The sequence below is a fragment of the Streptomyces sp. NPDC086989 genome (assembly GCF_044745505.1).
GTDB lineage: Bacteria > Actinomycetota > Actinomycetes > Streptomycetales > Streptomycetaceae > Streptomyces.
In genome coordinates, this window is record NZ_JBIVAL010000003.1 from 168,288 (window position 1) to 224,067 (window position 55,780).

The window sequence follows — 55,780 nt, forward strand, 5'->3', positions numbered from 1 at the left end:
CGAGGCCGGGCTGCTGCCGGAGGAGCCCGCCGCCGCGGCGCCGGCCTCCGCCACGGCGACGGCCTCGGCCGAGGCCGGGGGTACGGCTTCCGCCGAGGCCGGGGGTACGGCTTCCGCCGCGCCCGGGGCTACGGTTTCGGCGCGTCCAGCGGAATGACGCCCGTCCGGTAGACCGTCCCGCCGCAGGCCGAAGGGATCGTCGTCTGCGTGGTCGGCGCACCCGGCAACGCCGTGTTCGGCGTGTGCGTCACCGCCACCCCGGGCGTCTCGGGGGCCTTGCTCCCACTGTCCGGTTCCGGGCCCTTCGCGGCGGTCGCTTCGCCCGCCGTGCGCTGCCCGGTGTCCGGGGATCCGCCGACGGGGGGCTTGGGTCCCGGGTCGGGCGTGGCCGCGGGGCAGGACTGCGCCGAGGGCACCCACGCGAAGCGGACCTCGTACGCCGTGTACGGCTGGAGCAGCAGCAGCGGCGTCTCCGCCGAAGGGTCGGGCAGACCGGCCGCCGGGTCCCCCGCCGTGTGGCCGACCACGGTGACCCCCGCGGCCTTGCCCGGCGAGGCCGCCGACACCGAGGCCGCGGTCACGGTGTCCGGGCCGACGACGGTACAGCCGCGCCCCGACACGTTGGTGACCTTGAAACTGCCGTACACCTTGCCGTCGGACTCCGGTGCCCGGGCGCTGCCCTGCACCCCGAGCTGCTCCGAACTGCACCCGGGTACGCCCGGAGCCGCCACCGGGGGCAGAGGGCCGGTCCCGGCGTAGGCGCCCGCCGAGGCCCCGACGCCGTCGGGGCCGGCCGTGGAGCCGCCGGTCGGGGGGCCGCCGGTCTGCGCGTCGGGGAGGACGCCGGGGCCCCCCGTTTCCACGCCCTTGCCCGCTGCCTTGCCGGGCTGCGGCGGGGTGCCGGCGCCGTTCTGATGCGGGTCGGAGGTGCCGGCGCCCGCCGCGGCACCGGGCTGCTCGCCGTGCCCGGCCATGGCGGAGTGGTCGGTGGCCGAGCCCTCGCCGCCGGTGATGTGCAGGTGCAGGGCCGCCGGGACGGCCGTCCCGGCCAGCAGCACGGCCGCCACCGCCCCGATGACGGCCTGCCGCTTGCGGGTCCGGCGGACGGGGACCGCGTACTGCAGCCGCTCCAGCGCGCCCGCGGAGGGCTCCAGGCGCTCGACGGCTCCGCGCAGCAGGCTCCGGAGCGCCTCTTCCTCGCTCGCCCCGCCCGGCGGAGTGTGGTCGTCCCTCATGACTGCGCAGCCTCCATCGCCACCCGCAGCGCGGCAATGCCCCGCGATCCGTACGCCTTGACCGAGCCGAGCGAGACGCCGAGCGTCTCGGCGACCTGGGCTTCCGTCATGTCCGCGAAGTACCGCAGCACCAGCACCTCGCGCTGGCGCCGCTGGAGTCCGCGCATCGCCTTGATGAGATCGTCCCGTTCCAGCTGGTCGTACGCGCCCTCTTCGGCACTGGCCATGTCCGGCATCGGCTTCGAGAGCAGTTTGAGGCCGAGGATGCGGCGGCGCAGCGCGGAGCGCGAGAGGTTGACGACGGTCTGGCGGAGATACGCCAGCGTCTTGTCCCGATCGCGCACGCGGTTGCGGGCCGAGTGGACCCGGATGAACGCCTCCTGGACGACGTCCTCGCAGGAAGCGGTGTCGTCGAGGAGCAGCGCGGCCAGCCCGAGCAGCGACCGGTAGTGGGCCTGGTAGGTCTCGGTGAGGTGGTCGACCGTGGTGCCTGCGACGACGGCCGGCTCGGCGGCCGCGGCCCCGTCGGCTGCGGCCGCGTCGGAGGTGGGCGCGTCGGAGGTGGACGCGTCGGAGGTGGGCGCGTCGGAGGTGGACGCGTCGGACGTGGGCGCGTCGGAGGTGGACGCGTCGGACGTGGGCGCGGACCCGTCGGCGACGGCGGACTCGGCAGTGGCGGCCGCCTCCCCCGCGTTACCCGCGGCCTCCGCGCTATCGCGGGGCGCGGGCACGCGACCGCCCCGGGTGGGTACGGCAGGCGGTGCGGCGAGCGGCACGGCCGGCGGGACGGGAACGATCACCGGGAAGCCGCCGGACGCGGGCACGGGCACGCGCGAAGGCCGGCGCGGCGCACTGATTGCGCTGCGCGCCGGTACGACGGCGAAGTCGAGTAGTGCCTCTGCCACGCCAGTTGGACACGCGTCCCCCCACCAGGGTTGTACGCGTGAGGCCACCTCACCAGCGAAGTCCCCACTGCCCTCATGCGTACCCGCTCTTCCTGATTGCCCCGCCCGTCCAGGCGGCAGTCAGGCCATCACCTTGATCAAGGGATCAGCACTGATCCTACAAAGTGAATTACGCGAATTCACCAGCGATCAGTTCCGCGGTCTGAGTGGCATTCAGGGCGGACCCGTTGCGGAGATTGTCCGCGCACACGAAGAACTCCAGGGAGTGCGGATCGTCGAGCGAGGCCCGCAGGCGTCCCACCCACGCAGGATCCGTCCCGGCCGCGTCCACTGGGGTCGGGAACTCCCCGGCCGCCGGGTCGTCCACCACGACCACGCCGGGCGCGGCCTCCAGGATCTCCCGGGCGTGCGAGGCGTCCACCTCGGCCTCGAACCGCGCCCGTACGCTCAGCGAATGCCCGGTCAGCACGGGCACCTGTACGCAGGTCACCGCCACCGGCAGCGCGTCCAGCTGCAGGACCCGGCGCGTCTGCGCCCGCACGGCCAGCTCGTGCGAGGACCAGCCGCCCTCGCACAGCTCACCGGACCACGGGACCACGTTCAGGGCGAGCGGCGCCGCGAAGGGACCGGCGTCCTCACCCACGGCGCGGCGCACGTCCCCGGTGTGCTCCCCCAGGGAGGTGCCGGCGACCAGCGACAGCTGGCGGCGCAGCGCCTCGGAACCGGCCCGTCCGGCCGCGCTCGCGGCCTGGTACGAGGACACGGTCAGGTCGGCCAGCGCGTACTCGGCGTGCAGCGCGCCCAGGGCCGCGATCATCGCGGCGGTGACGCAGTCCGGGCTCGCGACGATCCCGCGCGGCCGCATCCGTACGGCCTGGGCGTTGACGCAGGGCACCACCAGCGGCACCCCGGCGTCCTCCCGGAAGGCCGCGGACTGGTCCACGGCGACGGCTCCGCGCGTGACGACGACGGGCGCCCAGCGGGCCGAGACCTCGGCCGGGGTCAGGAACAGCACCACGTCGCCCGGGCCGATGCCGTCGAAGGCGTCCTCGGTGAGGGCGAGCACCTCGCTCTCCTCACCGCGCACGGTCAGCATGCGGCCGGCCGACCGCCCGGAGGCGATCAGCCGGATGTCGCCCCAGACGTCCGCCCGCTGGGACAGGATCTGGAGCACGACGGAGCCGACTGCTCCGGTCGCCCCGACCACGGCGAGCGCCGGAGCAGGGGCCGACCGGGTCGGCGTCATCGTCCGGTGCCTCCGTAGACGACGGCCTCGTCGCTGTCGGAGTCGAGGCCGAAGGCCGTGTGCACGGCGCGGACGGCGTCGTTCACGTCGTCGCCCCGGGTGACGACCGAGATGCGGATCTCGGAGGTCGAGATCAGCTCGATGTTGACGCCCGCGTCGGACAGCGCCTGGAAGAACGAGGCGGTGACGCCCGGGTTCGTCTTCATGCCCGCGCCGACCAGGGAGATCTTGCCGATCTGGTCGTCGTAGCGCAGCGAGTCGAACCCGATGGCGCCCTTCGCCTTCTCCAGGGCGTCGATGGCCTTGTGACCCTCGGCCTTGGGGAGGGTGAAGGAGATGTCCGTCAGGCCCGTGGACGCGGCGGACACGTTCTGCACGATCATGTCGATGTTGATCTCGGCGTCCGCGATGGCGCGGAAGATCGCCGCGGCCTCGCCCGGCTTGTCCGGGACGCCGACGACCGTGATCTTGGCTTCGGAGACGTCGTGAGCGACTCCGGAGATGATGGCGTGCTCCACCTGCGCGTCCCCTTGCGGATTCTCGTTGCTGACCCAGGTGCCCGGCAGTCCCGAGAAGGACGAGCGGACGTGGATCGGGATGTTGTAGCGGCGTGCGTACTCGACGCACCGGTGCAGCAGCACCTTGGAACCGGACGCGGCCAGCTCCAGCATGTCCTCGGAGGAGATCCAGTCGATCTTCCGGGCCTTCTTCACCACACGCGGGTCCGCGGTGAACACGCCGTCGACATCGGTGTAGATCTCACAGACCTCGGCGTCCAGCGCCGCGGCGAGCGCGACGGCGGTCGTGTCCGAGCCGCCCCGGCCGAGGGTGGTGATGTCCTTGCTGTCCGCCGACACGCCCTGGAAGCCGGCGACGATGGCGATGTTGCCCTCGTCCAGCGCCGTCCGGATACGGCCCGGCGTGACATCGATGATGCGCGCTTTGTTGTGGACCGAGTCGGTGATCACACCCGCCTGGCTGCCGGTGAACGACTGGGCCTCGTGACCCAGGTTTTTGATCGCCATGGCCAGCAGGGCCATGGAGATACGCTCTCCGGCGGTCAGCAGCATGTCGAACTCACGCCCGGCAGGCATCGGGGATACCTGCTCGGCGAGATCGATCAACTCGTCCGTCGTGTCGCCCATCGCGGAAACCACGACGACCACCTGGTGGCCGTTCTTCTTGGCGTCCACGATCCGCTTGGCGACGCGCTTGATGCCCTCGGCATCGGCTACGGAGGAGCCTCCGTACTTCTGCACGACAAGGCCCACGTGCGCTCCTCGCTCAATCCAGTACTGCGGTCGCGGGCCAGTGTAACGAGCGACCGCAATACGGCCGACGCGTACCACATCATGGACATCCGGTTCACCCCGTGATCACGCCGGGCCCGGTGCCCGCCGTGGCCGGTCGGCCCGTCCCGTGCCGCGTGACGGCTGCAGCTGCGGCTGCCGCTACCCCTCGCCGACGCTCCGGCGGACCGGGCCGCGGCCGATGGTGCCGAGCTCCTCCGCCATGACCCGGCCGGCCTGCTCGGCGAGGTCGTCCTCGCCCAGGTCCTCGTCGGTGTCCAGGCCGTCCAGCTCCTCCAGCGGCTGGTCCAGCCGTACGTGCGCGACCAGCGACTGGAGGGCGCGCAGCGTGGCCGAGGCCGTCTGGCCCCAGTTGGAGAAGTACGAGAACTGCCACCACCACAGCGCCTCGGTCGTCCGGCCCGCCCGGTAGTGGGCCAGGCCGTGCCGCAGGTCCGCCACCACGTCGGCCAGGTCGTCGGAGATCCGGTGCGCCACCGGCGCCTTGCGCGGCTCGTACGGGTCGAAGACCTCGGAGTACACGTCGACCGGCTCGAGCATGTAGGCGAACCGCTCGCGCAGCTCGTCGACGTCCGGCTCCGGGCCGAGGTCGGGCTCGTACCGCTCGTCGGGCAGGACGTCCTGGTACGCGCCCAGCCGGCCGCCCGCCAGCAGCAGCTGGGACACCTCCAGGAGGAGGAAGGGCACCGCGCTGTCCGGGTCCTCGCCCTTGGCCACCTCGGCGACCGCGACGATGAAGGACTCGATCTGGTCCGCGATCTGGACGGCGAAGTCGTCCGGATCCTGGGCCAGGGCGTGCAGCGTTGCGTCAGACATCGAGAAGTCGCCTTCCTTCAAAGGCCCGCCCGAGCGTGACCTCGTCCGCGTACTCCAGATCTCCCCCGACGGGGAGCCCGCTGGCCAGGCGGGTCACCTTCAGGCCCATGGGCTTGATCATGCGGGCCAGGTACGTGGCGGTCGCCTCGCCCTCCAGGTTCGGGTCGGTGGCGAGGATCAGCTCGGTCACCTCACCGTCCGCGAGGCGCGCCAGCAGCTCGCGGATGCGCAGGTCATCCGGGCCGACGCCCTCGATCGGGCTGATCGCGCCGCCGAGGACGTGGTACCTGCCCCGGAACTCGCGGGTCCGCTCGATCGCGACGACGTCCTTCGGCTCCTCGACCACGCAGATGACCGTGGTGTCGCGGCGCGGATCGCGGCAGATGTTGCACCGCTCCTCCTGCGCCACGTTCCCGCACACCGCGCAGAACCGGACCTTGTCCTTGACCTCCAGCAGTGCGTGCGCGAGGCGCCGGACGTCGGTGGGCTCGGCCTGCAGGATGTGGAAGGCGATCCGCTGCGCGCTCTTGGGCCCGACGCCGGGCAGCCTGCCCAGTTCGTCGATCAGGTCCTGGACCACGCCTTCGTACACGGACTGCCTTCTTTCGGGATGGGTGGGTGGGTCGGGAGATGGGTGGGTGGATAGGGAGGGACTAGAACGGGAGGCCGGGGATGCCGCTGCCGCCGCCCAGGCCCTGGGCCAGCGGGCCGAGCTTCTCCTGCTGGAGCGCCTGTGCGTTCTCGTTGGCCGCCTGGACCGCCGCGACGACCAGGTCGGCGAGGGTCTCGGTGTCCTCCGGGTCCACGGCCTTCGGGTCGATCACCAGGGCACGCAGTTCACCGGAACCGGTCACGGTCGCCTGGACCAGACCGCCGCCGGACTGGCCCTGCACCTCGGCGCGGGCCAGTTCCTCCTGGGCCGCCGCGAGGTCCTGCTGCATCTTCTGGGCCTGCTGGAGCAGCTGCTGCATGTTGGGCTGGCCACCACCGGGAATCACAGGTCACTCACTCCGTAATGTCGTCCAGGCCTGGGGCAGCCTGGTCAATCCGAGCCTACGTGCTCCCCGCGCGGCGCGCCCTACGCCGTGAGGACCAACTCTTTCGAGTGAGAGACGGGGCGCGCGCGTACCTGATGGAGCCCTCCTTGCGGGCGGAAAACCGGGGATTCGTCGCCCATCGGCCGCCATTCGAAGGTAGGAAGAGCATGCGCATCATTGCGCACACGCGCACCACCACACGTCAGCGCAGGCAGAGGGAGTGCCGGGTGAGCCAGCCGGAGATGCAGCCCGAGGGGCCACCCCGGGATCCCCGGGATCCCCGGGAGGAGGGCGGCGGACCGATGGCGGCGGGCGATCTGACCGGCGGACCGTTCCCTCTGGGGGACTGGGGCGAGCCGGCCGAGCGGCTGGACGAGCTCTACCGGCGGGTGGAAGCGGATGCGCTGCGCACCGCGGAGTGGTATCTGTCCGACCGGGCGTGGAAGCGCCGCGGTGCACGGATCCTGCGGATCGGCGCGGCGGCGGGGGCGATCGCCGGGGCCTCGATGCCGCTGCTGGAGCTCACCGGGTCCGCCTCCGGCGTGCTGCCGTACGGATACCTGTCGCTGCTGCTGGGCGCCGCCTGTCTGGCCTGCGACCGGTTCTTCGGGCTGACGTCGGGCTGGATGCGGGACGTGGCGACGGCGCAGGCGGTCCAGCGCCGGCTCCAGACGTTGCAGTTCGACTGGGCCTCCGAGAACGTACGGGAGGTCCTGGGCCCGACGGAGGGAACGGCGAGCGAGGCGGCGGAGCGGTGTCTGACCGTCCTGCGGCGCTTCTCGGAGGACGTGACGGAGCTCGTGCGGACCGAGACCGCGGAGTGGATGGTGGAGTTCTCGTCCGGGCCGGCGCCGCTGGTGATGCAGTCGCTCGGCGCCCCGTCGTCCCGGGCCGAGGCGGGCCTGCCGCCGACCCGCTTCCCGCTCCCGCCGGGCACCCGCCCGAACATGCCCCGCCAGCGCCCCCCGGAACAACCCCGCTGACCCCTGGGTGGGAGCGGCGGCGCGGGGGGCGGGCGGGCAGGACGCGGGTCAGCTGAAGATGATCATGGAGCCTTGGCCCAGGCTCCGGGTGGCAGCGGCGTGCAGGCCCAGCCACACGTGCCGCTCCCGTGCGAAGGGGCTCTCGTCGTACGGGATCGGCCCCGCCGGCTCCTCCAGCGACGTCGGCCGCCCCGGCGCGGCCGGCGCCAGCGGCGGGTTCCCCGGGTCGATCCCGATCGCCGGCGCCACCACCATCAGCTCCCGCAGCAGCCCCTGCGCCGACCCGAGCGGCCCACCCCCGGCCAACAGCTCCTCGTTGGCCAGCGGAGCGGCGAAGTCCACCGGCACGTACGCCCCGGCGTGGTCGTAGTGCCACACCAGGTGCGACTGCTGCGCCGTCGGCTCGAACATCTCCAGCAGCTGCTCGTAGTCCCCGCCCAGCTCGTCCACCGGCGTCACCGGCAGTCCGCAGATCTGCAGCAGGTAGGCCCGCCGCAGGAAGTGCAGGGCGTCGTAGTCGAAGCCGGCGACGGGGGCCACGTCCCCGCTCAGGCCCGGCATGTAGGCGAACACGGGCACGGACGGCAGTCCCGCCTCGCCCAGCGCCTTGTCGTACGAGGCGATCTCTTCCGCGAACGGGTTGTCGGGGCTGTGGCACAGCACGTCGACAAGGGGGACCAGCCACAGGTCACAGGCCACGCGGGCTCCGATCAGTCGGTGTCGCCGATCCGGCCAGCGTAGTGCGCGCCGAACACCCTCCGCGAAGGGCTGCGCAGAACCTGGGGCGGAACAGCCCGCTACGGCTGTCCCCGGCCCACCCTCCAGACCCATACGTCCTGCACCTTCTTCGGCTCCTGCCCGAGCAGCCCGGTGAGCAGGTCGCGCAGTTCCGTGTCCCGGTCCTGGAACGGCAGGACGACCGCGCCCGCCTTCCAGAACTCCAGGTCCTGCCGGGCCTGCTCCCGCCACTGCGGGGTGATCTCCGGCGGCTCGGCCCCGTAGCGGACGTCCCGCAGGAGGTTCGAGAGGTGCCGCGGGGTGGCCCCGTAGATGCCGATGCGATCGGGCCCCCACGGGCCGTTGAAGTAGCCGCCGGCCAGCCGGAAGCCGAAGTCCGCCTCCACCTGCCAGTGCAGCGCGTCCGCCTGGCCCGGGTCCGGCAGTGGCACCGGGACGAGGGCCTCGCCGTCCTGGACGTAACCCCTCCACGCACCCGAGGCGATGAACTGCGGCACCGGCTCCCGCTCCCGCACGGCCAGCGGCAGCGGCAGCACCGGGATCAGCGCGGCCGCCACCCCGAGCAGGCCGAGCGTGCGCAGCTCGCGCCTGCGCATCCGTACGATCCGGTCCAGCGCGAGCGCCAGCAGCACGCCCAGCACCGGTGCGCACACCATCGCCACGCGCCCCTCGATCACCGATTCGAACAGCGGCGCCTTGCCCATCAGCCGCCAGGGACCGGGCAGCACGACGTCCGTGTGCGGTACGGGCACCCACGGCCCGAGGGACAGCAGCAGTGCCGCGGCGCCGGTGATCGCGAGCGCGCGGACGACCGTACGCCGCCACATCCACACGCACACGGCCGCACCGAAGGCCAGCAGGGGCCAGCCGTAGAAGGCGTTCTGCTCGGTGGTGTTCATCGAGAGCCGGCCGGCCGTCTCGGCGTCGCCGAAGAGGGAGCGGGCGGCGTACTCGACCAGGGCGCGCGGGCTGTTCCCGGCGTTGTCCCCGTGCAGGACCGAGTGGTAGCTCTGCGGCCCGAAGAACTGCCAGTACAGCGGCACGGCCAGCAGCGGCACGCAGACGCCGGCGGCGATGACCAGGCCGAGGCCCAGGGGCCGCGCGGCCTCCAGGGCGCGCGGCCGGTCGACCAGCAGGTATGCCAGGCAGAAGAGCAGCATGCCGAGCGCGGCGATGAGCAGCGGCTCTTCGCCGAGGAAGATCTGGTACGTCGCGAACAGGCCGAGCAGGACGCCGTCCCGGACCACGTTCCGGCCCTCGCACAGGCGCAGGGCCCGGTCGATGATCAGCGGGAGCATGAAGAGGACGACGAAGTTCGGATGGCCGTTGGCGTGCGAGACCATCGGCGGCGCGAACGCGGCGAACGCCCCGCCCGCTGCGGCGGCCCAGCGGCCGTGCACGAAGCGGCGGCGGATCAGCCAGTACCAGGTCCACGCGCTGGCGGCCATGCCGAGCGTGAGGACCAGTACGAAGGTGACGGTCTCCCCGAACAGGAGCGTCACCGGGATCAGCGGGACGGTCAGGCCGAGCATCGTCGCGTTGGCCATCAGGTTCACGCCGTCGGGCATGCCCTGGGCCAGGGTGAAGAGCGGGTTGCGCAGGTGGGTGATGTTGTCGGTGGTGACGCCGACGAACCACTCCCACTGGTTCTGGTCCTGGAGCGCGTCCTTGAGGTAGCGGCCGTCGAGGTCCGCCCACAGGCCGTGGAAGACGTATGCCGAGAGGGCGAGGAAGACGGCCGCGACGGCCAGACCGCCCGCGTTCAGCCGCAGCAGTTCCACGAGCGCGCGGCGCCGGGCGCCCGCGGCCCGGCGGGGCCGGGGCGGGCGCGGGGCGGGCGCTGCGCTGCGGCGCACCGGGACCTCGGTGACGCGCCAGCCCTGCCGGCGGACCCAGCGCAGCACTTCGGCGTCGATGGCGGGGCCGTCGAGGCGGGAGGCGCCGAAGGCGGCCCGCGCCCGGTCCCCGTCGAAGAGCGCGAAGGTGCAGCTGCCGGTGCGGAATCCGGGTATTCCCGGGATGCCCAGGGCGCGGACCAGGCGGTTCTCCGACCGGCCGAGGGCCGCGACCGGGGCCGGGGCGGGCGCGGGCCCGTTCGCCGGGCTGGCGCCGGCCCGGGGGTCTTCGGCCGTGGGCCCGTTTGCCGCGGGTCCGTCGGTCCGGGGCTCGTCGGCCGCGGGTCCGTCGGTCCGGGGGGCTTCGGCCCGGGCGGGGGCCAGGGCCTGTTCCAGCCGGTCCAGTTCGGCCGGCGGCGTCTTGAGGCCGCTGTCGGCGAGCAGGACGCGCTCACCGGCGGAGGCGAGTACTCCGGCGCGCAGCGCGGCGCCCGGGCCGCGGTGGTGCTCGGAGCGGATCAGCCGGATCCGGGGGTCGTCGGCGGCCGCGGCCTCGACGAGGGCGGCCGTGGCGTCGGCGGAGGCATCGTCGACGACGACGATTTCCCAGTCGCCGGGGCCGGCGCCGAGACGGGCGTCGAGATGTGCGCGGAAGGCTTCGAGCGCGGAGCCGATCCGGTGCTCGTCGTCGTGGGCGGGGATCACGACGGACAGCCCGACCGCGCCGAGCCAGACCGGGGCCGGCCCGGCCGCTGCGCTCGTGCTGTCCGTGCCGCTCGTGCTGTCCGTGCCGTCCGTGCCCTCCGTGCCGCTCGTGCTGTCCGTGCGGGTCACGCGCCGGCCGCCTTCAGACCCGCGGCCCAGTCCAGGCCGTGCTGGTTGTACGCGTACACGAGGCTTCGCACCTCGTCGGCGTCGGCGCGGGTCACCGCGTCGACCAGCTCGTTGTGGCCGGACCACAGCCCGGTGTGCAGATCCGGAGCCGCCTTCAGGTGCGGTACGGCGAAGACCCAGCACTGCACGCGGATGCGGTGCAGGAACTCCGAGATGTACGTGTTGCCGACCAGCCCGCTCAGCTCCCTCCAGAAGCGCAGGTCGTAGCCGATCAGCACTTCGAGCGAGCCGCTCTGCGCGGCCCGGCACGCCTCCTCGGCACGACGGCGCACCGACACCAGCATTTCGCCGGAGCCGGGCGCGGTGCCGCGCTCGACGAGCCGCCGGAAGATCCCGTCCACTATGAGCGTACGGGCCTCGATCATGCCCCGGTAGTCGTCCACCGAGTACACGCGCACGCGAAAGCCCCGGTGCTGCACCGATTCCAGCAGCCCCTGGGCCGCGAGGTCGACCAGGGCCTCGCGTACGGGGGTCGCGGAGACCTCGTACTGCTCGGCGATCTGCTTGACCGTGAACTCGGTGCCCGGTGGCAGGCGTCCCGCGAGCACCTCGTCGCGCAGCGCGTCCGCGATCTGCTGGCGAAGTGTGTTGCGGGTGACAGCGCCGCTGCCTGGCATAGGGGTCCGTCTCCTTAAGTGAACTTCGGACACCTTAGGCCAGGCAGCAAGGCTGAAACCGATCGCACGCGGACCATTTGCGTCACGCCGGGGCGACGTCGCGTGTAACCCCGAGGTGGGGCGACAGGTCACACCGAGGTGGTGTGACGGGTCACGCCGAGGTGGTGTGGCGGTCCGCGACCGTCAGCGCCTCGTCCAGCAGGGCCAGGCCCTCCTTGACCTCCGTCTCCGTGATGGTGCACGGCGGGACGACGTGCGTCCGGTTCATGTTCACGAAGGGCCACAGGCCGGAGGCCTTGCAGGCCGCCGCGAACTCGGCCATCGGCGCGTTGTCGGCCCCGGCCGCGTTGTACGGGACGAGCGGCTCGCGCGTCCCCTTGTCCCGGACGAGCTCCAGGGCCCAGAAGGTGCCCAGCCCGCGGACCTCGCCGACCGAGGGGTGCCGCTCGGCGATCTCGGCGAGCGCCGGGCCGATCACGTTCTCGCCGAGGTGCGCGGCGTGCTCGACGACGCCCTCCTCCTCCATGGCGTTGATCGTCGCCACCGCGGCGGCACAGGCCAGGGGGTGGCCGGAGTACGTCAGTCCGCCGGGGTACGGGCGCGTGGCGAACGTCTCGGCGATGGCACCGGAGATGGCGACGCCGCCGAGCGGCACGTATCCGCTGTTCACGCCCTTGGCGAAGGTGATCAGGTCGGGGGTGACCCCCCAGTTCTCGGCGGCGAACCACTTGCCGGTCCGGCCGAAGCCGGACATCACCTCGTCGAGGACGAAGACGATGCCGTGGCGGTCGCAGAGCTCACGGACACCCGCGAGGTAGCCGGCCGGCGGGGTCATGATCCCGGCGGTGCCGGGCACGCTCTCCAGGATGATCGCGGCGATGGTCGCCGGCCCCTCGAAGGCGATGGTGTCGGCGAGGTGCGCGAGGGCGCGCTCGCACTCCTCGGCCTCGGTGGTGGCGTGGAACGGCGAGCGGTAGAGGAAGGGGCCCCAGAAGTGCACGACGCCGGCTGCGCCCGTGTCGGAGGGCCAGCGGCGCGGGTCGCCGGTCAGGTTGATCGCGGCGGCGGTGGCCCCGTGGTAGGAGCGGTAGGTCGACAGCACCTTCTGGCGCCCGGTGTGCAGCCGGGCCATCCGTACGGCGTTCTCGACGGCCTCGGCACCGCCGTTGGTGAAGAAGATCTTGTCCAGGTCGCCCGGGGTCCGCTCGGCGATGAGGCGTGCGGCCTCGGAGCGGACGTCGACGGCGAAGCCGGGCGCGAGGGTGCAGAGCCGGGCGGCCTGCTCCTGGATCGCGGCGACGACCTTGGGGTGCTGGTGGCCGATGTTGGTGTTCACCAGCTGGGAGGAGAAGTCGAGGAAGCGGTTTCCGTCGTAGTCCCAGAAGTACGACCCCTCGGCTCCGGCGACGGCGAGCGGGTCGATCAGGGCCTGGGCGGACCAGGAGTGGAAGACGTGGGCGCGGTCGGCGGCCTTGACGGCCGCACCGGTGGCTTCGGTGGTGACATGAGGGGTCATATGGCGACGCTAGAAGTGCCCAGGTGGGACGGGATATGGGCGGACTGTCTGCGGGCGGGGGCCGGGTCTCGGCAGTCTGTCTGTACGGAATGCGATGAGGAGGCTGTGACGGACGTGATTGACAGCACACTGTCGTCATGACAGCCTCCTGTCATAGCCCGTGGATTTTCATGGAGGAGGCGGCGACATGACCGGCGACACCACCACCACTTCCGGCGGCCCGGCTGCAGGAACGGTTCACCTCGCGGTGTACGACACCTACGCGGACTGGGAGACGGGGCACACCACCGCCCACCTGACCCAGCGCGGCCACCGCGTCCGTACGGTCGGCTTCACCACCGCGACCCCGGTCACCACGATGGGCGGCGTCCGCATCCAGCCGGACCTAGCCCTCGCAGACCTCTCGCCCGAGGACTCCTCCCTCCTCATCCTGACCGGCGCCTCGCTGTGGGACGCGGGCGACGACCTGGCGCCCTTCGCCGCCAAGGCACGGGAGTTCCTGGCGGCCGGCGTACCGGTCGCGGCGATCTGCGGCGCGACGGCCGGCCTGGCCCGGGAGGGCCTGCTCAACGGCCGCACCCACACGAGCGCGGCCGCCGGCTACCTCGCCCAGCAGCCCGGTTACGCGGCCGCCGACCGGTACGTCGAGGCCGACGCGGTGACGGACGGCAACCTGATCACGGCGGGCCCCACGGAACCCGTGGCCTTCGCCCGGGAGGTCTTCGCGCGGCTGGACGCCTACGCTCCGGAGGTCCTGGACGCCTGGTACCGGCTGTTCCACGACTCGGACGCGAGCGCGTTCCCCGTCCTGATGGCGGCTGCGGAGCGCGGCGATGCCTGATCCCGTGGCCGATTCCGCGCCCGGCTCCGTGCCCGGGCCCTCGCACGATTCCGTCCCCGGCTCCGTCCCCGGACCCTCGCACGGTTCCGCGCTCGATCCCTCGCCGGAACGGGCCCGGCAGGACCTGTTGAGCCGCACCGCCCTCGGGGTGTTCGGGCTGAACGGCCGGTTCCTCACGCTCTCGGAGGAACTGGCACGGCCGGCCGGACTGACCGCGGCCTGGTGGCAGGTGCTGGGCGCGGCACTCCGGGAGCCGCTGCCGGTGGCGGGCATCGCCCGCGTCATGGGCATCACCCGGCAGAGCGTCCAGCGCATCGCGGACCTGCTGGTGGCCAAGGGGCTCGCCGCGTACGTGCCGAACCCGGCCCACCGCCGCGCGAAGCTGCTCCGGCCGACGGAGGAGGGCCGCGCCGCCGTCGCCCGCATCACCCCTGCCCACGCCGCCCTGGCCGACCGTCTCGCCGAGGAACTGGGCGAAGCGGCCTTCGCGGAAACGGTGCAGGTCCTGGACCGCCTCACGACGGCCCTGGACGCCCTGCTGCTCCCCGCGCGCGAGGTGCCGGCCGACGAGTGAAGCCGCACGGCTCGTCTGTTCGCGACGGTACGGACCGGCCGCACCGCCCAGCCGCACGGAGGACCGGGACGGAGGAGCGGGACGGAGGAGCGGGACGGCTCGTGGGACCCCGGTGGCAGACGGAGCCGCGTGCTCACGCAACTCCTGACCGCGACCGGCGTCCTGGCACTGCTCACGCTCGTCCCCGGCCCCGACATGGCCGTCGTGACGAAGCGCGCCGTCTCCCGCGGGCGCGCCGACGGGCTGCGCACCGTCGCCGGGATCGCGGCCGGTCTCCTGCTGTGGGGCGCCCTCACCGTCGCCGGCCTGGCCGCGCTGCTCGCCGCGTCGGCCGAGGTGTACCTGGCGGTGAAGCTCGCGGGCGCCGCGTACCTCTGCTTCCTCGGCGTCCAGTCCCTGCGCCGGCCCGGCGCGGAACCGCCCGCCGTGCGCGGGGCCGCGGGCAGCGCCTGGCGGACCGGACTCGTCAGCAACGCCCTCAACCCCAAGATCGCCGTCTTCTACACCGGGCTGCTGCCCGCCCTCGCCCCGTCCGGGCTCCGCCCGGCCGCCGGCATGGCGCTGCTCGTCCTGATCCATCTCGCCCTGACGGTGATCTGGCTCGGCACGTACGTGTACGTCCTCTCGCGCGCCCGGCGGTTCTTCGCCCGGCCGCGCGTCCGCCGGGCGCTGGACCGGGCGACGGGTGTGGTCCTGATCGGCTTCGGCGTGCGCGTGGCGACGACGCCGTAGCCCCGGCGGGGTACGGGTGCCGGGACCGGCGGCCCTGGTAGACCTGCTGGCCCTGGTGGCCCTGGTGGCCCTGGTGACTCGGTCGGTCCTGCCGGCCCTGGTGACTCTGTGTTCCTGCCGGCCCTGGTGTCAGCCAGTGCCGAGCCGGTCCAGTTCCTCCCCGATGGCGACGCGCAGCCCGTCGTGCCGCTCGTCCAGCTCGTACCGGCTCCCCCTCCAGTACTCCTCCCCGTACAACCACACGGGCCGCCGCACCCGGTCGGTGGGCTCCCACGCGTAGCGGGGCCAGATGTGGGCGTGGAGGTACGGGTCGGTGTTGCCCAGGATCTCGATGTTCACGCGGAGGAAGGCCGGGTCGAGGCGGCGGCAGGCCCGTTCGACGGCCTCGGCGAGCCGCTCCATGTCGGCGAGGTACGCCGCCCTGCGCGCCCGCGGCAGGTCGGAGAGCCGGGTCACTGACGGGTCGTCGGTCAGCAGTACCGCGTACCCGGGGAGGAACTGCCGGTCCCCGATCACGGCGAACCCCTGGCCTAGGCGGCGCAGGACGGTCGGCTTCTCGCCGCGGTGCGCGCTGCCGATGCGGTCCGCGCGCCAGTCACCGCCGGGAGAGGAGGCGGGGATGGAGCCGGGGGTGGGGATGGAGCCGGTGGCGGGGCCTTCGGGGAGGGAACCGCGTCGGGAATCACCATGGTTGAGGTTCTCGTCCTCGGTCATTCCGGGACCTTAGCCAACCGCCTCGGGGAGGACGTCCGGGGGTGGAACCCCGTCTCGTCGCCCCTGGCTCTCAGGTCTGCCCTGTCATACCTGAGAGCCACCCGAAAAGGCCGCTCCCCAGCGGGACGCCGACGAGGGGCCCCAATTCCTAACTTCGATACCAGAGAAGACGCCCCTTCAGCCCCGCTGGACCGAGCGAAGGAACAGGGAACCGCCATGACCCGCCCCACAGGACGCCCCGCAGGACGCCCGGCAAGTCGCCCGTCAGGACGCCTGGATGACCACGGCGCAGTCCGCGCGGAGGGGCACCGGGTCGGACGCCGGCAAAACCGTCTGCGTCGGACCCTGCTGGCCGGTCTCGTCGCCGCGGCCGTCGTGCTCCCCGTGTCCGCCGCCGCCTCTCCCGCTGTGCCCGCGCCGGCGCCCGCCGTCCTCGCCGAGCACACCGCGCTCCCGGACCGGTACGCGGCGAACCGGGCCAACCTCGCCGAGGCGGCCCGGATGGCGGAGGCCGCCGGGCGCTCGGGGCGGGCCGCGAAGCTGCGTGCCATGGGGGCGGAGGGGGCGGCCCGGTTCCTCGTCTTCGACGGCCGAGGCGCGGGGCGCGCCGTCGAAGTCCTCGGCGATCTGGAGACCGCCGACCGGGTCGCCGTGCTGGTGCCCGGTTCCGACACCACGCTGGACACCTACCAGAGGTTCCGTGCCGGGGCGGTCGCCCTGCAGCAGCGCCTCCAGGCCGAGCATCCTCGCTCCGCCGTGGTCGCCTGGCTCGGGTACGACACCCCCGGCACGGTCAGCGCGAGCGTCCTGACCGCCGGCCGGGCGGATGCGGGCGCCGCCGAACTCGGCCCCTTCCTCGACCGATTGGCGCGGGCCGCCGCACCCGGCGCCCGGCTCTCCCTGCTGTGCCATTCGTACGGCTCCGTGGTCTGCGCCCGGACCGGTACCGGACCCCAGGTCACCGATATCGCCCTGTTCGGCAGTCCAGGCACGGGCGCCGGCTCTGCCGCGGGGCTGCCGACGGCCGCCCGCGTCTGGGCCGGGCGGGGCGGCTCCGACTGGATCGCCGACGTCCCTCATGTTCGTCTCGGCGGGGTCGGCTTCGGGACCGACCCCGCGGACCCGGCCTTCGGGGCCCGGCCGTTCGCCGCCGGCCCCGGCGGGCACAGCGACTACCTCAAGCCCGGCACGGTGTCCCTCGACAGCCTGACCCGCATCGTCCTCGGCACCTCCCCGGCCACCCCGGAGGCTTCCCGTGTTTGAGCTCCGCGCCCGCTGGTCCGTCCTCGCGGACCGCATCGACTCCGGCACACCCGCCGACCGGGACCGGACCGTGGACGCACTGCGGTCCTTCGCCATCCTCGGCGTGGTGCTGGGCCACTGGCTGGTGACCGCCCTGACCACGGCCGACGGCGGCCTGAGCACGACCAGTCCGCTGGCCCACCTGCCCTGGCTGGCGCCGGTTTCCTGGCTGTTCCAGACCCTCGCCGTGTTCTTCCTGGTCGGCGGTCATGTCGCCGCCCGCGGCTACGCCTCGGCCCGCGCACGCGGGGTCCCGTACGGGACATGGATCGGGCAGCGGCTGTCGCGGCTGTTCCGGCCTGTGGCGGCGGTGCTCGTCCTGTGGAGCGTGACGGCGGGCGGTCTGCTCCTCGGTGGCGCCGAGCCGGGCACCGTCGAGACGCTGCTCAGGCTCGTCCTCTCACCCCTGTGGTTCCTTCTCGTCTTCGCCGCGCTGACCGCGGCCACGCCGCTCGTGACGCGGCTCGCCCCGGTGTGGCCGCTGGCCGTGGTGGCAGCTGTGGACGTCTGGCGGTTCGGCCTCGGCGGGCCCGAATGGATCGGCTGGGTCAATGTGGCCGCCGGCTGGCTCGTCCCCTACACGCTGGGAGCCGCCTGGTCGCGCGGGGCGTTCACCGGGCGGCGCCCGGCCGCGCTGCTGCTGGGTACGGGGGCGGCCGCCACCGTCGCGCTGGTGTTGTGGGGCGGGTATCCGGCGTCCATGGTGGGTGTCCCCGGGGCCCCGATATCGAACCTGAACCCGCCGACGCTGGCCGCGGCCACGTTCGGACTGGCCCAGTGCGGGCTGGCCCTGCTGCTCCGCGGGCCGCTGGAGCGAGCCATGCGGCGGCCCCGGGTCTGGGCGAAGGTGGCGCTGATGAACCTGTCCGCGATGACGGTGTTCCTGTGGCACCAGACCGCGATGATGGCCGTCACCGCCCTGGGGCTGCTGGCCCCGGCCGATCTGCCCGGGCTGCACACGGTGCCCGACTCCGCGCAGTGGATAGCCGCCCGGCTGCTGTGGCTGCCGGTGTTCGCGGCCGCGCTGGGCGTCTGCTGGGCCGCGTTCCGCACCTACGAGCAGGCCCGCCGGCCGCAGCGGAGCGGCTCCTCCAGTACCGTCGCGGCCTCTCGCCCGGCAGCCGGTTCCCCGCCGGCACCGGCCGCGGAGATCACCCATGTCTAGGCTGACCGGTGTGAACGAGCAGAGCGCGCCCCCGGCCATCTCCCCGGCCCAGGACCGGAGTCGGTCGGCCGCCGGGGCTCCGGCGGCCGACCCGGGCGGGCCTCCGGGCCGTGTCTCCGCACCCGGGGAAGGGTGGCTGGGGGACCTGGGCCGGGCCCTGCTCACGGTGGAGTGGGATCCGCTGCCCAAGATGTCCCGGCCGCGGTGGCTCAACCGGCTGCCGCACGTCGCGGTCGGGTACGTCGCCGTCTTCTTCTGCTTCCTCACCACGGAACAGATGGGCGACCACTACGGCGTCACCGGCGGTCCCCCGCTGGTGGCGGCGCTCCTGACCGGCGCGTCGATCCTGCTCGCGATGTTCTGGCCGATGGCCGGGTGGTGGCTCGGCCTGCTGGCCGGCGGGCTGGGCGCCTGGCTGATCCACGGCGATGTCGGGGCGGGGCAGACCTGGCCCTGGACGGCCGGAGGGCTGATCGCGTTCGCACCGGTGCTGCTGCTGGTCGCCCTGCGCGTGCCGCCCCGGGTGACCGTCGCGGCCGTCGGTGTCCCCGTCGTCCTCACCGGTCTGGCCGAGCTGTCCTTGAAACCGGAGCACAGCCAGACCACCGTCCTGGCCGCGCTCCTCCTGTACGGCTTCGTCGGCCTGCTCGGGTACGCGCTGCGGGCCACCCGCCTGGCCCGCGGCAAGCTCGTCGAGCAGGAGACCCTCACCGAGGAGGAGCGGGCGCAGCGCACCCTGCTGGAGGAGCGCAACCGGATCGCCCGCGAGCTGCACGACGTGGTCGCCCACCACATGTCGGTGATCTCCATCCAGGCGCAGGTCGCCCCGCACCTGGTGGAGAACCCCTCCGAGGAGCTGAAGGAGAACCTGGCGGGCATCCGGGAGAACGCCCTGGAGGCCCTGACGGAACTGCGCCGGGTGCTGGGCGTGCTGCGCTCCGAACAGCCGGACGATCCGGCGAACCCGCACCATCCGCAGCCCACCCTCGCCGAACTGGGCGGCCTCGTGGACAACGTGCGCAGCGCCGGGCTGGAGGTCACCACCGAGATCGCGGGCGTCCGGCGGGCCCTCGCCCCGGGCGTCGAGCTCACCGCGTACCGGATCGTGCAGGAGGCGCTGAGCAACTGTCTGCGCCATGCGCCCGGTTCGCGGGTGGAGGTCGGGGTCGCGTACGGTCCGCGCGAGCTGCACCTGTGCATCGCCAACAGTGCCGCGACCCGGCCGGCCCCGCCGTCGCAGGGCGCGGGGCACGGCCTGCTGGGGATGCGGGAGCGGGCGGGCATGCTGGGGGGCGAGCTCGCCGCCGGCCCCCGCCCCGGCGGTGGGTACGAGGTGAGCGCCGTGCTCCCCATGGATCCCGAGACGAAGAAGGACTGAACAGGACGCATGAGCACTCCGGCCGACCCGATCAAGGTGATGATCGCCGACGACCAGATGATGGTCCGGCAGGGCTTCACCGTCCTCCTCAACGCGCAGCCCGACATCCAGGTCGTCGGGCAGGCCGTGGACGGCGCCGACGCGGTGGCGAAGGCCGCCGAACTCGGCCCGGACGTGGTGCTGATGGACATCCGCATGCCGGGCATGGGCGGCATCGAGGCCACCTCGGTCATCACGGGTACAGCGGACTCCGCCGTCAAGGTGCTGGTGCTGACCACCTTCGACCTCGACGAGTACGTGTACGAGGCGCTGCGCGCCGGGGCCTCCGGGTTCCTGCTGAAGGACGCGTCGGCCGATCAGCTGGCCGAGGCGGTCCGGGTGGTGGCGGCAGGTGAGGCGCTGCTCTCGCCGAACATCACGAAGCGTTTGATCACCGAGTTCTCCCGGATGGGGGCGCCGCGGGCGCCGTCCAGGGCGCGGATCGACGAACTGACCGAGCGGGAGACGGAGGTGCTGTCGCTGATCGCGCAGGGCCTGTCCAACGCGGAGATCGCCGGGCACCTGGTCGTGGCCGAGCAGACCGTGAAGACCCATGTGGGGCGGATCCTGGTGAAGCTGGGGCTGCGGGACCGCACCCAGGCGGCAGTGTTCGCGTACGAGACGGGTCTGGTCCGTCCGACGGGCTACTGAGGGGCGGCGTAGTACCTGAGAGGGAGGGCGGGATATCCCCTTCAGCGGCGACGCGGACGAGGGGACGGCCGACCTACGGTGTGTGTATGACCGAGACGACCTCCCGGGCGACCTCCCGGACACCTGAGTTCCGGATGGCCTCCGGCCTGTTCGAGAGCCTGCGCCAGGATCTGATCACGGACGCGTTCGCGTACCGGCCGCTGCCGCCGATGCGCACGGACGGGCCGGTGACGCGGCGGCTGCCGCAGCGGATACGGCCGCACCTGGCCCATCTGCCGCATGCGGTCGTGGGTTTCCTGGCGTTCCTGGTGGTGATGGCCACCTCCGCGAACAGCGGCGAGTACCTGGCGGCAAGCAGCTCCCTTGTGATGGGGCTGGTCGCGGCCACGCCGGTGCTGATGACCCTGGTGAGGCCCGTGGGTGCGTTCTGGGCGACCGTCATCGCGACGCAGGCGCTGCTGGTCGTCGGTTCGCACACGAGCGACGTGTGGCCGTGGACGCCGGGCGCGTTCTTCGGCTACATCACCACGGTGACGATCGCCGCGATGCGGACCAGGCCCCGGGCGGCGGGCTGGATGTGGCTGATCACCCTGGCGAGCGGGATCGTGATACCGGTCGTGCTCGGGCGGGGGGAGCCGGTCGAGATCACGCCCATGGCCTTCCTCCTGGCGGTCTCCCTGCTGATCGTCACGGTCCGCAACATACGCAAGGAGGCGGCGCAGGAGGTCAGCGCGCAGCAGGAGGTCACGGCCGTCGAGCGGGACCGGCGGACCCTGCTGGAGGAGCGGACGACGATCGCGCGGGAGCTGCACGACGTGGTGGCCCACCACATGTCGGTCGTCGCGATCCAGGCGGAAGCCGCACCGTACCGGGTGAAGAATCCGCCGCCGGAGCTGGAGGCCGCGTTCGTCACCATCCGGGAGAACGCGGTGGCGGCGCTGACGGAGCTGCGCCGGGTGCTGGGTGTGGTGCGGTCCGCGGACTACGAGGCGCCGGACGCCCCGCAGCCGACGCTGGCCTCCCTCGAGGGGCTGCTGGCCAATGTGCGGGAGGCCGGGCTGAAGGTGGAGAAGACGGTGACGGGTGCGGTGCGGGAGCTGCCGCCGGGCGTCGAGCTGTCGGCGTACCGGATCATCCAGGAGGCACTGAGCAACACCCTGCGCCACGCGCCGGGGGCGGTGGCCTCGGTCGAGGTCTCGTACGTCCTGGGCGGCCTGGGCATACGGGTCGTCAACGCGGCGGCGACCGGGGACGTGCGGCCCTCGCCGGGCGCCGGGCACGGGATCACCGGGATGCGGGAGCGGGTGGCCATGCTGGAAGGGGAGATGACGGCAGGGGGGACCGCGGCGGGCGGGTACGAGGTGGCGGTGTTCATACCGGTGCGCGGCCGCAAGGACGGGACGCAGGAGCCGGCGCCGGGGCGGCCGGCATGACGATCAGGGTGTTGATCGTCGACGACCAGATGATGGTCCGTGAGGGCTTCTCGGTCCTGCTCAACGCGATGGACGGAATCGAGGTGGTCGGCGAGGCGGTGGACGGCCGGGAGGCCATCGCCCAGGTGGCGGCGCTGCGACCGGACGTGGTGCTGATGGACATCCGGATGCCGGTGATGAACGGGCTGGATGCCACGCGGGAGATCGTGGCGTCCGACACGGACGCGAAGGTGCTGGTCCTGACGACCTTCGACCTCGACGAGTACGTGTACCAGGCGCTGCGCGCCGGGGCCTCCGGGTTCCTGCTCAAGGACGCCTCGGCCCGGCAACTGGCCGACGGGGTGAGGGTGGTGGCCTCGGGTGAGGCGTTGCTGGCACCCACGGTCACCAAGCGGCTGATCCTGGAGTTCTCGAAGCTCTCGGTCCCTCCGAGGCTCGCGGACCCGTCGGGTGTCGAGGAACTGACGGAGCGGGAGACGGAGGTGCTGGTGCTGATCGCACAGGGGCTGTCCAACGCGGAGATAGCGGACCGGCTCATCGTCGCGGAGTCCACGATCAAGACGCATGTGAGCCGGATCCTGGTCAAACTGGGTCTGCGCGACCGCACCCAGGCCGCGGTGTTCGCCTACGAGACCCGCCTGGTGACCCCGGCGTAGTCCCGGCGCGCGGGCGCCACGGGGCGACTTGCGGCCACGGCCTGGGCGTTCTCCTACAGTGACGGGATGGGCTTTGATCCGTGGGATGCCGCTTTCGTCGCCGATCCGTACCCCGCCTACCGGGAGTTGCGCGAGCAGGGCCGCGCCCTGTGGTGGGAGGCCACCGGGCAGTGGCTGGTGCCGCACTACGCCGATGTGAGCGCGCTGCTGCGCGACCGCAGGCTGGGCCGGACCTATCTGCACCGTTTCTCGCACGAGGAGTTCGGCCGCGCGGCCCCGCCCCCGGAGCACGAGCCGTTCCACGTCCTCAACGGGAACGGCCTGCTGGACCTGGAGGATCCCGCCCATGCGCGGGTGCGGCGGCTGGTGTCCAAGGCGTTCACGCCGCGGACCGTGGAGCGGCTCGCTCCCGCCGTGGACCGGCTCGCCCGGGAGCTGGTCGGGCAGCTCCTCGCCGACGGGGGCGGGGACCTGCTCTCCGTCGTCGCCGAGCCCCTGCCCGTGGCGGTGATCGCCGAGCTGCTCGGGGTGCCCGCCGAGGACCGGTCGCTGCTGCGGCCCTGGTCGGCGGACATCTGCGGGATGTTCGAGCTCCGCCCGGACGAGGAGACCGCGCAGCGGGCGGTACGGGCGAGCGTGGAGTTCAGCGCCTACCTGCGTGAGCTGATCGCCGAGCGGCGCAAGGAGCCCGGCGAGGATTTGATCTCCGGTCTGATCGCCGCCCACGATGAGGACGGCCGCCTCAGCGAGCAGGAAATGATCTCCACCTGTGTCCTCCTGCTGAACGCGGGCCACGAGGCCACCGTGAACACCACGGTCAACGGCTGGTGGACCCTCTTCCGTCACCCCGAGCAGCTCGCCGCGCTCGATCGCGAAAAGTTGTCCACAGCTGTGGATGAACTCATGCGCTTCGACACCCCGCTCCAGATGTTCGAACGGTGGGTGCTGGACGACATCACGGTCGGCGACACGGTCATCCCGCGCGGGGCCGAGGTCGCGCTGCTGTTCGGGTCCGCGAATCGTGATCCCGCCCGGTTCGAGCACCCCGACGTCCTGGACCTCGCACGGGCCGACAATCCGCACCTGAGCTTCGGCGCCGGGATCCACTACTGCCTGGGCGCTCCGCTCGCACGGCGGGAGCTGACCGCGTCGTTCGGGGCCCTGCTGGCGGACGACGTCCCGCCCCTGAGGCTCGTACGGGAGCCCCGGTGGCGGGACGGATACGTCATCCGCGGTCTGGACGAACTCCTCGTGGAGTTCTGAGGACTGACGCCCTGGCGGCTAGGCGGCCAGGTCACGGCGGCGCAGTGCGGTCAGACCGGCGGCCAGCAGAGCCCCGGCCAGCGCGGTCAGCACCAGCACCGGCGCCCACTCCATCGTCTGAGCGCCCGGCAGTTTGGGCAGGTGGGCGAAGGGCGAGAGGTACAGGACGCCCTGCGGGAGGTTCAGGGCCGGGCCGATCCAGCCCAGAGTCAGCGCGGCCCCGGCCACCGCCCAGGCGGCGGGCGCGTACTTCGGGGCGGCGCCGTGCAGGAGCGCGGCGAGGGCGCCGATCACCCACACCGCCGGGAGCTGGGCCAGGCAGGCGCCGACGGTCGCCGCGGTGTCCTGGAGGCCCCGGCCGTGCCCGATGCCCAGACCCAGCCCGGCCAGCAGCAGGATCAGCGCCGAACCGCCGAACGCGACGGCCAGGTGGCCGCCGGCCCAGCGCAGCCGGCCGACCGCGTTCGCGAGCAGCGGTTCGGCGCGCTGGCCCGACTCCTCGCCGCTCAGCCGCAGCACCGCCGAGACGATGTACAGGGCGGCGACCATGCCGAGCATCCCGGCCATCGTCGCGAGGAAGGCGTCGGCGATACCGCTCCGGCCGCCCATCCGCTCGATGATCTCGCGGGTCCGTTCGTTGTCGCCGACCAGCTGCGTGGCCCCGTCGGTCATCGCGCCGAAGACCACTCCGGCCGCCAGGAACCCGAGGCTCCACCCGGTCAGGCCGCCCCGCTGGAGCCGCCAGGCCAGCGCCCCCGCGCTGCCGAGCCGGCCCTCCGCCGGGCCCGGCCGGGCCGGCAGGAAGCTCATGCCGAGGTCGCGGCGGCCGGCCAGCGCATACGCCGCCGCCACCTGCACCGCCACGGCCGCCGTGAACAGGCCGAACACCCACCAGCGCGGGGCCGCGAAGGCCCGCACGTGCTCCAGCCAGCCCAGCGGTGACACCCAGGTCAGCGCGCTCGAACCCGCGGCGCTGCCGGCGTCCCCGGCGGCGCGCAGCACGAAGGCCGCGCCGACCAGTGCGCCGGTGAGCCCCTTCGCGAGCCGCGCGCTCTCGGTGAGCTGCGCCGCGATGGCGGCCAGGGCCGCGAACAGCATCCCGGTCGCGCCGATGCCCAGCCCGAGGGCCGACGCACCACCGGCTCCGCGCCCGGCGAGTCCGCCCGTCACGAGCAGAGCGGCCGACGCATTGGCGGTCAGCGCCGCCAGCAGCGCGGCCGTCAGCGGGGCCCGGCGGCCCACCATCGCGGCGGAGAGCAGCTCCTGACGGCCCGTCTCCTCCTCCTCGCGGGTGTGCCGGACCACGACGACCAGGATCATGATCCCGGCGAGCACTCCGGCGAAGACCCCGCCGCGCCATGCGGTCAGGGCGCCGATCGAGTCGCCGAAGACCGGCCCGTACAGGGCGCGCAGCGAGCCGTTGGCGTTCATCGTGGCGAGCAGCCTGGCCCGTTCGGCGCCCGTTCCGTAGACCGACTCCAGCGAGGCGGGCAGGCTGAGCACCGTCGTCGCCACGAGCATGATCCAGACCGGCATCATCACGCGGTCGCGGCGGAGCGCGAGGCGCAGCAGCGTCCCCGTGCCGGCGAATTGGTTCTTCATCGCGCCACGCCCGCCTTCAAGGTCCCGTCCGCGTCGTCGGCACCACCCGAGCCACCCGCGTCGACCGAGCCGCCCGAGCCGCCCGCGTCCTCCGCGTAGTGCCGCAGGAAGAGCTCCTCCAGCGTGGGCGGGGTCGAGGTCAGCGACCGGACACCGGAGTCGGCGAGCGCGCGCAGGACGGCGTCCAGCTTGTCCGTGTCCGCCTGCAGACGGATCTTCAGCCCCTGCACCTCCACGTCATACACGCCCGGCAGGTGCGCGATGCCGTTCGGCGGGCCGGCGAGCTCGGCGCTGATCGACGTACGGGTGAGGTGCCGCAGGTCGGCCAGCGTCCCGCTCTCCACGGTGCGGCCCTTGCGGATGATGCTGACCCGGTCGCAGAGGGTCTCGACCTCGCTGAGGATGTGCGAGCTGAGCAGGACGGTCCGCCCGGCGGCTCGCGCCTCGGCGACGCAGCGCTGGAAGACCTCCTCCATCAGCGGGTCCAGCCCGGAGGTGGGCTCGTCCAGGATGAGCAGTTCGGACTCGGAGGAGAAGGCGGCGACGAGGGCGACCTTCTGCCGGTTGCCCTTGGAGTACGTGCGCCCCTTCTTGGTGGGGTCCAGCTCGAAGCGCTCGATCAGCTCGGCGCGCCGGGCCCGGTCCAGGCCTCCGCGGAGCCGCCCGTAGAGGTCGATGACCTCGCCGCCGGAGAGGTTGCGCCACAGGGTGACGTCGCCGGGGACGTAGGCGACGCGGCGGTGCAGTTCCACGGCGTCGGCCCAGGGGTCGCCGCCGAGCAGCCGGGCGGTTCCGGAGTCGGCCCGCAGCAGGCCCAGCAGGACCCGGATGGCGGTGGACTTGCCGGCGCCGTTGGGGCCGAGGAAGCCGTGGACCTCGCCGGTGGCGACCGAGAGGTCGAGTCCGTCCAGTGCGCGGGTGCGGCCGAACGCCTTGTGGAGGCCGGCAACGCTGATTGCCTTCGTCATGTTTCTGAACGTACGCTACTTTCACAAACTTGTGAAGCTCGGGAATAACGTAAAGTCGGGAAGGTGGCGGACGACATGGATGCAGTGGATGCAGTGGAAGCACGGAACGCGGAAGCGGTCTCCCGCTTCGTCGAGCGGTTCGCCGCCCAACTGACGGAGGCGGGCATGCAGCGCATGGCCGCCCGGGTCTTCGCCCAGCTCCTCGCGAGCGACAACGGGGCGATGACCTCGGCCGAGCTGAGCGAGGCCCTGCAGATCAGCCCGGCGGCGGTGTCGGGCGCCGTGGCGTACCTGACGCAGGTGACCATGGTCAGCCGGGAGCGGGAGCCGGGCTCCCGGCGGGACCGGTACGTGCTGCACAACGAGCTCTGGTACGAGACGTTCACCCGCCGGGACCAGGTGCTCAGCCTGTTCGAGAAGACCCTGCGCGACGGGGTGGCCGGGCTCGGCAGGGACACGCCGGCGGGCGCGCGAATGGCGGAGACCGCGGAGTTCTTCGAGTTCCTGCAGACCGAGATGCACGGGATGATGGACCGCTGGCGGGCCCACCGCGCCACCCTGGACTTTTCCTAGCCGTGGTGCCGGAGCGTCCGGCCGTGGTCCCGGAGCGTCGGGGACGCCCCGGGACGACGGCCGTCAGCGCGGGACGGTGAGGGACCAGGCCGCCGGACGCAGGGTCCAGGTCCGGCGGCGGACCGGGCCGGTCACCACGGTGTCGGCGCGGTAGCGGAAGTCCGACCCCGAGACCGTCACCGCGTGCGCCCGCACCCGGACGGCCGAGCCGCCGGCCAGCCGGACCGTGACCTCCGCCAGGCCGGCGGAAACCCCCGGAACCACCGAACCGGTGGCCGCCGAACCCGGAACCACCGAACGCGGAACCACCGAACCCGTGCCCGCCCTGCCCGGGCCCGCCGAGCCCATGCCCGCCGAGCCCGGTGCCGCCGCGTCCGGCACCGGAACCACCCGCAGGTCCTGCACCGGCCGGTCCACGTCCACCAGGAGCTGCCCGTCCGCCTCCACCCGCAGCCGGTGCCCCACCGGAGCCCCCGTCGGGACCAGCGTCCGCACCAGCGAGCGGTACGCGCTCCACACCGACGGCCCCTGCGCCCCCGGTACCGTCCGGACGGGTGGAATCCGCAGATCCCCGAGCACCACCCCGTCGCTGTCGTCCACGAGCAGGTCGCGCGCCCGTACGGCGCCGTCCAGCACCGACCGGGCCGCGGCCACCGCCGACAGCGGGACACCCAGCGCCCGCGCCAGCCCCAGCGACCCCACCTGCCCCACCGGAATCAGCGAAACGGCGCCGTCACCCAGCCCCCGCTCCCGGTACAGCAGCCCCACCGCGCGGACCAGCGCACGGTCGTCACCGACGATCACCGGCTGCCGATGACCCCGGCGGGCGAGGGCCCGCGCAAACTCCTCCTGCGAGTCGGGGAGACAGATTTTCGCTGCCGCGCCCGCCGACAGAACATCTTTCGCGATCCGCACGGACTCGCCGTCAAGACGGCGGGCGACCGGGTCGACGAGCACGAGCAGGCCGCCTACCGGCGCGCCCGCATGGCTCATGGTGGGCTCTGGAGCCGACACCTCGGTCCTTCCTCGGGTAGCATCTTTGTGCAAGAGGCCCTTGCGCTATTGCGCCAGGGCCTTCGTCTATTCCGGGGTACCGGTCCGACGGCTCAGCCTGCGGTGTACATCGTCGTACGCCCCCTGACCTTGGACATGCCCCATCCGGAAGAGGTGTACGCCTGTGCCCGCTCTTGTGCTGCTCGGAGCTCAGTGGGGTGACGAGGGCAAGGGAAAGGCCACCGACCTGCTCGGTGGATCTGTTGACTATGTGGTGCGCTACCAGGGCGGCAACAACGCCGGCCACACGGTCGTCGTAGGCGACCAGAAGTATGCGCTGCACCTTCTCCCTTCCGGCATCCTCTCCCCCGGATGCACCCCGGTCATCGGCAACGGCGTCGTCGTCGACCCGGCCGTCCTGCTCTCCGAGCTGCGCGGTCTGAACGAGCGCGGCATCGACACCTCCAAGCTGCTCATCAGCGGCAACGCACACCTCATCACGCCGTACAACGTCACCCTCGACAAGGTCGGCGAGCGCTTCCTCGGCAAGCGCAAGATCGGTACGACCGGCCGCGGCATCGGCCCGACCTACGCGGACAAGATCAACCGCATCGGCATCCGCGTCCAGGACCTGTACGACGAGTCGATCCTCACCCAGAAGGTCGAAGCGGCGCTGGAGGGCAAGAACCAGCTCCTCGCGAAGCTCTACAACCGCCGCGCCATCGAGGCCGCCGCGATCGTGGAGGAGATGCTCCAGTACGCGGAGCAGATCAAGCCGTACGTCGCCGACACCACCCTGATCCTCAACAACGCGCTCGACGAGGACAAGGTCGTGCTGTTCGAGGGCGGCCAGGGCACCCTGCTCGACGTCGACCACGGCACGTACCCCTTCGTCACCTCCTCGAACCCGACCGCCGGCGGCGCCTGCACCGGCACCGGCGTGGGCCCGACGAAGATCAGCCGCGTCATCGGCATCCTCAAGGCCTACACGACCCGCGTCGGCGCCGGCCCGTTCCCGACCGAGCTGTTCGACCAGGACGGCGAGGACCTGCGCCGCATCGGCGGCGAGCGCGGCGTGACCACCGGCCGCGACCGCCGCTGCGGCTGGTTCGACGCCCCGATCGCCCGCTACGCCACCCGCGTGAACGGCCTGACGGACTTCTTCCTCACCAAGCTCGACGTGCTGACCGGCTGGGAGCAGATCCCGGTGTGCGTCGCGTACGAGATCGACGGCAAGCGCGTCGAGGAGCTCCCGTACTCGCAGACCGACTTCCACCACGCGAAGCCGATCTACGAAAACCTGCCCGGCTGGTCCGAGGACATCACCAAGGCCAAGACGTTCTCGGACCTGCCGAAGAACGCCCAGGCGTACGTGAAGGCCCTGGAGGAGATGTCGGGCGCCCCGATCTCCGCGATCGGCGTCGGCCCCGGCCGCACCGAGACCATCGAGATCAACTCGTTCCTGTAGTCCGCCGGCCCGCCGACGGACGTGTGGGGCGGGGCTCCCGTGAAGGGAACCCCGCCCCACACGCGTACCCGGGCACGTGCAGGCCCCGGTCCGGCGCCTAAGTCGGTTGATCTTCCCCGGGGGCGGCAAGGTAAAAAGGGGTTCAACAACTCCGGCCACCTCTTGCGACCGGTACCCGATCCCCTGGGGGACCTCGTCTTGCGTACCCGCCTGCTCCGCAGAGCGCTCACACCCCTGCTCGCCGCCTCCGCCGTCACCGCCCTGGCCCCGGCCGTGGCGACGGCCGTCCAGCCCGGCGAGTGCCGGGGCAGCTCCACCGGACGCTCCGCGGACCTGCGTCCCGGCCAGCGCCTCGAATCCGGCGCGAGCCTGGTCCCCACGCCCGGCAAGCCCGAGCTGGCCATGCAGTCCGACGGCAACCTCGTCGTGTACGCGACCACCTACCCCGGCGGGCCCAAGCTCCCGCTGTGGAACAGCGGCACGTACGGCAACCCCGGCGCGTACGCCCTGATGCAGGAGGACGGCAACTTCGTCGTCTACCGCCAGGGCGGCGGCCCCGACACCGGTGGCGGCATCTGGCACACCGCGACCTACGGCAACCGGGCCAACTCCTACATCCGTGCCTCCATCAGGGACGACGGCGAGTTCAGTGTGAGCGGCCGCAGCGAGGACTGGTACTGGTCGACGGAGACCGGCGAGCAGCCCTCCAAGGTCTGCTCGACCGACGCCTCCTGGATCCGGGGCAACTGGGCCCAGTCCAACACCGCGTGGCTCGTGCTCCAGAAGGACAACAACCTCGTCATGTACCGCAAGCGGGACGGCAAGGCCATCTGGAGCAGCGGCACCTACGGCAACCGGAACGCCCTGAACCTGGAGATGGGGTACGGCGGCGACCTGACCCTGCACGAGGAGGGACCGAACCACACGGTCCGCTGGCGCACCTACACCGGGGGCAACTCGGACGCCTACGGCCTGCTCCAGGACGACGGGAACTTCGTCGTCTACAAGCAGAGCGGCGGCCCCGGCAGGGGCGGCGCCCTCTGGAACAGCGGTACCTACAACAAGATCTGATCCACCACGGGGGGAATCACCCATGCGCAACCGCCTGACCCGCAATGCGTTCATAACCCTGCTCGCCGCCTCGGCCCTGACCGGCCTGATCCCGGCCGCGGCACACGCCGCGCCCGCCACCCGGGACGGGATGGCCGAGTGCGACGAGCCCTACGACCGCCGCGAAACGGTCCTGAGCGTGGGCCAGCGGCTCACCCCGGGCCAGAAACTGACCAGTCCCACCCAGTCGACCGAACTGGTCATGCAGGCCGACGGCAACCTCGTGCTGTACGCGCTCGGCAACCCGGGCGGGCCGCGTCTGCCGCTGTGGAACAGCGCGACGTACGGCAACCCGGGCGCGTACGCCACCATGCAGGCGGACGGCAACTTCGTCATCTACCGCGAGGGCGGCAGCGCCCAGACGGGCGGCGGCATCTGGCACACCGACACCTACGGCGACCGGACCGACACGAACCCCCGGGCCAAGCTGGACGCGGACGGAAGCTTCCGGGTCATCGGGCGTCGGGAGAGCGAGTTCATGGGGCTGCACTTCTGGTCCCACAACCGGGAGCGGTCCACGAAGCTGTGCGCGAACGACGCGACACACGAGTACCGCTACCGGTTCAACGGGGACTGGGCCCAGAGCGCCTCCGTCTGGATGGTCATCCAGCCCGACAACAACCTGGTCATCTACCGCAAGAGCGACGGCAAGGCCATCTGGAACAGCGGCACGTACTGGGCGAAGTACTACACGATGGAGCTGAGCATCGCCGACGACGGCAACCTGCGGCTGCGCGACTGGTTCAGCCCGTACACGGTGGCCTGGAACGCCGGCACCGGCAACAACCCCGGCGCTTACGCACTGCTCCAGGACGACGGCAACTTCGTCGTCTACAAGGCGGACGGCGGCCCCGGCAAGGGCGGCGCGCTCTGGGCCAGCGGCACCTACAACCAGGTCTGACGGGGCGACGGCCCCCCTCTCCAGAGGGGGGCCGTGCCATGTGCCGGGCGGGGCGAACCGGGTCCTACCAGGCCAGTTGTGAGATCTCCTCGGCGACCACGGCGCAGGCGTCGGCGGCCGGGTCGATCAGCGGGAAGTGGCCGACGCCGTCGAGCAGCGTCAGCCCCACGGTCTCCCCGGCCTTGGCCGCCGCGGCCACGTACGACTCGGCCACCGACGGCGGGACCACGATGTCCTCCCGGCCGTGGACGACGGCCGTCGCGATCCCGGTCGGCAGCAGGGCGGCCGGGTCCGCGAACGGCAGGCGTTCGGCCCACTGGTCGACGCCGCCCAGCAGCTGCGCCGAGGCGCCGCCGCACACGCCGAGCTCCTCCGCGGTCACGAAGTCCGCGATGGGGGCCAGCGCCACCACGCCGCGCAGCAGCGGCGGGGACGGCAGCCTCCAGGCGGCCGGGGACCGGGGCGGCAGGACGTGCCGGGCCGCTGCCCACAGGGCGAGGTGGCCGCCCGCGGAGTGGCCGGTGACGACCGTGCGGCGGGCATCGGCCTGGGGGAGGTGGGCCGCGGCCAGGGCCGGGAGGGCGTCCATCGCGGCGGCGACGTCATCGAAGGTTTCCGGCCAGCGGCCCGCGATGTGACCCCCGGCGTTCTGGTGCGGCATCGAACTGCCGCGCCGATACTCGACGTTGGCGACGGCGAAGCCCCGGCGGGCCAGGAAGTCCGCGAGCGGGGTGATGTGGTGGCGGTCGTACGGGGCCCGCCAGGCACCGCCGTGCAGGACGACGACCAGCGGGGACGCGCCCGTGGCGGAGTCCGTGCGCGGGACGTAGAAGTCGATCACCTGGTCGGGGTGGTCCCCGTACGCCCCGGTCGCGTCGGGGGCGACCGGCGGATGGGCGAAGGCCGAGGCGGCCTCGGCGGCGTCCCGTTCGACTGCGGGGTCCGTCATCGGCTCAACCTCTCGGTAACGCGTGGGACTGGTGTTCCGGCAGAGCGGGACCGTATCAGTCCGGAACCGGACCGTTCATGGCGGGCGCCGGCCGCGACCGTGACGTACGGGGGCGGACGGAGCCGTAGCCCCACCCGCCCCCGTTGCCGTGACGTTTCGCCTCCGCGTCACCCGAAAATGTGACCCAGTGTCCGGGCGGCCCGCTCCGCGTCGGCGAAACCGACGTAGAGCGGGGTGAAACCGAAGCGCAGGACGTCCGGGGCACGGAAGTCACCGATCACACCGCGGGAGATCAGGTCGTCCATGACCTCGCGGGCGTTCTCGGTGCGCAGCGAGACCTGGCTGCCGCGCCGGTCGTGCGCGGCCGGGGTGACCGATTCGACCTTGCCGGCCGGGACGTACGCCGCGACGCATTCCAGGAAGAAGTCGGTCAGGGCGAGGGACTTGGCCCGTACGGCTTCCACCGAGACCCCGTCCCAGGCGTCGAGCGCCGCTTCCAGGGCCAGCATGGACAGGATGTCCGGAGTGCCGACCCGGCCGCGCACCGCACCGTCGGCCGGGGCGTAGTCCGGGGTCATCGCGAAGGGGTCCGCGTGGCCGTTCCAGCCGGGGAGCGGGGAGTCGAACGCGGCCTGGTTGCGGGCGGCGACGTAGAGGTACGCCGGGGAACCGGGCCCGCCGTTCAGGTACTTGTACGTACAGCCGACCGCGAGGTCGACGGCGTGCTCGTCGAGGCCGACGGGGAGGGCGCCGGCCGAGTGGCACAGGTCCCAGACGGTGACGGCCCCGGCGGCGCGGGCCGCCGCGGTGAGGGCCGGGAGGTCGTGGAGGCGTCCGGTGCGGTAGTCGACGTGGTTGAGCAGGACGACGGCGGTGTCCTCCCCCATCGCCTCCGCGGCGTGCGACGGGTCGACCGGGACGACGGTGAGGCCGGTCATCCGGGCCGCCGACGCCGCCATGTAGCCGTCGGTGGGAAACGTCGACGCGTCGACCAGCAGCTGTGTGCGCCCGGGGCGGGCCAGCCGGGCCGCCCCGACCAGGGCCTTGAACAGGTTGACACTGGTGGAGTCGCCGACGACCGTCTGGCCGGGGGCCGCCCCGATGAGCGGGGACAGCTTGTCGCCGATCCGCTCGGGAGCGGTCCACCAGGTGCCGGTGCTCCAGGACTGGATGAGCTCGGTGCCCCACTCGTGGGTGATGACCTGGGCCAGGCGCTCCGCGACGCCGGTGGTCAGCGCCCCCAGGGAGTTGCCGTCCAGGTAGACGACCCCGTCGGGGAGGGTGAAGCGCTCGCGGAGCTTGCCCAGCTCGTCGGCGGTGTCGAGTTCCGCGGCGCGGGCGGCCAGGTCCAGGGCGGCGCGGCTGCCGGGGACCCCGTTGCCGGGGACCCCGTTGCCGCGGGCTTCGTTCGTCGTGGGCTCATACATGGCTGCGCGCCGTCCAGAGCTCGGGGAACACGTTCTTGGTGGCGCGCTTTTCGAGCCAGGTCACGCCGGCGGAGCCGCCCGTGCCGGTCTTGGCCCCCATGGCGCGGCGGGTGGCGACGAGGTGGTCGTTGCGCCAGCGCCAGACGAGCTCCGCGACGTCCGTCAGCACCTCGCCGAGGCGGTGCAGGTCGAGGTGGGCGTCGGGGTCCGCGTACAGGGAGGTCCAGACGGCCTCGACCTCGGGGGAGGGCTCGTACCGCTGGGAGAGGTCGCGGTCCAGGACCGTCTGCGGGACGGGCAGGCCGCGGCGGGACAGCAGGCGCAGGACCTCGTCGTAGAGGCTGGGCTCGTAGAGGGCCTTCTCCAGCTCCGCGTGGACGCGCGGGGCGCCGCGGTGCGGGACGAGCATGGAGGCCGACTTCTCGCCGAGCAGGAACTCCATCCGGCGGTACATCGCCGACTGGAAGCCGGAGCCCTCGCCGAGGGCGGCGCGGTAGGCGTTGAACTGGCCCGGGGTGAGCTGGGCGAGCGGGCGCCAGGAGGCGTTGAGGGCCTCCAGTTCGCGGAGGGATCGTTTCAGCGCATCCATCGCGACGGAGATGCGGTCCTCGCGGAGGGCCTTCGCGGCCGTCTCCCACTCGTGGACGATGACCGTGAACCACAGCTCCATGACCTGGGTCGTCACCAGGAAGACCATCTCGCCCGGGTCGTCCGAGCGCAGGTGCTGGAGGTGGGTGAGGACGTCCGCCTGGACGTAGTCCTCGTACGGGGTCGTGCCGTCGAAGTCGAGGTTCGGGGTGTCCGAACCGGCTCCGGAGGCATCAAGGGTGTTCGACATCGCTGTCTCCTCGACACGTGCTTCCGGGTAGCGGTCCGCTCCTTCCGATGGGTGAGTGGAGCCCCGGTCCCCTGCCCGCATCATAGGACCGGTTGCCGGGCACCATCCAATGAGATGTGACCGGGGTCACAGTCACTTTTCGGACACTACGGCATGCCGGGGCCCCGCGCGCGGGGCCCCGGCAACTCGCCGCGCTCAGCGCGGCTCAGGCGCCCAGGACGTCCGCCGCCGTCTCCGACGAGTCGCGCAGGAAGGTCGAGCAGCGCTCGAACTCCTCCTTCTCGCCGATCGCCTCGGCCGCGCGGGACAGGGCGTACAGGGCGCGCAGGAAACCGCGGTTCGGCTCGTGCTCCCACGGCACCGGGCCGTGGCCCTTCCAGCCGGCGCGGCGCAGCGCGTCCAGGCCGCGGTGGTAGCCCGTACGGGCGTACGCGTACGACTCGACGGTGCGACCGGCGGCGAACGCCTCGTCGGCGAGGGTCGCCCAGGCGAGCGAGGAGGTCGGGTGCGCGGCGGCCACCTCGACCGCGGGCGTGCCCGCGGCGAGGGCCTCGCGGCCCGGCTCGTCGGGGAGGTGGGTGGGGGCGGGGCCCCCGAGCAGGTTCTGGTGAATGGACATGCACCAAGTCTGGGGTATCCGGCCCCTCCCGCGGAGCGGCGGCACCGCGTACGGGCGGTGCCCCAACCACCCCTGGTGCTCCTCCGGGTGGCCGGTGGTGGGCGCCCCACCACCGGTCGGCCCAGTCGTGTGCCCGGCGCACCTCCCCTGGAAGGGGGGCGCGGACGGACGGTAGGGGGGCCATCGACGAAGGGGGAGTCGTGAACACCAGCACCAGCACCAGCACCAGCAGCGCGATCAGCGGCACGTACCGGGGTGTCCGGGCGACGGCGGCGGGACGGCGCAACCCCGTCAACCAGGCCGCCGGGACCGCAGAGGCCGTCGAGGAGCTGTGCGCCGCGGTGTTCGCCTCCCTGCGGCGCCGGGACCAGCGGGAGCGCGGCCGCCAGTACGTACACGGGCTGCTGGCGGCTCAGGGCCGCAAGTCGATCCGGAACATCGCGCAGCAGATGACGGCCGGAGCGGGTGCCGGAGCGGGCGGTGCGGCGGCCGCGGAGCAGAGCCTGCACCACTTCATCGCGGCGTCCACCTGGGACTGGCAGCCGATCCGCGCGGCGCTGTCGCAGTACCTGGGCCGCACGGCCCCGCTCAATGCGTGGGTGGCGCAGCCGATGGCGATCCCTAAGGGCGGGGAGCACTCGGTGGGGGCGGGACACCGCTTCGACCCGCACCGGGGGCAGATGTTCCGCGGACAGCAGGCGTTCGGGATGTGGTTCACCTCGGCCGCAATGGTCACGCCGGTGGGCTGGCGGCTGTTCCTCGACGAGGAGTCGGGGACCACGGACGAGTCGTACGAGGAGTGCGCGGTGACGGCGGTGCTGGACACCGTCCGGGAGGCGCGCGAGTCGGGGACGGCAACCCGGCCGGTGGTGCTGGACATCCGGGACATCGCGACCCGGGCCACGCTGAACCGCTTCGCGGAGGCGCGGGTGCCGGTGGTGGGGCGGATCAGCCCCGAGGCACGGCTGCTGGTGACGGACCCGCGGCTGCCGGGCTTCGGCGCGGGGACACTGGCCGCGCGGGACGTCCTGCAGAACGTCAGGGGTCTGCGGATGCCGGTGGAGTGGCCCGACCCGGAGCTGCCGGGGGCACGACGGACCTCGCTGGTGGCGGCCGTCCGCGTGATGGTCCCGGACCCGGCTCCGGGACGGCGGCGCGAGGTGCTGCTGTTCGGGGAGTGGGAGGCGGCCAGGCGGCTGCCCACGCAGCTGTGGGTGACGGACATGGTGCGGACGGAGCCCGGCGCGCTGGTGCGGATGACCAAGACGGCGCAACGGGTGTCGGCGGCGGCCGGGACCGGAGTGCAGGAGGTCGGCCTGCGGGACTTCTCGGGCCGCTCCCTGCCGGGCTGGCACCGGCATGTCACGCTCGCTTCGGTGGCCCATGCGGCGCTCTGCCTGGCACCGGCGGCAGGCCCGGCCGCAGCCCCGGCGGCAGGCCGGGCAGCAGCCCCGGCGGCAGCGACCGCGCCGGCCCCGGCGCTCGCGCAGGCCCCCGTGCGGCACAGCCCGGTGCGCCGGGCCCGCGCCCACGCGGCGGTTCTGGCCGGCCGCTGAGCACGCACCCACGCCCCGGCCGGGGCCGGGACCCGGGGGTCCCGGCCCCGGCCGGGGCCGTGGCGCGCCCGCCGTCACCTGCGGTGGGGCCGGTGACTGGGCGTGTGCGTGGGTGTCTGGGGCTTCGGCGTCTGGGGGCTCGGCGACGTGGTGCTCGGCGCGCTGACGCGCTGGCAGTTTACGAAGACGAAGGGCTGGTTCTCGTTGACCGCGACAACGGTGTAGTCGACGTTCTTCTGGAAGCGCTTCAACAGGAAGTGCCCGGTGCTGTCGACGTTCAGGCGCTCGGTGCTCTCGCCGTCCTTGAGGTCACGGGGAGCCGTGAAGCCCTCACCGGAGATGGTGACCGAGGTCCCGTCCGCCGAGGGTGTGACCGTGCAGCTCGCAGCAGGTGCCGCACCGGCGGCCGGCGCCAGGACGAGCGCGCCGGACAGGACGAGCGGAAACGCGGACAGCGCAACCACTGCGCGTCGGATGTGCAGATGCATGAAGGTGCTCCCATCAGGGAGAAGCCAGGGAGTGCGGGCCGCGGAGCTGACGGCGCTCACCGTCACGGCGGTGTCCGAGGGCCGAAAGGCGACCGCCCATCCATGCTCACCCACCCTCCCGGAGCTGTCGACCGGAGGGGCGGGGACGGCCACGACGAAGGGCCCGGGCCGCCGTCGCGAGACGGCGCCCGGGCCCTTCGGCCGTGGCAGGGGGTACTACTTCAGCTTCGTGCCCGTCGAGCGCAGGTTCGCGCACGCCTCGGTGACGCGCTTGGCCATGCTGGCCTCGGCCAGCTTGCCCCAGGTGCGCGGGTCGTAGGTGGACTTCTTGCCGACCTCGCCGTCGACCTTCAGGACACCGTCGTAGTTGCGGAACATGTGGTCCGCAACCGGGCGGGTGAAGGCGTACTGGGTGTCGGTGTCGAGGTTCATCTTCACGACGCCGTTCTCCAGCGCGGTGGCGATCTCCTGCTCGGAGGAGCCGGAGCCGCCGTGGAAGACGAAGTCGAACGGGTTGCTCTTGCCGTACTTCTCGCCGACACCCTGCTGGAGGTCCTTCAGCAGCTCGGGGCGCAAGACGACGTTGCCCGGCTTGTAGACACCGTGCACGTTGCCGAAGGAGGCGGCCAGCAGGTAGCGGCCCTTCTCGCCCAGGCCGAGGGCCTCGGCGGTGCGGATCGCGTCGTCGACGGTGGTGTACAGCTCGTCGTTGATCTCGTGGCTGACGCCGTCCTCCTCGCCGCCGGTCGGGGTGATCTCGACCTCGAGGATGATCTTCGCTGCGGCGGCCTTGGCGAGCAGCTCCTGCCCGATGGCCAGGTTGTCGGCCAGGGTCTCGGCGGAGCCGTCCCACATGTGCGACTGGAAGAGCGGGTTCAGACCACGGGCCACGCGCTCGGCGGAGATCTCCAGGAGCGGGCGGACGTAGCCGTCCAGCTTGTCCTTGGGGCAGTGGTCCGTGTGCAGTGCGACGGTGACGTCGTACTTCGCGGCAACGACGTGCGCGAACTCGGCCAGGGCGACCGCACCGGTCACCATGTCCTTCTTGTACTGGCCACCCAGGAACTCCGCACCACCGGTGGAGATCTGGATGATGCCGTCGCTCTCGGCCTCCGCGAAGCCGCGCAGTGCAGCGTGCAGGGTCTGGGTCGAGGTCACGTTGATCGCCGGGTAGGCAAACTTGCCTGCCTTCGCCCGGTCGAGCATCTCGTTGTAGACCTCGGGGGTTGCGATGGGCATCTGTCCGCTCCTTGGATGTGCGGGGAGTGTGCGATTGCTGGCCCTGACCTGGGGGCGACGTAACCGTCGGGCTCATCTTTCCAGACTCCGCGCGGCACTCCACCCGTGCCGAGTGGACCGTTTCACGTGAAACACTCCGCGCCGAGGGGAAAGGGCAGGTCAGGACCTGTGCCCGGAGGCCCGGGGACCGAAGTCACCAGTTCTCCGGGCGGCCAGAATGCGAGATCAGGCGAGGTCGAGGTCGCCGAGCCGGTAGCCGGTGAGGTAGGGCAGGCCCGCCGCGGCGATGGCGTCCGCAGCCCCGCGGTCCACGATCGTGGCGACGGCGACGACCTCGCCGCCGGCCTCGCGGACGGCCTCGACGGCGGTCAGCGGAGACCCGCCGGTGGTCGAGGTGTCCTCGACCACCAGGCAGCGCTTGCCCTTCACGTCGGTGCCCTCGATACGACGCTGCATGCCGTGGGCCTTCTGCGCCTTGCGGACGACGAAGGCGTCCAGGCGGCCACCGCGCGCGGCGGACGCGTGGAGCATCGAGGTCGCGACCGGGTCGGCGCCGAGGGTCAGACCGCCGACGCAGTCGAAGTCCAGTTCGGCGGTGAGGTCGAGCATGACCTGGCCGACCATCGGGGCCGCCTCGCCGTCCAGGGTGATCCGGCGGAGGTCGATGTAGTAGTCGGCCTCCTTGCCGGAGGAGAGGGTCACCTTGCCGTGCACGACGGCCTTGTCCTTGATCTGCTGCAGAAGCGCCTGGCGCACGTCACTCATGGCCCCGAGCTTAATTGCGCCCCGGCACCGGCTGGGACAGCCGCCGCCAGGTCCAGGTCATGGAGATCTCCAGCGGGTCCACGGGGCTGACCAGGCGCGGCAGGGTGTTCAGCCCGTTCGGCGGCCCGGACTGCGGCTCCACGCAGACCGCCTCGGGCTGCTCGTCGTACACCACCACCCATTCGGCCCGGCTGGTGATCTTCAGTTCGACTGCGCCGGGCCAGGTCAGGGTGGCCTCGACGCCTTCCGGCATGCCGAAGCAGTCGTCCCAGGGGCCGGGCAGCGGGTCGATGCGCTTGCCCGTGGGGAGGTGGTCTTCCCCGCGCTCCTCCTGCCAGGCGGGCGCGAAGTCGAGGCGTACGTCCTCACCGCCGGCGCCGAGGTTGCGCCGGAACCAGGGGTGCCAGCCCGCCTGGGCCGGGAAGGAGTCGCCGTACGTCTCCACGCCCATGGTGACGGTCAGGGCATCGGTGCCGAGCTCGAAGATCTGGGTGACCCGGCCCGGGTACGGCCAGGGCTCGGCGAGGTCGTACGTGAAGGCCGCCGTGGTGTCGGTGACCCCGGCGGGGCGCCAGGGGGCGTCACGGCCGAAGCCGTGGATGGCGTGCGGCGGCTGGTTGATCGGCAGCTGGTGGACGGCGGCCCCGTCCCGGAACCGCCCGTTCGCGGTGCGTCCGCAGAACGGGACCATGGGGAACGCGCCGTAGTGGGGGCCTTGGCGCAACAGCTCGGTGCCGTCGATGCGCAGACTGCCGATCCGGCAGCCGTTCTCCTGGTCGATGGTCACCTCGGCGCCGGCCGCGCTCAGTTGCGTACTCATGCGACCGACTCTAACGAGGTGTCAGCGGCGTCGGCGCAGGGCTCGACCGACGACGACGGCCGAGGCCAGAGCCAGTGCGGCGGCCGGGGCGATCCAGCGCAGGTTCGCGCCGGCGCCCGCGTTCCCGGGGGCCGGGACCGGGGCGTAGCGGCCGCGCGGGGGTGCGTGGTCCACTTCCTCGGCGCTGCGGCCGATCATGGTGCGGCGGGCGTGGGCGGCCTCGGCGGGGGGCTGCGCGGCGGCGCCGAACTCCTCGATCTCGCCGAGGTCGCCGACCCGGCCGAAGTCGGGGAGCCCCTCGAAGTCACCGTCCATGAAGGGTTCCAGGGACGGGGGCGGCACATCGGTGTCGAAGACGGACGCGGTGACCTCCGTGACCCCGTCGTCCTCTCCACCTTCGCCCTCCTCTCCGTCCTGCGCGCCGGGCGCGCCGGCCTCGGCCTCCTCGGCCTCCTCCGCCTCGGCGATGACGTCGGTCACCGGTTCCGGGGGCCCGGCCAGCGCCGCGAGCTGATCGGCGGCCCGGTCCAGGAGCCGCTGGACGGCGGTCGCGGTCGCCTCGGGCGGGAAGGCGGCGGCCCGCCCGTCGGCGGTTCCCTCGGCGGTGAACTCCAGCCGGGTTCCGTCGTCCGCGGGGGTCAGCAGCAGTGCGAGGGCCAGCTTGACGGTGCCGCTGCCGCGGATCTCCGCGCCCTCTCCGGAGACGGTGAAGCGGTCCGGAGCACGTTCGGTGACGGTCAGGGCTCCGCGGTAGGTGACGGTGTTCCCGCCGACCCGCAGTTTGAGGCGGCCCGACACGGGCCCGGAGGCCGCGTCGGCGTCCTGCTGGAGCCCGGGTACGCAGCGTGCCACCCGGGCGGGGTCGCGCAGCACGGCGCGGAGGTCGTCTGCCGGTACCGGAACGAACACCTGATGCTCCATGTGGACGAGCCTACCGACGGGAGGCCCTCCCGCGCCCGGTGCGGCACCTACGAATACCGCGGGTGCGGGAGCGTCGACGGCGGCAGGCCCGCCACACGGGTGCGCTCGGCGTCGCGCTCGGCGTCGCGCAGGGACCGGGTGGACAGCGACCGCAGCCCCGGCGTGCCGGGATCCACCCGCAGCTCGGGGACCCGTTCCCGGCGGGCCAGTACGAAGCCCCAGTCCTGCGGTGGCGTCTCGGCGGTGCCGGGGCTGCGGTCGGGGCCGGCGGCGAAGCCGGAGAGCCGCCCGCCCGCGCTGTAGGGGGCGGTGTGCAGGCCGGCCGCGCGCAGGGTGGCCTCGACCGTCCAGTACGTGCGCGGGCGCGTGGCCAGCGGTCCGGCGTGCACGGCGATCCGCCCGCCGGGGTGCAGGGCCCGCGCGGCGAGCCCGTAGAACTCCTGGGAGTACAGCTTCGTGCTGGGCGTGATGCCCGGGTCGGGGAGGTCGGAGACGATCACGTCGAAGCCGTCCCGGCCGCCGGGGCCCCGCAGCCAGCGGAAGGCGTCCTGCGTGACGACCCCGAGCCGCGGGTCCTCGTACACGCGGCCGTTGAGCGCGGAGAGCATCGGGTCGGTGCGGGCGAGCCGGACCACGCCGGGGTCGAGTTCGACGACGGTGACGGAGGTGACGTCGCGGTAGCGCAGCACCTCGCGGGCGGCGAGCCCGTCGCCGCCGCCGAGGACCAGGACCCGGCTGTGCGGGCCGGTCATCGCGGGGTGCACGAGGGCCTCGTGATAGCGGTACTCGTCGTAGCCGCTGACCCGCAGCCGGCCGTCCAGGAACAGGTCGAGGGAGCGGGGGGAGCCGGTGGCGGGCCCGGTCAGGACGAGTTCCTGGACGCCGGTCTGCTCCGCGACGCGGACCTCGGCGCCGTACACGGCGCGCCGGGCGACCCGCTCGAAGTCGTCGGCGAGGACGGTCGCGCAGGCGAGGGCGGACAGCACGGTGACGTTCGCGATGATCAGCAGCCAGCGCGAGCGCCGGCTCAGGTCGCGGCGGAACAGCCACAGGACGAGGCCCCCGCCGACGACCGCGTTGACGGTGCCGGTCAGCATGGCACCGGTGAGCTGGCCGAGCACCGGCAGCAGCAGGAACGGGAAGGCCAGCCCGCCGACCAGGGCGCCCACGTAGTCGGCGGCGAACAGGTCGGCGACCGCGCCGCCGGCGTCCTGTCTGCGGATGCGCTGGATGAGGACCATCAGCAACGGGATCTCGGCGCCGATGAGCACGCCGATCGCGAAGGAGAAGGCCACGAGCGCGGGCCTCGACCCGCCCAGCCAGGCGAAGCTCGCGTACAGCGCCATCGCCGACAGCCCGCCGAGCAGCGCGAGACCCGCCTCGATGGCCGCGAACCCGACGGCGGGCCGGTTGCGGAGCCGTTTGGCCAGCAGGGACCCCACGCCCATCGCGAAGACCATGACGGACAGCACGACGGACGCCTGGGTGACGGAATCGCCGATGAGGTAGGAACCGAGGGCCAGCAGTTCCAGCTCGTACACGAGCCCGCAGGCGGCACAGACGAACACGGTGGCCAGCACGAGGAGTCGGCCGGTCCGGGGCCGTACGGGCAGGGCGGCCGGAAGGGTCGCCACGCCCCGCGGCTCCGGAGCCGGGAGCACCCGGCGCGGGACGGAACGGTCGATCATGCAGCGAACCGTACGTCACCACCCACTTGCATCCCGTCACCCACATGGGTGCAAGTGACGTACGGTTCCAGCCGGATGGCGTAACCGTGCGGGGGCGCTCACGACGCCCGCGCCCCCCGGAGGGCCGAGGCCGGGACCCGCCCCTAGCGTGCGGCGGACTCCAGGGCTCCGGCGGATGCGCCCGTCCGTGCCCCGACCCTCGTACGAGTGGCCACCAACTGGCCTTCCTGCGGGTATGCGTGCCAGGTTCGCCAGCGCACCTGCCCCTCGTGGCGCTGCGCGAGCATGGCGGTGAAGGCGTGCGGGCTGCCGGGAAAGGTTCCGGCCAACCCGTTCGGGTGGTCCGCGACCAGCGCGAGCAGCTCCTGCGCGCGCCCCGCGAAAGAGCCCTGCGACAGGGTCTCCACCCGCGCGGCGAACTCGTACTCCCAGTCACCCATCCGCTTCGCCACGCCGAGCGGCAGCGGCGTGCGGCTGCCGGGCATGCAGGCGACCGTCTCCGAGCAGAGCACCGCGCCCTCCTCCAGGAGCACCTGGTGCGAGGCTCCGAGCAGGCGCAACTCCAGCTTCGCCCCCGCCAGGTCGAGGTTCAGCACGGCCAGGGCGGGCAGCCGGTCCCGACCCAGTGCCCAGGCGAGATCGGCGGCACGCGTGTCGGTGTAGGAGGTCTGGAGGGTCGTGAGCATGAGTCGGCTCCGCAAACGCGCGAGGGAGATGGGCCGGGGCCCGCCAGCGGTAGTCAACGGGTGGGGGGACACCGGCACGGGTCCACAGGAAGTCCAGGGAGGTCCGAGGACTGGTCTACTCAACCGAGGGAATCATGAAAGGCACGGCACTCACAGCGTTTTTACCCAACTTGGTTGGGTTTACATCCCCCCGGGGGCTACTCAGTTCACGTGTTCAAACCCGGCCGTCCCGCGCGTCACGCCACACCGGCCCCGAAAGCCGGAACTTTCTCCTCCAGGATCCGGAACATCCGGATCCACCAGCGCGAACGTGAGGGCGCCCGGCGGAAGTTGGCTCCGCCGGGCGCCCTGCGCTCGCGGCGCCGGCTGCCCCGTGTCAGCTGGAGCCGCAGCCCCCGCCGCCACAGGAGGACGAAGAGCCCCCGCAGGACGAGGAGGAACCACAGGAGGAGGAAGAGCCGCACGAGGAGCTGCTCCCGCACGAGGAACCGCCGCCGCCCGCCCACCACGACGAGCCGGAGCCCGAGCCGGAGCCCGAACCCGCATCGGATCCGGTCCAGGCGCGGACCACCTTCACCACCAGGAACACGAAGGCCGCGACGGCCGCCACCACGAGCAGCAGAACGAAAACAGACATGACCCCAACCCCCCTCCAACGCCTCGGTCCCCCGAGAGCCGACTGTTCCCCAGCGGGCCGTGGCCCGCGTGAAGGGGGGATGCCCGCAGGCCACCCGGGCCAAAGCACACTTGAGCAAGTCCAGAGGTTGCCCCCAGGATTGCGCCCATGAGCGCACCCGTGGGCGGCAGCCGCCCCCTCCTGAACCGCCGCCTCGCCTCCTTCGGGACGACGATCTTCGCGGAGATGTCGGCCCTGGCCGCCCGCACCGGGTCGATCAACCTCGGCCAGGGCTTCCCCGACACCGACGGCCCCGCCGAGATCGCCGAGGCCGCCTCCCGCGCCGTACTGTCCGGCCGCGGCAACCAGTACCCGCCGGGCCCCGGCGTCCCGGAGCTGCGCGCCGCGATCGCCCGGCACCAGCAGCGGTTCTACGGCCTGCCCTACGATCCGGACACCGAGGTCCTGGTCACGGCGGGCGCCACGGAGGCCATCGCCGCCTCGCTCCTCGCCCTGCTCGAACCGGGTGACGAGGTCATCGCCCTGGAGCCGTACTACGACTCGTACGCCGCCTGCATCGCGATGGCCGGGGCCACCCGCGTCCCGGTCACCCTGCGCCCGCGCGCCCCGGGGTCCTCCCCGGCGGCGGCCGGCGGCGCGTTCGCGCTCGACCTCGACGAACTGCGCGCCGCGGTCACCCCGCGCACCCGCCTGCTCCTGCTGAACACCCCGCACAACCCGACGGGCACGGTCCTGACCCCGGCCGAGCTCGCCGCGATCGCGGAACTCGCACGGGAACGCGACCTGCTCGTGGTCACCGACGAGGTCTACGAGCACCTCGTCTTCGAGGGCGCCCACGTCCCGCTGGCCTCGCTGCCCGGCATGCGCGAGCGCACCGTCACCATCGGATCGGCCGGCAAGACGTTCTCCTTCACCGGATGGAAGGTCGGCTGGATCACCGCCCCGCCGGAGCTGGTCTCCGCCGTCCGCTCCGCGAAGCAGTTCCTGACGTACGTCTCCTCGGGCCCCTTCCAGTACGCCGTCGCGCAGGCCCTGGACCTTCCCGACGCCTACTTCGACGGCTTCCGCGCCGACCTGGCGGCCAAGCGCGACATCCTCGCCGACGGCCTCGCAGCCGCCGGCTTCCAGGTCTTCCGCCCGCAGGGCACGTACTTCATCACCACCGACATCACCCCGCTCGGAGAGAAGGACGGCCTCGCCTTCTGCCGCGCCCTGCCCGAGCGCTGCGGCGTGGTCGCCATCCCGAACCAGGTGTTCTACGACGACCAGGCCGCCGGCGCCACCCAGGTCCGCTGGGCCTTCTGCAAGAAGACGGAGGTCCTCGAAGAGGCCGTCGAGCGGCTGCGGCGGCTCTGAGGTCGGTGTCGCCCGCGGCCCGCGGGGGCCCATGGCTGATTTCACCGGAGGTTCCGACGGCATTCACACCCGCGGGGCGGTCCTGAGCTTTAGGGTGCCCGAGGCCCTCCTCGCCGGGAGGGCCTCCTTCACGCGGCGCGGGAAAGACGGGGGTCCATGGCGGCGACGGGCAGTGTGTCGGTTTCCGTAGGTCCGCAGGAGCTCCGGACCGGGAGGGTGCCCGCGGCCCTCGCCGCCCTCGGGGCGTTCGCCGCCGTCCGCGCCGGCGGCGCTCTGGTCCTCGCCACCGGGGCGTGGTGGGCCGGGCGCAGCCCCGTGCGCGTGCTCGGGCACTCCTGGGACTCCGTCTGGTACCTCGGCATCGCCGTGCACGGCTACGGCCGCACCCAGATGTGGGTCTCGTCCGGTCTCGTGCAGAGCGACCGCGCCTTCTTCCCGCTGTACCCGCTGCTCGTGCGGCTGGCCGGCGCCACCGCCTGGGCCGGGCTGCTGGTGGCCTGGACCGCCGCCGCGGTGGCCGCCGTCGGGGTGTACCGGGTCGGGGAGCTGGTGCTGGGCCCGCGCGCCGGGGTGCTGCTGGTGGCGCTGTGGGCGGCCACCCCGCACGCGGTCGTGCTGACCCTCGCCTACACCGAGCCGCTGCTGGCGGCGCTCGCCGCCTGGGCGTTGTACGCCGTGCTGCGCCGCCGCTGGCTGTGGGCCGCGGGCCTCGCCGTGCTCGCCGGACTGACCCGCCCGACGGGGATCGCCGTCGGCGCCGCCGTGACCGCCGCCGCCCTGCACGCCGTGCTCGTACGAAGATCCCGCGCGCCCGGGGTGTGGGCCGCCGCGCTGCTGGCCCCGGCGGGCTGGGCGGCGTACGTCGCGGCCGTCGGCATACGCACCGGGAGCCCCGCCGGGTACTTCACCGTGCAGGAGCGCTGGGGCTCCCGCTTCGACTTCGGCTCGTACACCACGGCCACCGTCTGGCGGGCGCTGACCGGCGCGCCGCTGCCGCTCGCCTCCTTCGTGACCGTGGCCGTCCTGGCCGCCGCCGGGCTCCTGGCGGTGCTCCTGCTGCTCGACCGGATGCCGGTGGCGCTGCTCGCGTACACGGCCGTCCTGCTGCTGATCACCTACGGCGGGGCCGGCTACTTCGAGTCGAAGCCCCGCTTCCTGCTCCCGGCGTTCCCGCTGCTCCTGCCGGTCGCCGCCGCAATGGCGCGAGCCCGGCCGCGCTCCGCGGTCGTGGCGACCGCGGGGCTGGCCGGGCTCTCGTACGGCTACGGGCTGTACCTGCTGCTGATCGCCCGCGTACCGCTGTGACGGACGGGCGACGACTAGGCGTCGTCGCCGCCGTCCTTGTCGTCGCCGTCGGTGGAGTCGATCTCCTTCTCCAGGCCGAGCTGCTCCACGAGCCACTTGTCGAACTCGATGGAGGCCCGGACCCAGCTGACCGTGGAGGAAACGAAGTGCTCCAGGCTGACGCCGGTGCCGATCAGCATCTGCGCCTCGCCGATCAGGCGGACGGAGCCGTCGTCGTGCGTGTGGCTGTAGACCTTCGGCCACAGGGTGCGGCGGTTCCAGTCGTCGATCGACTCGAGGAGCTGGGGCTTGTCCTCGATCGCGTGCGGACGGTCGTAGAACGTCCGCACCGAGAAGACCTGCTGCTCGTCCTCGCCGCGGAACATGAAGTACGTCCGGAACTCCTCCCACGGCGCCGCGAGGTCACCCTCGTCGTCGACGACGTACTTGAGCTCCATCTGCTCCAGCAGCTGCTTGACCAGATCCTGGTCGGGGACGACGGGGCCCGCCGGTCCTGTGGCCTGCGGATCGGGCTGCTGCCCACCGAAATTCGGAATCGAGGCCGGGTCGATGCTCACCGTGAATTTCCCTTCGTGCGGATGATGTCATCCTCCCCCATCCGGCCCTCCCCGTGTCCAGCCCCGACGGCTGCGATCCGCGCAGGGCGGACAGGGATCCGCCGGCCGGGGGGGCCGGGGCCCGGGGGCCAGACCCCCGGGGCGCGGTCAGAGCGCCTTGCCGACGATGAGGTCCTCGCCCGCCACGTCGACCCGGACCGTGTCGCCGTCGCGGACCTCGCCCGCCAGGATCTCCTTGGCCAGGCGGTCGCCGATCGCCGTCTGGATCAGGCGGCGCAGCGGGCGGGCACCGTACGCCGGGTCGTTGCCCTTGTCCGCCAGCCAGGCCAGGGCCTCGGGCGTGACGTCCAGGGTCAGGCGCCGGTCGGCCAGGCGGCGGGCCAGGCCGGCGATCTGGAGCTCGGCGATGTGCGCCAGCTCGTCCCGGGTCAGCGCGGAGAAGACGACCAGGTCGTCGAGGCGGTTGAGGAACTCGGGCTTGAAGGAGGCCCGGACCACTTCCAGGACCTGCTCGCGCTTCTCCTGCGCCGAGCTCGACGGGTCCATCAGGAACTGGCTGCCCAGGTTCGAGGTCAGGATGAGGATCGTGTTGCGGAAGTCCACGGTGCGGCCCTGGCCGTCCGTGAGGCGGCCGTCGTCCAGGACCTGGAGCAGGATGTCGAAGACCTCGGGGTGGGCCTTCTCCACCTCGTCCAGCAGCACCACGGAGTACGGGCGGCGACGGACGGCCTCGGTCAGCTGGCCGCCCTCCTCGTAGCCGACGTAGCCGGGCGGGGCGCCGACCAGACGGGCCACGCTGTGCTTCTCGGAGTACTCCGACATGTCGATGCGGACCATGGCCCGCTCGTCGTCGAAGAGGAAGTCCGCGAGGGCCTTGGCCAGCTCCGTCTTGCCCACGCCCGTGGGGCCCAGGAAGAGGAACGAGCCGGTCGGGCGGTCGGGGTCGGCGATCCCGGCCCGGGTGCGGCGCACGGCGTCCGAGACGGCCCGTACGGCCTCGCCCTGGCCGATCAGGCGGCGGCCCAGCTCGTCCTCCATGCGCAGCAGCTTCTGGGTCTCCCCTTCGAGGAGGCGGCCGGCCGGGATGCCGGTCCAGGCGCCCACCACATCGGCGATGTCGTCGGGGCCGACCTCGTCCTTGACCATCGCGGACTTGGCGCTGCCGGTCTTGGAGGCCTCTTCCTCCTCCTCGGTGGCCTCGGCCAGCTCGCGCTCCAGGGCCGGGATCTCGCCGTAGAGCAGCTTGGAGGCGGTGTCGAAGTCGCCGTCTCGCTGTGCGCGCTCGGCCTGTCCGCGCAGGTCGTCCAGGCGCTCCTTGAGCTCTCCGACGCGGTTGAGGGACTGCTTCTCCTTCTCCCAGCGGGCGGTCAGGCCCCGCAGGTCCTCCTCCCGGTCCGCCAGGTCCTTGCGGAGCTTGTCCAGGCGCTCGATCGAGGCCGGGTCCGACTCGTTCCTCAGCGCCAGCTCCTCCATCCGCAGGCGGTCGACCGAGCGCTGCAGCTCGTCGATCTCCAGGGGCGAGGAGTCGATCTCCATGCGCAGCCGGGACGCGGCCTCGTCGACGAGGTCGATGGCCTTGTCGGGCAGGAAGCGGGAGGTGATGTACCGGTCGGACAGGGTCGCGGCGGCCACCAGCGCACTGTCGTTGATGACGACCTTGTGGTGGGCCTCGTAGCGGCCCTTGAGCCCGCGCAGGATCGCGATGGTGTCCTCGACGCTCGGCTCGGCGACCAGCACCTGCTGGAAGCGGCGCTCCAGCGCCGGGTCCTTCTCGATCCGCTCGCGGTACTCGTCGAGCGTGGTCGCGCCGACCATCCGCAGTTCGCCGCGGGCCAGCATGGGCTTGAGCATGTTGCCCGCGTCCATGGCGGAGTCCCCGCCGGCGCCCGCGCCGACGACGGTGTGCAGCTCGTCGATGAAGGTGATGATCTGGCCGTCGCTGGACTTGATCTCCGCCAGGACCGTCTTGAGCCGCTCCTCGAACTCACCGCGGTACTTCGCGCCGGCGACCATCGCGCCGAGGTCGAGCGAGACCAGACGCTTGTTCTTCAGCGACTCGGGGACGTCGCCCTTGACGATGCGCTGCGCGAGGCCCTCGACGACGGCCGTCTTGCCGACGCCGGGCTCGCCGATGAGCACCGGGTTGTTCTTCGTACGGCGCGACAGGACCTGGACGACGCGCCTGATCTCCTGATCGCGGCCGATGACCGGGTCGAGTTTGCCCTCACGCGCTGCCGCCGTGAAGTCGGTGCCGAACTTCTCCAGGGCCTTGTACTGGCCCTCGGGGTCGGGGGTGGTCACCCGCCGTCCTCCTCGTGCGTTCTCGAAGGCGTCCAGCAGCTTCTTCGCCGTCGCGCCCTGGGCGGAAAGGACCTCACCGGCCGCGCCGCCCTTGGCGGCGATCGCGATGAGGAGGTGTTCGGTGGAGAGGTAGTCGTCGCCGAGCCGGCCGGCCTGCTGGTCGGCCTCGGCGAGTACGGCGAGCAGCTCACGCGTGGGCTGCGGAGGCGCGACCGTGGAGCCCGTGACGCTGGGCAGGGCGGCCAGCAGCTTCTCCGCGCCGACGCGGACCGCCGCCTGGTCGGCTTCGGTGGCCGCGAGCAGGTCGGTGATGTTCTCGTTGTCCTCGCCGGCGAGCAGGGCCAGCAGCAGGTGCGCCGGGGTCAGGTCCGCGTGGCCGTCCTTCACGGCCCGGCTGGTGGCCGCGTTCAGGGCGTCCCGGCTCTTGTTGGTCAGCTCGGCATCCACGGGCGACTTCTCCTCTCAGGAGCGGCTGTGAGTATGTCAGCGTGCGCAAAGTTGAGTCTATTCCACTCAAGGCCGCAGTCGTACCCTCAGGCCATGGCTCATGACGTACTCAACCCGACGCCCGAGTACCTCGCCTTCTGGCGGGAGCGGCACGTCTGCACCCTGACCACCCCGCGCCCCGACGGGACGCCCCACGTGGTGCCGGTGGGCGTCACGTACGACCCCGAGGCCGGCCTGGCCCGGGTGATCAGCAACAAGCACAGCAAGAAGATCCGCAACGTGCTGGCGGCTCAGGCGACGGAGCACGGCCCGGCGCGGGTCGCGGTGTGCCAGATGGAGGGGCGCCGCTGGGCGACCCTGGAGGGGCGCGCGGTGATCCGTACGGACGAGGCCTCGGTCGCCGAGGCGGTGGCGCGCTACGCGGAGCGCTACGGGCGGACGCCGTCGCCCAACCCCGACCGCGTCGTCATGGAGATCACCCTCGACCGGGCCATGGGCCGCGCCTGAACCGGCGGAGAAGTTCGGTTTTCACCTTGTCCGGTTCAAGCACTGGACGCGGACATCACAACGGCGCCATCGTGGTCAGGTCCACGATGGCGCCGTTGTGTGGGGGAAGCACCTGGAGCGATCTGCAACGACGGGGGAATCGCTTCAGGCACTGCGGGGGGTGGCGGTGGTGATATCGGGTTCGAAGAGCTGGTGGTCGCGCTGATCAAGGTTGACGAAGACCATTCCGTAGCGCACCTCGCAGCGGACGGGCTGCGGCGCGCCGCGGGGGCGGCGCAGGCATCGGTACGCCCGGACGTCTTCGTCCTCCTCGCGCGTGATGACGATGGGCTGTCCGAACAGGGTGACCATCAACGAATCGCCAGGGTGGGGGATGGCCGTGGCAAGGTCGATGAACTGCCAGCCGGAGCGGTAGGCAGAGGCCATTTCACGACGGAAACCGCGGTCGTCGGGGGTCATGCCGCGATCTCCGTGCCGAGGGCGCCGGCTTCGGCGTCGACGGGGGCGGAACGCCACCCGCTGTCCATCGGTGCCGCGCGCCATCCGCTGTCCTCCAGCGGCGCCGCCTGGAGGCCGGCGGCACCCCCTGCAGCGCCCCCCAGGGTGACCCCGGCAAGTCCCAGACCGGCCACAGCCGAGAAGATGACGGTGGCAAGCGCCGAGCGAAGCATTCTCTTGTTCATGGTCGGCTTCGTCCTCACTTGATGAAATCCTCTCCCCCGCCTGTCAGACGATGGCTCATTCAGGCACATCACTGCCACAGGGACGATGCATCATGTTCTTGCATGTTCAGGACCCTGGGGGGTGGAGATTTGACCATAAACCGAACAAAAGCGACACATCCCCACTCGGTCACCGAGCTGTGCAGCGAGGGGGCACGGCTCTACACGAGCGCGCTGAGGACGGGACGTATCGCACGTGGGGATGTCAAAACGGCACCCTGTCTGCTCGATCTGGCGTTGTTGCAGCCGGATCCTGATGACGCCAATTCGCTCCGTCCGGTTCCACCGGCGGTGGCACTCGCACAGCGGCTGCATCCGATCGAACGGGAGATCCGCGACAGACGTCGTGATTCCCTCGAACTGTCCGAGGCCTTCGAGCCATTTCTCGCCATCAGCGCGCAGAATCCGGCAAGCACCCACGCCATCACCGTGCTCGAGGGCTTCGACCCCATCAATGCCGCCCTCAACCTCGCCACGGCCGAGTGCCACACGGAGATGCTCACCATCCAGCCCGGCGGCGCCCGGCCCAGCCTGGAGCTCACCGAGGCCCTGGAACGCGACCAGCCGCTGACCGACCGCGGTGTCCGGATCCGGACCCTCTACCAGCACACCGTCCGGCACAGCCGCGGCACCCTCGCGTACGTCGACCTCCTCAAGGCCGGCAAGGTCGAGGTGCGCACGCTGGAGGAGCTCTTCGAGCGCCTCATCATCTTCGACCGGACCGTCGCCTTCATACCGGCCAGCGACGACCGCCAGGTCGCCCTGGAACTGCGCCACCCCGGGCTGGTCGACTACCTCATCAAGGTGTTCGAGCAGCTGTGGCACCGCGCGGTGCCGCTCCAGGAGGAAGTGACGTACCAGCACACCCGCGGCGGCATCTCGGGCGTGCAGCGCACCATCGCCCAGCTCCTCATCGAGGGCCACGTCGACGAGGCCATCGCCCGCCGGCTCGGCATGAACGTACGGACCTGCCGCGCGCACATCGCGAAGCTGGCCGGCACCCTCGGCAGCGGCAGCCGCGCCCAGCTCGGCTTCCTCATCGCCCGCTCAGGGATCCTGGAGGACGAGGGCGACTGACGCCCCCCGGCACAACGCGCAGGCCCCGCCCGGGGTTCCCGGGCGGGGCCTGCGCGTTGGCACGTCAGCGTCGGCCGTGGGCCGTGGGCCGCCGACCGTGAGCCGTGGGTCGCCGGCCGCTCCGGCGTCAGTCGCTCTGGCGCTTCGGCGCGGGGCGCCACACGACCAGGGCGTTGCCCGCAACCGGTGGCTGGTATTTGACCAGATCCCGCCGGTACGAGGCGTGCACCTGGGCCTCGCGCTGCTGGAGCACGGCCGCCGCGCCGTCCACCGCCGCCGAGAGCTCGGCCACCCGCTGCTGGAGCGCCGCGACCTGGTTCTCCAGCTCGATGATCCGCTTGATGCCGGCCAGGTTGATGCCCTCGTCCTGGGACAGCGCCTGCACCGTGCGGAGCAGTTCGATGTCGCGTGCCGAGTAGCGCCGGCCGCGGCCGGCCGTCCGGTCCGGGGAGACCAGGCCGAGCCGGTCGTACTGGCGCAGGGTCTGCGGATGCAGGCCCGAGAGCTGGGCGGCCACCGAGATGACGTAGACAGGAGTGTCGTCGTTGAGCTGGTAGTGGCTCCTGCGCCGGCCGTCCATGTTCATGCTCCCCTCGCGGACTCGAACAGCGCGGCGCGCGGGTCCTCCGACTCCGTCGCGTCGCGGTACATCTCCAGCGCCTCGCGGGCCTTGTCCGACAGCGAGGCCGGAACGGCGACCTCCACCGTCACCAGCAGGTCTCCGCGGGTGCCGTCCTTGCGGACCGCTCCCTTGCCGCGGGCCCGCATCGTGCGCCCCGTGGGGGTGCCCGGCGGCAGCTTCAGCGTCACCGACGGGCCGTTCAGGGTCGGGACCTTGATGTCGGCGCCCAGGGCGGCCTCGGCGATCGTCACCGGAACGGTGACCGTCAGGTTGTCGCCCTTGCGGCCGAACACCGGGTGGCCGTCCACGTGGACGACGACGTACAGATCGCCGGCCGGACCGCCGCGCTCGCCCGGAGCCCCCTTGCCGCGCAGCCGGATCCGCTGGTTGTCCGAGACCCCCGGCGGGATGCGGACCTGCATGGTGCGGGAGGACTTGGCCCGCCCGCTGCCCTTGCAGACGTCGCAGGGGGTCTCCGCGATCAGGCCGCGGCCCTTGCAGTCCGCGCAGGGGTCGGTCAGCGAGAAACCGCCGCCGCTGCCCCGCGAGACCTGGCCGGTGCCGACGCACGTCGGGCACACGCGCGGCGTGCCGTTCTTGTCGCCGGTGCCCGAACAGGCCTTGCAGGGCGCCTGTGAGGACATCCGGAGCGGGACCGTGGCCCCGTCCACCGCCTCCGTGAAGGAGAGGGTGACCTCCGATTCGATGTCCTGGCCGCGGCGCGGCTGGGTACGGGCCCCGGGGCCCGCGCCGCCGCGGTTGAACAGGCCGCCGAAGACATCGCCCAGGCCGCCGCCGCCGAACCCGCCACCCGCTCCGCCACCCGGCTGGGTGCCGCCGAAGAGGTCGCCGAGGTCGAAGTTGAACGAGCCGCCGCCCCCGCCCGGGCCGGGGCGGAAGCCCCCGTTGCCGAACAGGGTGCGGGCCTCGTCGTACTCCTTGCGCCTCTTGGCGTCGCCGAGGATGTCGTTCGCCTCGGAGATCTCCTTGAAGCGCTCCTCGGCCGAGGCGTCGCCCTTGTTGGCGTCCGGGTGGAACTCGCGCGCGAGCTTCCGGTACGCCTTCTTGATCTCGGCCTCGGTGGCGTCCTTCGGGACACCGAGGACCTTGTAGTAGTCCTTCTCGACGAAGTCCTTCGTGCTCATCCCCGGTGTCCCTCCTCTCGTACCGCTACTGGTTCAACGTCAGCCCTTGTCGGGGGCATCCGTGTCCTTGTCCGACGGCGCGTCGGCCTCGGCCGACTCGGACTTGGGGGCCGCTCCCGGCTGGGGCTCGGCCACCGCGACCCGCGCGGGGCGGATCGTACGCTCGCCGATCCGGTACCCCGGCTGCAGGATCGCCACGCAGGTGTCCTCGGTGACGTCCGGCGCGTACGAGTGCATCAGGGCCTCGTGGATCGTCGGGTCGAAGGGCTCGCCCTCCTTGCCGAACTGCTGCAGCCCCATCTTGGCCGCGGCGGTCTCCAGCGATTCGGCCACCGACTTGAAGCCGCCGACCAGCTCGCCATGGTCCCGCGCCCGGCCGATGTCGTCCAGGGTCGGGAGCAGCTCCGTCAGGAGGGACGCGACCGCGATCTCCTTGACGGCGACCCGGTCCCGCTCCACCCGGCGGCGGTAGTTCTGGTACTCCGCCTGCAGGCGCTGGAGGTCCGCGGTGCGCTCGCCGAGCGCGGTGCGGGCCTGGTCCAGCTGCGCCAGCAGAGCCGTACCGCTGTCCTGGGCGGACTGTGCTGCTGCAGAGTCCCCGGCCGGGGCCGCGGCCTCCTCCTCGGAGGAAGCTGGGGCCTTCGGCTCGGCGGCGTCGTCAGGCGTGCCGTCGGCGGGGACTTCGGGCTTCTCCTCGAAGCCCGGGGTCTCCTCCGACATCAGGCAGCGCCGCCCTTCGGCTTGTCCTCGTCCACGATCTCGGCGTCGACGACGTCGTCGGCGGCGTCCGCGGCACCGGCCTGGCCCGCGTCACCCGCGCCACCGGCGGCCTGAGCGGCCTGCGCGTCGGCGTAGAGGGCCTGGCCGAGCTTCTGGCTGACCGCGGCGAGCTTCTCGGTCGCGGTGCGGATCTCGGCGGTGTCCTCGCCCTTGAGCTTGTCCTTCAGCTCGGTGACGGCGGCCTCGACCTCGGTCTTGACCTCGGCCGGGACCTTGTCCTCGTTGTCCTTGACGAACTTCTCCGTCTGGTAGACGAGCTGCTCGCCCTGGTTGCGGGACTCGGCCGCCTCCTTGCGGCGGAGGTCCTCGTCCGCGTACTGCTCCGCCTCCTGGCGCATGCGGTCGACCTCGTCCTTGCCGAGCGAGGAGCCGCCGGTAACGGTCATCTTCTGCTCCTTGCCCGTGCCGAGGTCCTTGGCCGTGACGTGCATGATGCCGTTCGCGTCGATGTCGAAGGAGACCTCGATCTGCGGGACGCCACGCGGGGCCGGCGGCAGGCCGGTCAGCTCGAACATGCCGAGCTTCTTGTTGTACGCCGCGATCTCGCGCTCACCCTGGTAGACCTGGATCTGCACGGACGGCTGGTTGTCCTCGGCCGTCGTGAAGATCTCGGACCGCTTGGTCGGGATCGTGGTGTTGCGCTCGATGAGCTTGGTCATGATGCCGCCCTTGGTCTCGATGCCGAGGGACAGCGGGGTCACGTCGAGGAGCAGGACGTCCTTGACCTCACCCTTGAGGACACCGGCCTGGAGGGTGGCGCCGATCGCGACGACCTCGTCCGGGTTGACGCCCTTGTTGGCGTCCTGACCGCCGGTGAGCTCCTTGACGAGCTC

The 55,780-nt window shown here is 72.4% G+C and carries 55 protein-coding genes and 1 pseudogene (2 of these 56 only partly in view); 21 read left to right on the plus strand and 35 right to left on the minus strand.

Annotation, left to right across the window (positions count from 1 at the left end; genetic code table 11):
* Positions 1-157, plus strand: the end of a protein-coding gene (locus ACIPK4_RS07490) for an SURF1 family protein (RefSeq protein WP_402309901.1). 731 nt of this gene lie to the left of the window's left edge; the window shows 157 of its 888 coding nt (coding positions 732-888); its start codon lies beyond the left edge, outside the window; its stop codon occupies positions 155-157.
* Here ACIPK4_RS07490 and ACIPK4_RS07495 read toward each other — a convergent pair.
* The 7 genes and pseudogenes from ACIPK4_RS07495 to ACIPK4_RS07525 form a co-directional block, all read right to left on the minus strand.
* Positions 129-1,235 (minus strand): hypothetical protein, encoded by a 1,107-nt coding sequence (locus tag ACIPK4_RS07495; RefSeq protein WP_402309903.1) that lies wholly within the window; start codon positions 1,233-1,235, stop codon positions 129-131. The two genes, ACIPK4_RS07490 and ACIPK4_RS07495, sit on opposite strands and share 29 nt — an antisense overlap.
* Positions 1,232-1,747, minus strand: a pseudogene (locus ACIPK4_RS07500) (SigE family RNA polymerase sigma factor); the annotation flags it as partial. The pseudogene ACIPK4_RS07500 and the gene ACIPK4_RS07495, both read right to left, overlap by 4 nt.
* Positions 1,748-2,309: 562 nt before the next feature.
* Entirely contained in the window at positions 2,310-3,386 is a 1,077-nt protein-coding gene (locus ACIPK4_RS07505) for an aspartate-semialdehyde dehydrogenase (RefSeq protein ID WP_376195280.1), read from the minus strand.
* Positions 3,383-4,657 (minus strand): aspartate kinase, encoded by a 1,275-nt coding sequence (locus ACIPK4_RS07510; protein WP_054226178.1) that lies wholly within the window; start codon positions 4,655-4,657, stop codon positions 3,383-3,385. The genes ACIPK4_RS07505 and ACIPK4_RS07510 overlap by 4 nt, the downstream gene beginning before the upstream one ends.
* Positions 4,658-4,837: 180 nt before the next feature.
* Positions 4,838-5,512, minus strand: a complete 675-nt coding sequence (locus ACIPK4_RS07515) for a DUF5063 domain-containing protein (RefSeq protein ID WP_054226179.1) — start codon at positions 5,510-5,512, stop codon at positions 4,838-4,840.
* Positions 5,505-6,104 (minus strand): recombination mediator RecR, encoded by a 600-nt coding sequence (recR, locus tag ACIPK4_RS07520; protein ID WP_030152816.1) that lies wholly within the window; start codon positions 6,102-6,104, stop codon positions 5,505-5,507. The genes ACIPK4_RS07515 and recR overlap by 8 nt, the downstream gene beginning before the upstream one ends.
* Before the next feature lie 61 nt (positions 6,105-6,165).
* Positions 6,166-6,510, minus strand: coding sequence for a YbaB/EbfC family nucleoid-associated protein (locus ACIPK4_RS07525; RefSeq protein WP_376195277.1), 345 nt, complete (start codon positions 6,508-6,510; stop codon positions 6,166-6,168).
* Between the two features lie 266 nt (positions 6,511-6,776).
* On the opposite strand from ACIPK4_RS07525, the gene ACIPK4_RS07530 reads away from it, so the two are divergent.
* Complete coding sequence (locus tag ACIPK4_RS07530) at positions 6,777-7,532, plus strand: SLATT domain-containing protein (RefSeq protein WP_402309906.1); 756 nt, start codon at positions 6,777-6,779, stop codon at positions 7,530-7,532.
* Between the two features lie 48 nt (positions 7,533-7,580).
* Here ACIPK4_RS07530 and ACIPK4_RS07535 read toward each other — a convergent pair whose 3' ends face one another.
* The 4 genes from ACIPK4_RS07535 to ACIPK4_RS07550 all read right to left on the minus strand — a co-directional run bounded on the left by ACIPK4_RS07535 (position 7,581) and on the right by ACIPK4_RS07550 (position 13,132).
* Entirely contained in the window at positions 7,581-8,231 is a 651-nt protein-coding gene (locus ACIPK4_RS07535) for a hypothetical protein (protein ID WP_054221263.1), read from the minus strand.
* Between the two features lie 98 nt (positions 8,232-8,329).
* A complete protein-coding gene (locus ACIPK4_RS07540) occupies positions 8,330-10,939 on the minus strand; it encodes a glycosyltransferase (protein ID WP_402309908.1) in 2,610 nt (869 codons plus the stop codon).
* Positions 10,936-11,616 (minus strand): GntR family transcriptional regulator, encoded by a 681-nt coding sequence (locus ACIPK4_RS07545; protein ID WP_054221264.1) that lies wholly within the window; start codon positions 11,614-11,616, stop codon positions 10,936-10,938. The genes ACIPK4_RS07540 and ACIPK4_RS07545 overlap by 4 nt, the downstream gene beginning before the upstream one ends.
* Positions 11,617-11,767: 151 nt before the next feature.
* A complete protein-coding gene (locus ACIPK4_RS07550; RefSeq protein ID WP_402309910.1) occupies positions 11,768-13,132 on the minus strand; it encodes an aspartate aminotransferase family protein in 1,365 nt (454 codons plus the stop codon).
* A 187-nt stretch (positions 13,133-13,319) separates the two neighbouring features.
* On the opposite strand from ACIPK4_RS07550, the gene ACIPK4_RS07555 reads away from it, so the two are divergent.
* The 3 genes from ACIPK4_RS07555 (at position 13,320) to ACIPK4_RS07565 (ending at position 15,279) form a co-directional block, all read left to right on the plus strand.
* Complete coding sequence (locus tag ACIPK4_RS07555; RefSeq protein WP_402309911.1) at positions 13,320-13,973, plus strand: DJ-1/PfpI family protein; 654 nt, start codon at positions 13,320-13,322, stop codon at positions 13,971-13,973.
* On the plus strand, positions 13,966-14,547 hold the full coding sequence (locus tag ACIPK4_RS07560; protein ID WP_402309913.1) for a MarR family winged helix-turn-helix transcriptional regulator: 582 nt from the start codon (positions 13,966-13,968) through the stop codon (positions 14,545-14,547). The genes ACIPK4_RS07555 and ACIPK4_RS07560 overlap by 8 nt, the downstream gene beginning before the upstream one ends.
* A 129-nt stretch (positions 14,548-14,676) precedes the next feature.
* On the plus strand, positions 14,677-15,279 hold the full coding sequence (locus ACIPK4_RS07565; protein WP_402309915.1) for a LysE family translocator: 603 nt from the start codon (positions 14,677-14,679) through the stop codon (positions 15,277-15,279).
* Positions 15,280-15,408: 129 nt separating this feature from the next.
* On the opposite strand, the gene ACIPK4_RS07570 is transcribed toward ACIPK4_RS07565, so the two are convergent.
* Positions 15,409-15,993: an HIT family protein gene (locus ACIPK4_RS07570; protein ID WP_402309916.1), complete on the minus strand. Its 585-nt coding sequence runs from the start codon at positions 15,991-15,993 to the stop codon at positions 15,409-15,411.
* Positions 15,994-16,401: 408 nt separating this feature from the next.
* Between ACIPK4_RS07570 and ACIPK4_RS07575 the strand changes: the two genes are divergently transcribed.
* The 7 genes from ACIPK4_RS07575 (at position 16,402) to ACIPK4_RS07605 (ending at position 23,880) form a co-directional block, all read left to right on the plus strand.
* On the plus strand, positions 16,402-17,256 hold the full coding sequence (locus tag ACIPK4_RS07575; protein WP_402309918.1) for an alpha/beta hydrolase: 855 nt from the start codon (positions 16,402-16,404) through the stop codon (positions 17,254-17,256).
* Positions 17,249-18,460, plus strand: a complete 1,212-nt coding sequence (locus ACIPK4_RS07580) for an acyltransferase (RefSeq protein ID WP_402309920.1) — start codon at positions 17,249-17,251, stop codon at positions 18,458-18,460. The genes ACIPK4_RS07575 and ACIPK4_RS07580 overlap by 8 nt, the downstream gene beginning before the upstream one ends.
* Positions 18,461-18,470: 10 nt before the next feature.
* Entirely contained in the window at positions 18,471-19,838 is a 1,368-nt protein-coding gene (locus ACIPK4_RS07585) for a sensor histidine kinase (protein ID WP_402309922.1), read from the plus strand.
* A 9-nt stretch (positions 19,839-19,847) separates the two neighbouring features.
* A complete protein-coding gene (locus ACIPK4_RS07590) occupies positions 19,848-20,528 on the plus strand; it encodes a response regulator (RefSeq protein ID WP_402309923.1) in 681 nt (226 codons plus the stop codon).
* A gap of 86 nt (positions 20,529-20,614) precedes the next feature.
* The gene (locus tag ACIPK4_RS07595) at positions 20,615-21,961 is read left to right on the plus strand and encodes a sensor histidine kinase (protein WP_402309924.1); all 1,347 of its coding nucleotides are present in this window, start codon (positions 20,615-20,617) and stop codon (positions 21,959-21,961) included.
* The gene (locus tag ACIPK4_RS07600; protein WP_054221271.1) at positions 21,958-22,617 is read left to right on the plus strand and encodes a response regulator transcription factor; all 660 of its coding nucleotides are present in this window, start codon (positions 21,958-21,960) and stop codon (positions 22,615-22,617) included. The genes ACIPK4_RS07595 and ACIPK4_RS07600 overlap by 4 nt, the downstream gene beginning before the upstream one ends.
* 66 nt (positions 22,618-22,683) lie before the next feature.
* Positions 22,684-23,880, plus strand: coding sequence for a cytochrome P450 (locus tag ACIPK4_RS07605; protein ID WP_402309926.1), 1,197 nt, complete (start codon positions 22,684-22,686; stop codon positions 23,878-23,880).
* Positions 23,881-23,898: 18 nt separating this feature from the next.
* On the opposite strand, the gene ACIPK4_RS07610 is transcribed toward ACIPK4_RS07605, so the two are convergent.
* Positions 23,899-25,482: an ABC transporter permease gene (locus ACIPK4_RS07610; RefSeq protein WP_402309927.1), complete on the minus strand. Its 1,584-nt coding sequence runs from the start codon at positions 25,480-25,482 to the stop codon at positions 23,899-23,901.
* Complete coding sequence (locus ACIPK4_RS07615) at positions 25,479-26,450, minus strand: ATP-binding cassette domain-containing protein (RefSeq protein WP_402309928.1); 972 nt, start codon at positions 26,448-26,450, stop codon at positions 25,479-25,481. Before ACIPK4_RS07615 ends, ACIPK4_RS07610 begins: the two co-directional genes overlap by 4 nt.
* A gap of 75 nt (positions 26,451-26,525) precedes the next feature.
* Here ACIPK4_RS07615 and ACIPK4_RS07620 point away from each other — a divergent pair, with 75 nt between their 5' ends.
* Positions 26,526-27,023, plus strand: a complete 498-nt coding sequence (locus ACIPK4_RS07620) for a GbsR/MarR family transcriptional regulator (protein WP_402309930.1) — start codon at positions 26,526-26,528, stop codon at positions 27,021-27,023.
* 63 nt (positions 27,024-27,086) lie between these two features.
* Here ACIPK4_RS07620 and ACIPK4_RS07625 read toward each other — a convergent pair whose 3' ends face one another.
* On the minus strand, positions 27,087-28,016 hold the full coding sequence (locus tag ACIPK4_RS07625) for a diacylglycerol kinase (protein ID WP_402310615.1): 930 nt from the start codon (positions 28,014-28,016) through the stop codon (positions 27,087-27,089).
* A 184-nt stretch (positions 28,017-28,200) separates the two neighbouring features.
* Between ACIPK4_RS07625 and ACIPK4_RS07630 the strand changes: the two genes are divergently transcribed.
* The 3 genes from ACIPK4_RS07630 to ACIPK4_RS07640 all read left to right on the plus strand — a co-directional run bounded on the left by ACIPK4_RS07630 (position 28,201) and on the right by ACIPK4_RS07640 (position 31,495).
* A complete protein-coding gene (locus ACIPK4_RS07630) occupies positions 28,201-29,484 on the plus strand; it encodes an adenylosuccinate synthase (protein WP_030152855.1) in 1,284 nt (427 codons plus the stop codon).
* 198 nt (positions 29,485-29,682) lie between these two features.
* The gene (locus ACIPK4_RS07635) at positions 29,683-30,555 is read left to right on the plus strand and encodes a hypothetical protein (protein WP_402309933.1); all 873 of its coding nucleotides are present in this window, start codon (positions 29,683-29,685) and stop codon (positions 30,553-30,555) included.
* 22 nt (positions 30,556-30,577) lie between these two features.
* Positions 30,578-31,495, plus strand: coding sequence for a hypothetical protein (locus ACIPK4_RS07640; RefSeq protein ID WP_402309937.1), 918 nt, complete (start codon positions 30,578-30,580; stop codon positions 31,493-31,495).
* 64 nt (positions 31,496-31,559) lie between these two features.
* On the opposite strand, the gene ACIPK4_RS07645 is transcribed toward ACIPK4_RS07640, so the two are convergent.
* The 4 genes from ACIPK4_RS07645 to ACIPK4_RS07660 form a co-directional block, all read right to left on the minus strand.
* Positions 31,560-32,444 carry an alpha/beta hydrolase family protein gene (locus ACIPK4_RS07645; RefSeq protein WP_402309939.1) on the minus strand — a complete coding sequence of 295 codons (885 nt, stop codon included), beginning with the start codon at positions 32,442-32,444 and terminating at the stop codon, positions 31,560-31,562.
* A gap of 167 nt (positions 32,445-32,611) precedes the next feature.
* Positions 32,612-33,871 (minus strand): kynureninase, encoded by a 1,260-nt coding sequence (kynU, locus tag ACIPK4_RS07650; protein ID WP_402309942.1) that lies wholly within the window; start codon positions 33,869-33,871, stop codon positions 32,612-32,614.
* On the minus strand, positions 33,864-34,709 hold the full coding sequence (locus ACIPK4_RS07655; protein ID WP_402309945.1) for a tryptophan 2,3-dioxygenase family protein: 846 nt from the start codon (positions 34,707-34,709) through the stop codon (positions 33,864-33,866). The genes kynU and ACIPK4_RS07655 overlap by 8 nt, the downstream gene beginning before the upstream one ends.
* A gap of 205 nt (positions 34,710-34,914) precedes the next feature.
* Positions 34,915-35,328, minus strand: a complete 414-nt coding sequence (locus ACIPK4_RS07660) for a DUF3151 domain-containing protein (RefSeq protein ID WP_054224036.1) — start codon at positions 35,326-35,328, stop codon at positions 34,915-34,917.
* A 200-nt stretch (positions 35,329-35,528) separates the two neighbouring features.
* On the opposite strand from ACIPK4_RS07660, the gene ACIPK4_RS07665 reads away from it, so the two are divergent.
* Positions 35,529-36,884 carry an IS701 family transposase gene (locus ACIPK4_RS07665; RefSeq protein ID WP_402309949.1) on the plus strand — a complete coding sequence of 452 codons (1,356 nt, stop codon included), beginning with the start codon at positions 35,529-35,531 and terminating at the stop codon, positions 36,882-36,884.
* 74 nt (positions 36,885-36,958) lie between these two features.
* On the opposite strand, the gene ACIPK4_RS07670 is transcribed toward ACIPK4_RS07665, so the two are convergent.
* From ACIPK4_RS07670 to ACIPK4_RS07705, 8 genes are all read right to left on the minus strand, one after another.
* Positions 36,959-37,372, minus strand: coding sequence for a hypothetical protein (locus tag ACIPK4_RS07670; RefSeq protein WP_402309952.1), 414 nt, complete (start codon positions 37,370-37,372; stop codon positions 36,959-36,961).
* A gap of 216 nt (positions 37,373-37,588) precedes the next feature.
* Positions 37,589-38,611 (minus strand): class II fructose-bisphosphate aldolase, encoded by a 1,023-nt coding sequence (fbaA, locus tag ACIPK4_RS07675; RefSeq protein WP_402309954.1) that lies wholly within the window; start codon positions 38,609-38,611, stop codon positions 37,589-37,591.
* A gap of 225 nt (positions 38,612-38,836) precedes the next feature.
* Positions 38,837-39,376 carry an orotate phosphoribosyltransferase gene (gene pyrE / locus ACIPK4_RS07680; protein WP_385191793.1) on the minus strand — a complete coding sequence of 180 codons (540 nt, stop codon included), beginning with the start codon at positions 39,374-39,376 and terminating at the stop codon, positions 38,837-38,839.
* A 10-nt stretch (positions 39,377-39,386) separates the two neighbouring features.
* Positions 39,387-40,196, minus strand: coding sequence for an aldose 1-epimerase (locus ACIPK4_RS07685; RefSeq protein WP_402309957.1), 810 nt, complete (start codon positions 40,194-40,196; stop codon positions 39,387-39,389).
* Positions 40,197-40,217: 21 nt separating this feature from the next.
* Entirely contained in the window at positions 40,218-41,117 is a 900-nt protein-coding gene (locus tag ACIPK4_RS07690; protein WP_402309959.1) for an SRPBCC family protein, read from the minus strand.
* A 47-nt stretch (positions 41,118-41,164) separates the two neighbouring features.
* On the minus strand, positions 41,165-42,805 hold the full coding sequence (locus tag ACIPK4_RS07695) for a polyamine aminopropyltransferase (protein ID WP_402309962.1): 1,641 nt from the start codon (positions 42,803-42,805) through the stop codon (positions 41,165-41,167).
* Between the two features lie 143 nt (positions 42,806-42,948).
* Positions 42,949-43,491 (minus strand): DUF2617 family protein, encoded by a 543-nt coding sequence (locus ACIPK4_RS07700; RefSeq protein WP_054221703.1) that lies wholly within the window; start codon positions 43,489-43,491, stop codon positions 42,949-42,951.
* Positions 43,492-43,727: 236 nt separating this feature from the next.
* Positions 43,728-43,973, minus strand: coding sequence for a hypothetical protein (locus ACIPK4_RS07705; protein ID WP_402309964.1), 246 nt, complete (start codon positions 43,971-43,973; stop codon positions 43,728-43,730).
* Between the two features lie 302 nt (positions 43,974-44,275).
* On the opposite strand from ACIPK4_RS07705, the gene ACIPK4_RS07710 reads away from it, so the two are divergent.
* Positions 44,276-45,484: a pyridoxal phosphate-dependent aminotransferase gene (locus ACIPK4_RS07710; RefSeq protein WP_402309967.1), complete on the plus strand. Its 1,209-nt coding sequence runs from the start codon at positions 44,276-44,278 to the stop codon at positions 45,482-45,484.
* 216 nt (positions 45,485-45,700) lie between these two features.
* On the plus strand, positions 45,701-46,789 hold the full coding sequence (locus ACIPK4_RS07715; RefSeq protein WP_402309969.1) for a glycosyltransferase family 39 protein: 1,089 nt from the start codon (positions 45,701-45,703) through the stop codon (positions 46,787-46,789).
* 14 nt (positions 46,790-46,803) lie between these two features.
* On the opposite strand, the gene ACIPK4_RS07720 is transcribed toward ACIPK4_RS07715, so the two are convergent.
* Together ACIPK4_RS07720 and clpB are read right to left on the minus strand one after the other, a co-directional pair.
* Positions 46,804-47,346 (minus strand): YbjN domain-containing protein, encoded by a 543-nt coding sequence (locus ACIPK4_RS07720; RefSeq protein ID WP_054221699.1) that lies wholly within the window; start codon positions 47,344-47,346, stop codon positions 46,804-46,806.
* Positions 47,347-47,493: 147 nt separating this feature from the next.
* Positions 47,494-50,094, minus strand: a complete 2,601-nt coding sequence (gene clpB, locus ACIPK4_RS07725) for an ATP-dependent chaperone ClpB (RefSeq protein WP_402309971.1) — start codon at positions 50,092-50,094, stop codon at positions 47,494-47,496.
* Between the two features lie 93 nt (positions 50,095-50,187).
* Between clpB and ACIPK4_RS07730 the strand changes: the two genes are divergently transcribed.
* On the plus strand, positions 50,188-50,601 hold the full coding sequence (locus ACIPK4_RS07730) for a pyridoxamine 5'-phosphate oxidase family protein (protein ID WP_402309974.1): 414 nt from the start codon (positions 50,188-50,190) through the stop codon (positions 50,599-50,601).
* Between the two features lie 144 nt (positions 50,602-50,745).
* On the opposite strand, the gene ACIPK4_RS07735 is transcribed toward ACIPK4_RS07730, so the two are convergent.
* The gene (locus ACIPK4_RS07735) at positions 50,746-51,060 is read right to left on the minus strand and encodes a hypothetical protein (RefSeq protein ID WP_030299141.1); all 315 of its coding nucleotides are present in this window, start codon (positions 51,058-51,060) and stop codon (positions 50,746-50,748) included.
* Positions 51,057-51,284: a hypothetical protein gene (locus ACIPK4_RS07740; RefSeq protein WP_159044076.1), complete on the minus strand. Its 228-nt coding sequence runs from the start codon at positions 51,282-51,284 to the stop codon at positions 51,057-51,059. Before ACIPK4_RS07740 ends, ACIPK4_RS07735 begins: the two co-directional genes overlap by 4 nt.
* Positions 51,285-51,386: 102 nt before the next feature.
* Here ACIPK4_RS07740 and ACIPK4_RS07745 point away from each other — a divergent pair, with 102 nt between their 5' ends.
* Complete coding sequence (locus ACIPK4_RS07745) at positions 51,387-52,400, plus strand: helix-turn-helix transcriptional regulator (protein WP_376205486.1); 1,014 nt, start codon at positions 51,387-51,389, stop codon at positions 52,398-52,400.
* 127 nt (positions 52,401-52,527) lie between these two features.
* Here the strand turns inward: ACIPK4_RS07745 and ACIPK4_RS07750 are convergent, their stop codons facing one another.
* The 4 genes in view from ACIPK4_RS07750 to dnaK are tightly spaced (at most 39 nt apart) and all read right to left on the minus strand, a layout consistent with a single transcriptional unit that may run on beyond the window.
* Entirely contained in the window at positions 52,528-52,980 is a 453-nt protein-coding gene (locus tag ACIPK4_RS07750; RefSeq protein ID WP_054221695.1) for a heat shock protein transcriptional repressor HspR, read from the minus strand.
* Between the two features lie 2 nt (positions 52,981-52,982).
* On the minus strand, positions 52,983-54,167 hold the full coding sequence (gene dnaJ / locus ACIPK4_RS07755) for a molecular chaperone DnaJ (RefSeq protein ID WP_054221694.1): 1,185 nt from the start codon (positions 54,165-54,167) through the stop codon (positions 52,983-52,985).
* A gap of 39 nt (positions 54,168-54,206) precedes the next feature.
* Positions 54,207-54,887: a nucleotide exchange factor GrpE gene (grpE, locus tag ACIPK4_RS07760; RefSeq protein WP_402309979.1), complete on the minus strand. Its 681-nt coding sequence runs from the start codon at positions 54,885-54,887 to the stop codon at positions 54,207-54,209.
* Positions 54,887-55,780, minus strand: the 3' end of a protein-coding gene (dnaK, locus tag ACIPK4_RS07765; RefSeq protein WP_402309982.1) for a molecular chaperone DnaK. Its footprint extends 960 nt past the window's final position; only the last 894 of its 1,854 coding nucleotides appear in the window; the start codon falls outside the window, past its right edge; it ends in the stop codon at positions 54,887-54,889. Before dnaK ends, grpE begins: the two co-directional genes overlap by 1 nt.

Coding starts and splice junctions, on each gene's coding strand:
- ACIPK4_RS07595 (WP_402309924.1), top strand. CDS start 20,615: ATGACCGAGACGACCTCCCGGGCGACCTCCCGGACACCTGAGTTCCGG.
- ACIPK4_RS07600 (WP_054221271.1), top strand. CDS start 21,958: ATGACGATCAGGGTGTTGATCGTCGACGACCAGATGATGGTCCGTGAG.
- ACIPK4_RS07515 (WP_054226179.1), bottom strand. CDS start 5,512: ATGTCTGACGCAACGCTGCACGCCCTGGCCCAGGATCCGGACGACTTC.
- ACIPK4_RS07555 (WP_402309911.1), top strand. CDS start 13,320: ATGACCGGCGACACCACCACCACTTCCGGCGGCCCGGCTGCAGGAACG.
- ACIPK4_RS07560 (WP_402309913.1), top strand. CDS start 13,966: ATGCCTGATCCCGTGGCCGATTCCGCGCCCGGCTCCGTGCCCGGGCCC.
- ACIPK4_RS07505 (WP_376195280.1), bottom strand. CDS start 3,386: ATGACGCCGACCCGGTCGGCCCCTGCTCCGGCGCTCGCCGTGGTCGGG.
- ACIPK4_RS07550 (WP_402309910.1), bottom strand. CDS start 13,132: ATGACCCCTCATGTCACCACCGAAGCCACCGGTGCGGCCGTCAAGGCC.
- ACIPK4_RS07750 (WP_054221695.1), bottom strand. CDS start 52,980: ATGGACGGCCGGCGCAGGAGCCACTACCAGCTCAACGACGACACTCCT.
- ACIPK4_RS07690 (WP_402309959.1), bottom strand. CDS start 41,117: ATGGAGCATCAGGTGTTCGTTCCGGTACCGGCAGACGACCTCCGCGCC.
- ACIPK4_RS07495 (WP_402309903.1), bottom strand. CDS start 1,235: ATGAGGGACGACCACACTCCGCCGGGCGGGGCGAGCGAGGAAGAGGCG.
- ACIPK4_RS07645 (WP_402309939.1), bottom strand. CDS start 32,444: ATGACGGACCCCGCAGTCGAACGGGACGCCGCCGAGGCCGCCTCGGCC.
- ACIPK4_RS07640 (WP_402309937.1), top strand. CDS start 30,578: ATGCGCAACCGCCTGACCCGCAATGCGTTCATAACCCTGCTCGCCGCC.
- grpE (WP_402309979.1), bottom strand. CDS start 54,887: ATGTCGGAGGAGACCCCGGGCTTCGAGGAGAAGCCCGAAGTCCCCGCC.
- fbaA (WP_402309954.1), bottom strand. CDS start 38,611: ATGCCCATCGCAACCCCCGAGGTCTACAACGAGATGCTCGACCGGGCG.
- ACIPK4_RS07660 (WP_054224036.1), bottom strand. CDS start 35,328: ATGTCCATTCACCAGAACCTGCTCGGGGGCCCCGCCCCCACCCACCTC.
- ACIPK4_RS07625 (WP_402310615.1), bottom strand. CDS start 28,016: ATGAGCCATGCGGGCGCGCCGGTAGGCGGCCTGCTCGTGCTCGTCGAC.
- ACIPK4_RS07570 (WP_402309916.1), bottom strand. CDS start 15,993: ATGACCGAGGACGAGAACCTCAACCATGGTGATTCCCGACGCGGTTCC.
- ACIPK4_RS07730 (WP_402309974.1), top strand. CDS start 50,188: ATGGCTCATGACGTACTCAACCCGACGCCCGAGTACCTCGCCTTCTGG.
- ACIPK4_RS07685 (WP_402309957.1), bottom strand. CDS start 40,196: ATGAGTACGCAACTGAGCGCGGCCGGCGCCGAGGTGACCATCGACCAG.
- ACIPK4_RS07545 (WP_054221264.1), bottom strand. CDS start 11,616: ATGCCAGGCAGCGGCGCTGTCACCCGCAACACACTTCGCCAGCAGATC.
- ACIPK4_RS07710 (WP_402309967.1), top strand. CDS start 44,276: ATGAGCGCACCCGTGGGCGGCAGCCGCCCCCTCCTGAACCGCCGCCTC.
- ACIPK4_RS07700 (WP_054221703.1), bottom strand. CDS start 43,491: ATGCTCACGACCCTCCAGACCTCCTACACCGACACGCGTGCCGCCGAT.
- ACIPK4_RS07615 (WP_402309928.1), bottom strand. CDS start 26,450: ATGACGAAGGCAATCAGCGTTGCCGGCCTCCACAAGGCGTTCGGCCGC.
- ACIPK4_RS07605 (WP_402309926.1), top strand. CDS start 22,684: ATGGGCTTTGATCCGTGGGATGCCGCTTTCGTCGCCGATCCGTACCCC.
- pyrE (WP_385191793.1), bottom strand. CDS start 39,376: ATGAGTGACGTGCGCCAGGCGCTTCTGCAGCAGATCAAGGACAAGGCC.
- ACIPK4_RS07590 (WP_402309923.1), top strand. CDS start 19,848: ATGAGCACTCCGGCCGACCCGATCAAGGTGATGATCGCCGACGACCAG.
- ACIPK4_RS07740 (WP_159044076.1), bottom strand. CDS start 51,284: ATGAACAAGAGAATGCTTCGCTCGGCGCTTGCCACCGTCATCTTCTCG.
- ACIPK4_RS07655 (WP_402309945.1), bottom strand. CDS start 34,709: ATGTCGAACACCCTTGATGCCTCCGGAGCCGGTTCGGACACCCCGAAC.
- ACIPK4_RS07735 (WP_030299141.1), bottom strand. CDS start 51,060: ATGACCCCCGACGACCGCGGTTTCCGTCGTGAAATGGCCTCTGCCTAC.
- ACIPK4_RS07670 (WP_402309952.1), bottom strand. CDS start 37,372: ATGCATCTGCACATCCGACGCGCAGTGGTTGCGCTGTCCGCGTTTCCG.
- ACIPK4_RS07620 (WP_402309930.1), top strand. CDS start 26,526: ATGGATGCAGTGGATGCAGTGGAAGCACGGAACGCGGAAGCGGTCTCC.
- ACIPK4_RS07695 (WP_402309962.1), bottom strand. CDS start 42,805: ATGATCGACCGTTCCGTCCCGCGCCGGGTGCTCCCGGCTCCGGAGCCG.
- dnaJ (WP_054221694.1), bottom strand. CDS start 54,167: ATGAGCACGAAGGACTTCGTCGAGAAGGACTACTACAAGGTCCTCGGT.
- ACIPK4_RS07745 (WP_376205486.1), top strand. CDS start 51,387: ATGTTCAGGACCCTGGGGGGTGGAGATTTGACCATAAACCGAACAAAA.
- ACIPK4_RS07610 (WP_402309927.1), bottom strand. CDS start 25,482: ATGAAGAACCAATTCGCCGGCACGGGGACGCTGCTGCGCCTCGCGCTC.
- kynU (WP_402309942.1), bottom strand. CDS start 33,871: ATGTATGAGCCCACGACGAACGAAGCCCGCGGCAACGGGGTCCCCGGC.